Here is a 57,471-nt window from a genome sequence, read left to right as displayed (position 1 = left end):
AATTTGTTGATTCAGCAGGCTGTCGATATTGCGCGCCCCGCTATCCGGCAGCAGGCAGGCGGCGGTCAGGGCGTCATACAGGCTCTCATTAATCTGCGTGGTCAGGCCGTAGTGGCGATGCAAGCGCTTGCTAACCTGTAACAGCTTCATTTCCACGATGGTACGCATGGCCGCTTCCGCCAGCGGACGGTAAATCACGGTCTGGAAGCGGGCCAGCAGCGCCGGCTGGAAGTGATCGCGCAGTATCGGACGCAGCAGCTCGTGAAGATCGCCTTCGCTGGCCTCCGGCTGTTCGTCGAGCAGCTGCATCAGGTGGTCGCTGCCAAGATTTGAGGTCATCAGAATGACGGTGTTGCGGAAGTCGATTTCACGTCCTTCGCCGTCGCGCATAAAGCCGCGGTCAAAGACCTGATAGAACAGGTTCATCACATCCCGGTGCGCCTTCTCCACCTCATCCAGCAACACCACGCTGTACGGACGCTTACGCACGGCTTCAGTCAGAATGCCGCCCTGACCGTAGCCAACGTAACCCGGAGGTGAGCCCTTCAACTGGGAAACCGTATGCGGCTCCTGGTATTCGGAGAGGTTAATCGTAATGAGTGACCTCTCACCGCCGTACATGACATCGGCCAGCGCAAGCGCGGTTTCGGTTTTCCCCACCCCGCTCGGTCCCACCAGCAGAAAGACGCCCTGCGGGCCATTCTCGGAGATGAGCCCCGTTTTTGCCGCACGCAGACGCTGGGCGATGGCCTCGAGCGCCACATCCTGCCCGACCACACGTTTACCCATTTCATTTTCCAGGGTCAGCAGTTCGGTCTGCTCATCTTTCATCAGCGATGACAGTGGAACGCCTGTCCAGTCAGCAATCACGTTGGCAACGGTGCGTACGTCAACATCCACGGAGAGCAACGGGTTGCTGTGCTGCATGCCGTTCAGTTCCTGCTGCAGCGCGCGCGTCTCGCTTTGACGGGAGATGTCCTGGCGGCTTTCCAGCAGTTGTTCGGTGAGTTTCAGTTCCTGCCCGTACTGCGTTTCAAGCTCGTCGAGAGCAACGATAAGAGCGTTCTCTTCCTGCTCAATGACGGTCAGGCGTTCACCATGGCTCTGATTGCCGACAGCAATATCTTCCAGCAGCGCCTGCTTCTCCATTTCAAGAGAGGTAATCTGCGAGCGAATGCAGGTCAGCTGTTCCGGCACCGTGTCGAGGCTCATGCGGACGCGCGCTGCGGCGGTGTCGAGCAGGTCAACCGCCTTGTCCGGCAGCTGGCGGCCCGTCAGATAGCGGCGGGAAAGCGTAACAGCAGCGCGCACCGCATCGTCGGTAATGTGCACGTTATGGTGCTCGGCGTAACGGGATTTCAAACCACGGAGCATCAGGCAGGCGGTGTCATCGTCAGGCTCATCGACTTTTACCATCTGGAAACGACGCTCCAGGGCCGCGTCGCGTTCGAAGTACTGCTTGTACTCGCTCCAGGTAGTGGCCGCAATGGTACGCAGTTCGCCACGCGCCAGCGCCGGTTTTAGCAGGTTCGCTGCATCGGCGCCCCCCGCCTGGTTGCCCGCGCCGATGATGGTATGCGCTTCATCAATAAATAGCAGGACCGGGGACGGGGATTGCTGCACCGCATCGATGACGTTTTTCAGCCGCTGTTCGAACTCGCCTTTCACGCCTGCACCGGCCTGCAGCAGGCCCAGGTCAAGGGTACGCAGAGTGACCGTTTTCAGTGATTCAGGCACATTACCCTCGACAATACGCAATGCCAGACCTTCAACCAGTGCGGTTTTCCCCACGCCCGGCTCGCCGACCAGAATCGGATTGTTTTTGCGGCGACGAGAGAGGATATCCACCATCTGACGGATTTCTGTGTCACGGCCATACACCGGATCGATCTTCCCTTCCTTCGCTTTGGCGGTGACATCGAGGGTGAATTTATCCAGCGCGTTCTGCAGCGCAGGGCTCAGTTCCCCCTCTTTCATTTCCACACCAGCCGGACGCCCGACAAACTCCACCTCACCACCGTGGTTCTGTGCCAGCTCGGCTTCGCGCTGCATTTCCGGACGCTCATCCGATTGCGCATCCAGCAACGGTCGCAGGCGCTCCAGCTGGCTCTGAGCAAGCGTTAACAACGGCCAAAGGCCGTCACAACGTGCCAGTTTTGGTTTTTCCACCAGGGCCATCAGCAGATGGACGCTGCGAATGTGCTCTTCGCCATTGAGTGAGGCAAGTAGCCAGGCTTGCTGCATCAGAGTCTGGATGTCATCAGAGAGCTGGGGCCGATGGCGCACGGAGCGAGGTTGTCTGTCGAGCCAGCCAAGTAAATCCTGCCAGATGCCATCCATATCCCATTCATAGCGACGCGCCAACACCGTCAGGTCACCTTCCCCCTGCTCCAGCAGCTTCAGCAGCCAGTGCTCCGGCAGAATTTCGGCATGGGCACGGGTCTGACAGAGCGAAGCTGCACCTTCCATCGCTCGGGCACAGTAAGGGTTCAGACGACGTAACAGGATGGCTGGATTTTCCATGAGATTCTCTCTTTGTCGGTTCCTGGACACGCTACCGCCCCTCGCTGTTCACCAAAGCGCATAAGGTCAGGCAGGCAGATTGTTTTTTCTTTGCTGAGTGCCCGCATCTCAGGCACTCAGCAAAAAACTGCGGACAGGAAAACCTGCCCGCATCAGGATTACGCCGTGGCGCGTTCGTTCCAGGAATCGGAATGAATGATGTTGCCGTCTTTGTAGGTCCAGGTGATTTTTTCGTAACGCAGTTCAACGCGCTCAAGGTGGTTGTGCTTCTCTTTACAAGGATCCTTGATGTCATACATTTCAGGATTCACCTTCACTACCTTCACGTTTTCCAGTTTGGTGTTGAAGTACTCCACTTCCTGGCCCGCGTCGTTGATTTTGTACCACTTGAACTCAGCGGATTTCAGGGTCTGACCGGTGGTCACCGCTTTGTACAGGTACGGGCTGGAGGAGTCGATTTCCTTCGTGAACAGGAAAGGCGTGTGGATGCGGGTGCCGGTCAGCTTGCCGGTATTGTTGTCGGTTGGGATGTACAGGTTATGCTCCTGTGCAACCACTTCGATGCTGCCTTCGCGGTCCTGAACGTCAACAGACCCTTTGATGTCCGCGCCGCCGTCGTCCTTCAGCCAAAGATAAACAGGAATTGCCATGTTAATTACTCCGTTTTATTTTCTGAGACGCCATCATCCTGCGATGGCGCCGGGTGTTTGCCGGGTATCTGACAGGCACTTGCCTGCGGTACCAGACTGATTTCGACACGGCGGTTGAGCGCACGCCCTTCCAGGGTGTCGTTGGTTGCGACAGGACGGCTTTCGCCATAGCCCTGCACCGCAAAACAGCTTTCCGGCAGGTCGCCGGTGTCACGCATCCAGCTGCGCACCGCTTCGGCACGCTTCAGAGACAGCGTCTGGTTCAGTTGCGGATTGCCGGTGTTATCGGTATGACCAGACACGACAATCAGCCAGCCCGGTTTCGCTTTGATGCCAACCAGTGAATTCACCAGCATTTTGGTGGAGCCTGCTTTCAGCTCGAACTTGCCGGAATCGAACAGCGACATGCTGTCGAGCCTCACTATTTTCGGTGCTGGTTTTGGGGTTGGCTGCGGTTTAGGAGGCGGCGGCATATACGAGCGGATCGCTTCCAGTAGGGGCATCCGCAGACGTTCCCCCTGATAAAGCCCCAGACCCAATCGGGCCGGTACGCCGTTACGTGCATAGTCATCCAGCAGCGCTGCATTCTCACGAAGGACCGCAACGGCGCTAGCTTTCGGGCCGTAGTCATCCATGGAAAGATTGTCGTAACGGGCTATATCGAAGCTCACGCGATGCAGCAACTGGCGATTGTTCCAGCCACTGCTGAGCAGCGCGGCGATGGCCGCCAGGGTGAAAAGACCAAGGGCACAGCGCCAGGTGCGGGTGCGGGGAGTAAGACCACTTCCTTCCGGTAGCAGCGGCAGGATGAAATCCGGGAGGGGTGATATCACCGTGCTGTCCGTCCCTACCGGTTGCCAGCCGGCTACCTGCTGCATGGCAGTATGACGCGATAACCATGCCGTCCAGGCAGAGGACGCAAGGCTTCCGGCAAGAATCGGTCCCATTCCCCACAGCAGCGCTGCAGGTGCAATGACCGGAACATCAGGATTCTCATCGATGAATACCGCCTGGACATGCTGATTGAACCAGCTCATCAGGCTGTTCATCAGCACCTGCTGCTGCATCACAGGCGCACCGCCAGTGGTGACCCACGCGGCGATCGAACAAGGCGCATTCGACTCACGCCAGACAGTCCACCCTTCACCCGGAATAGCGGCCTGCCAGAGCATGTCATCCGTCATCGCGCTGCCAATCTGACCATTCAGAATGAGTGGCACAGACTGTCCCGTTTCTTTACGCAACTGGCTGATTTGCCAGCGCAGAGCCAGCAGACGACTTGTCAGGGCTTCGCTGTCGACATGTTTCTGCGGGCAGACACTGACCATCACCGACAGCTGACGCCCCCAGTCCGGGCGCTGCCACAGAATCTGACGGGCAACCTGCTCCAGATCCTGATGGTCCTCAACGCGGATCCAGCATCCCTGCGTGACGATCAGTACGGGTGACTGCTGCGGCCAGGTCAAAGGCATATCGCCACAAACCAGCACCACAGGTTGACGGTAAGTAGTTTCAGGAAGGTCATCCAGACGCAGGTTGACGTCATGCTCCGCACGAGGTCTGGCGATATACCAGAACGCGACGATAACCCCGATCATCGCCAGCAGAACGAGCACTGAAGCCGGCCGGGATAACGGCAGAAAAGCCAGACAGACCACAGCACTCAGCAGGGCAGCCCACAGCGCAAGCCCGCGCTGTTGTACAGGACTCATTTTACGACTCCCGGCAACAGGGTCAGCAGCATCTGATCGAGCCAGCGATCCAGTCCCCACCAGAGTGCGGCAAGAACAATCACGCTCAGGCCGATACGCACGGTCCATGACGCCAGCCAGCCTCCCGCTCCCCGTCCGCTGCGGCTCTCTGCCAGAACGGGATGGGTCTGCGGGTAGCTGAACGGTGTAACGCGCTCATTGAGGGCGCTGACCAGCTTCTGGCGTTCCGGATCGTTTAGCGCACGAAAATCTCCCAGGAATCCGAGCATCATTACCCGCTGGAAGCAGGTCAGTACGGCATTATCTGGTGCAGGTTCACGCAGCACATCGCGCATCCTGTCACACAAAGTGTCACCCGCGTCCATTGTGCCGAGGAAGTGTCCCTGCAGAGGAATGTCATACCACTGCACACAGGCATCATCCTCTACACCGCGCCCTTTGACCGCCTCATCAAGCAATGCACATTGTGCAGTGAGGATATGCTTACAGCTGGCTTCATCGAGTTCACTCGCTTTCAGTTCACGCTGAACGCGTTCCACATCAGCGATACAGCGTTCCCACAAGACCCGACCTTCGCCTTCCTGAAACTGCGGGCCATAGCGAAGGCTGATGACCTGAAGCCAGGTATCCTGCAGCAGTGCGTCAATATCAACAGACACGACAGCGCCGTGTTTACGTTCACTCATGTTCTCAATACCGCAAAGAGTTCAAGTTCAGGCTCGCCGAGCATGCCCGGGACGTAAAACATACATGTCCCACTCTGGAGCATTTCAGTCGCCAGAGGATGGGAGAGATCGAGACTGAAATACTGATTTTCCAGGCGCAGTGGAATGGCGGCTGGCACATGGCGCAGCGGCGTCAGCGGCACGCCCACGCGGGAAGAGTTGACGATCCCGCGCACATGGTCAGGGCTGCCCACCTTACACTGGCGCGGAAACTGCTCCTGCAGTTGCGCCACCGGAATCGGTGAGCGCACAGAAAGATAGTAATCAGCCCCTTCGCGCAGACGCGGATCATGCAGGCGAGCCTGCCAGAAGTGCAGCCGTGGGTCATAGTCGAGTGCCAGGGCCACCACGCGTGACGGCAGGCTGGCTTCAAGCAGATCGCCAAGCAAATCAAACAGCGGTGGAAATACCGCATTGAGTTGCTCGTGATGCCAGGCCGGTATGGCGCTCACCTGATGTTCCAGGGAAAAGGTCAGCAGGCTCCCCGCAAGGCGAGAAAGTTCCGGATATAGACGTTCCGGTGGGCTTTGAAGATTACGCTGGAACTGCCCCAGCACGGGCTCGGCACTGTTCAGCGCGTTGAGCAGCCAGAACAGTGATACATCTGCCACGGCGAAATCAGCCATGCGCTCATTGCTTTCACGCCGCATTGCCATCAGACGGCACAGTCGCGCCCGCAGTTGTGTCAGTAGTTGTTCCAGTTGGGTAACCAGCCAACGGCTGCCCTGGAGGGTCAACAGCGGAGGAAGAAATGTTTCATCCAATAGCCATGTACCCTGCGAGTCTTGCTGCAGGCGGGCGACCGGACAAGTCAGATAATCACTGTTGTTCTGATGGGCAAAACGCAGCGTCAGTTCAGGCTGCATCACGGCAATCTGACGAGTGTCTTCCCCAAAGGTATTGCGTACATCCCGCCAGCGCTGACGATATCGCACCGGACGCTCGGCCACCTCATCGGGTTTCAGGCAGTTGCCGCCGTTCGCCCGCAGTAGTGGGAGTGCCAGCACCACCGTCACCTCCTGCGATTCGCTTTCAAGCGACAGTACCGGTGGCAGCGAATCAGCATTGTCTGTATCAATCAGCGTACCGTCCTGAAAACGGACATGCAGATGACGGGCCTGAAGACGTCCAAGCCTGAGAGCTTCCGGCTCGAAGGTAGCATTTATCACCCCCCACGGGCAGGAGAGGCCCAGCCGGGCAATACACTCGGCAGACCAGGCCGCATACGCGACCTGTTGCTGAAAATGCTGGGGAGCGACCATAATGCCCCTACCCCATAACGGTTGTTCCGTTTTCATCGGCTTCCTGCCTGTTATTACGATTTCGCTTTCGGCATCTGGGAAACCAGCGACAGGTTGACGTCCATCCCTTCCACCTGGAAGTGCGGAATCGCATACAATTTCACGCGGAAGAAGCCCGGGTTATCCTCAATATCTTCCACCACCACTTTTGCATCACGCAGTGGATGAGATGCCTGAAGTTCGTCGCCCGGATCGGTCATTTCGGTCACCAGACTGCGGACCCAGGTGTTCAGCTCAAGCTCCAGCAGTCGGCGATCCTTGGTGGTACCGATGTTCTCGCGCTGAATCAGCTTCAGGTAGTGGGCGATACGCGACAGCAGGAAAATGTACGGCAGGCGGGCGTTGATGCGGCTGTTGGCCGTTGCATCTGCGGTATCATACAGCGCCGGTTTCTGGGTGGAGTTGGCTGAGAAGAAGCAGGCGTAGTCGCGGTTTTTATAGTAGGACAAAGGAATAAAGCCCAGATTCGCGAACTCGAATTCACGCGTTTCAGGGATCATGACCTCAGACGGGATTTTTACCTGATTGCCGGTACCCAGGTCATACAGATGGATAGGCAGATCCTGAACCGCACCGCCAGCCTGCGGGCCACGGATTTGTACACACCAGCCATTATTGATAAAGCTGCGCACCATGTTGGACGCGAAGGCAAACGACGCATTCGTCCACAGGTATTTGTCATGATCCGGACCTTTGACTTCTTCAACATAGTTGAAGCTGCGAACCGGAACAGTATCCGGGCCATACGGTAAACGTCCCAGTACGCGGGGCATCACCAGACCAATGTAGCGAGCGTCGTCCGTATCGCGGAACGATTTCCACTTGATGTACTCTGCGCGGTCAAAATAGTTACCTATATCTTTAATCGCCGCGACGTCTTCCATGGACTCCTTGAGGAAGAATTTCGGGCCAGCCGAGCCGATAAATGGCATATGTGCAGCCGCAGATACTTTAGAGATGTTGCGCAGCAGAGCGACATCCTGCGCTGAAGCATCGAACTCATAAGCGGAAATCAGCGCCGCGATCGGCTCGCCGCCCGGGGTATCGTATTCATCAATATAGGCGTGTTTATAGAGACCACTCTGGATGATTTCCGGGCTGTCTTCAAAGTCCTGGCGCAGGTCTTCTTTAGACATGCTCAGAAGCTCAATTTTCACGTTCTGGCGAAAATCCGTTTTATCAACCAGCGACTTCACGCCGCGCCACAGGCTCTCAACCGCCTGAAACTCTTCATGGTGCATAACGGCGTCGAGCTGGCGGCTTATCTGGTAATCGAGCTCAGCGATGTGGTGATCGATCAGGCTTTTATCCAGTTTTTCGACCTTCGAGCCTGCCTTGGTCAGGCATTCCAGAAAGACCTGCATACCTGCGGTGAGACGCTCGTCAGCGGTCGCATCCGACATCGCCTGCGCATCTTGCCAGATATCCAGCGCGCTCAGCTCGGAGACCGGGTTCAGATTGATTTTCTCAAACAGTGAAGCGTATACCCCACCCACAGCAGGGCGTTCCAGCACCACGCTTTCCCCGCCAGCAGTATTATTTTGTACAGACATGAGCATTCCTTGATTAATCCGTTAAAACAGCATGATGGTTAAGGTTTTTTTGAAGCCAGTGCGGACAGTTCATTTCGCAGCTCAGCACTAAGCGACTGGTCCAGAACGATTTTTTCAAGCTCTTTTCGGAAAGTCTGGTTATCCAACAGGTTAGCTTTGAGATCGCGAAGCAAATTGCGCATCGCCAGCATCGCCTTCAGCTGCGGGATCTGAGCGGCCACCTGCTCTGGCGTGAAATCTTTCATGCTCTGGAAAGTCAGCTGAATGTTGTCCTCACCACCATCGTCAGACAGCGTATTTTTAACGGTCAGATTAACTTTTGGGGAAAATTCGGAAAGAACACTATCGAAATTATTTTTGGTGATGTTAACCTTTTCGCGCTCAGATATTGTCGCAGACTCTTGCCCATTGCTGAAATCACCCGCAACAAGCAACTTCAAGGGTAATTCCATTTTCTTGCTTGCTCCGCCAGTATGCAGATCAAGCTTCAGGTTAATACGTGCCTTAGGCACCTCGTTCTGAAAACTGTCAGCCATCTCATCATCCCTCTATGTTTTGCTATGCCAACTTCACGGTGTCGTTCTTGATGCGCAATAATAGAATAATGATCGAAGCAAAATCAAATACACAGATCTTTTATCTGCAATAAGAAATATCTTAAGAATTTTCCACTAACACATTATGGCAAATTACGCTGCAATCTCAGAAAAAGACACTGCCTTTAGTAGGCAAACCGAATATTTATATCGAAAAAATGATTGTGGGCAGTTATAGGCCTGGAAAAACACCTTATATTGATTTACATCAAAAATCCGAGACCAAAAATCATGAGCGAACTGCAATTTATTACTGCACAAAGATAAAAAAGAGATTTTTTTAAAAATAAAACCAAGCCGAATCATTGAGTGCGTAAATTATATATAAGAACTTTCACACGGAATTTTCCTATTCGATATAGCAGAAGCCATAAATAAATTTCTCAAGTGCGTAATCGGTCACGAATAAATACGCTGCTCTTTTTATCCGTTCACGCCTTGATTACAAGGTGCCCTACCCTCCCGGATCGGGCAGATGGCATGCTCTTGCATACGAGTGATTATAAAATCTGTAAAATCAATCACCTTCCAAACTGCCGCTTTTTTAATCAAAAACGAGTAATAGCACATATCGTATAACGGTGCTACATTACGCCGCCCGCCCAAATCAGCAGTGGCCAGGCAACGCCGTAAAGTTCGGTAAAGCCTGCAACCATCACCTTGAAGAACGGTCTTATCGGCACGTCGTATCGCAAACTCTGCGCTACCTTTACAGGCTTCACATAGGTTTTACTATTTTGTCTCAATCCAAATTTCAACGCGCGTTTTTACACCCGCGTTACTGGTTTACATGGTTTGGTCTTGGCGTTCTCTGGCTGCTGGTTCAACTTCCGTACCCTGTACTGCGTTTGCTGGGGTCGAAACTGGGCAGCGCTTCGCGCGTCTTCCTGAAACGTCGCGAATCTATCGCGCGGAAAAATATTGAGCTTTGCTTTCCTCAGTACAATGCCGAAGAGCGCGAGAAGCTCATCGCTGAAAACTTTAAGTCTATCGGCATGGCGCTGCTTGAAACCGGCATGGCCTGGTTCTGGCCGGATGAGCGCGTCCGTAAGTGGTTTGACGTGGAAGGGCTGGATAACCTGCAACGCGCGCAGATGCAAAAACGCGGCGTGATGGTCGTCGGCGTGCACTTTATGTCGCTGGAACTGGGTGGCCGCGTGATGGGCCTGTGCCAGCCAATGATGGCGACCTATCGCCCCCACAACAGTGCGCTGATGGAGTGGGTCCAGACGCGTGGCCGCATGCGTTCCAATAAGGCGATGATCAGCCGTAACAATCTGCGCGGTATGGTCGGTGCCCTGAAGAAAGGTGAAGCCGTCTGGTTTGCACCCGATCAGGATTATGGACGTAAAGGCAGCAGCTTTGCGCCTTTCTTTGCGGTTAAAGATGTTGCGACGACTAACGGCACCTTTGTCATTTCTCGTTTGTCTGGCGCTTCCATGCTAACCGTAACGATGGTGAGAAAAGCAGATAAATCAGGCTATCGTCTGCACATCTCTCCTGAAATGGCTAACTATCCGGAAAACGAGTGCGAAGCCGCGGCGTTTATCAATAAAATCATCGAAACTGAAATCATGCGTGCGCCAGAGCAGTATCTGTGGATGCATCGTCGTTTCAAAACCCGCCCTCTTGGCGAAGCCTCGCTCTATATTTAAGCCTTTCATTAAGGTTAGTTTCGCTAAGAAACTAACCTTTTCAATCACCTGTCATCTCACTGCAAAATCGTCTTTGATGGCGTCGCCCAAAGTGAATTTATTGCGATGCGAAATCAAACTGTCGCCGTTCCACGACACCCGTAAGTAACGGAAATTATTTAAAAAAATCCCTCTTGTCACCCCTCATTTTTAGGCGTACATTAGCGCCGTCTGGCAACAGGAAAGCACAGAATTCTGAGCTGGAGTGAGCGGCGTAACGGGAAAATTCTCATTTCCGTTTTGACCGGATTTCAGTTCTCTATAATCAGGTGGACTCTGTTTTTAAATGCGTACCACAAGATACGCGGAGCGATGAAACGTGAAATATTTCTTTATGGGCATTTCGGTGATTGTTTTAGTCTGGGCCGGAACCTTTGCCCTGATGATCTAGTGAAGAACATGCAGTCAAAAAAACAGGAGCCATTTGGCTCCTGTTTTTTTTGTCATGAGGACACGGGGTTTCCAGCAACGCTCTTTGCTGAGAGCAGGCCATCGGCACGGAACATACTCTTGATGCCCCTCACCGCCTGACGAATGCGGTCGCTGTTTTCAATCAGGGCAAAACGCACATGGGTGTCGCCATAATCACCAAAGCCAATGCCCGGTGATACGCACACCTTCGCATCCTGCAGCAGCTTTTTGGCAAACTCCAGCGATCCCATCGCCGCGTACGGTTCCGGAATTTTCGCCCAGACGTACATGGACGCCTTCGGCATTTCCACCATCCAGCCCGCTTCATGCAAGCCTTTAACCAGCACGTCACGGCGGCGCTTATACTGGGCGGCAATCTCGTGAACGCACTGCTGGTCGCCCTCCAGGGCAGCGATAGCCGCGACCTGTAGCGGCGTGAAGGTACCATAGTCGTGATAACTCTTAATGCGCGCCAGTGCGCTCACCAGCGTTTTGTTACCCACCATAAAGCCAATACGCCAGCCTGCCATGTTGTAGCTTTTTGACAGCGTAAAGAACTCGACCGCCACGTCACGCGCGCCCGGAACCTGCATAATAGAAGGTGCTTTCCAGCCGTCATAGACGATGTCAGCGTAGGCTAAATCATGAACCACCAGCACGTCATAACGCTTGGCTAGCGCGACAACTTTCTCGAAGAAATCGAGCTCCACGCACTGGGCCGTTGGGTTGGACGGGAAACCGAGGATCATCATCTTCGGTTTCGGATAACTTTCGCGAATCGCACGTTCCAGTTCGTTAAAGAAATCGACACCTTCCACCAGCGGAACGGAACGGACCTGCGCCCCGGCAATCACCGCGCCGTAAATATGGATCGGGTAGCTTGGATTAGGCACCAGCACCGTATCACCATGATCCAGCGTGGCCAACATCAGGTGTGCCAGCCCCTCTTTCGAGCCGATGGTAACAATCGCTTCACTTTCCGGATCGATATCAACCTGATAGCGATCCTGATACCAGCGCGAGATCGCGCGACGTAATCTGGGAATACCGCGAGAGGTTGAGTAGCCGTGCGTATCCGGACGCTGGGCAACCGTGCAGAGCTTTTCAACGATATGCGGCGGCGTTGGGCCGTCAGGGTTACCCATGCTGAAATCAATAATATCTTCGCCGCGCCGACGCGCAGCCATCTTCAGTTCAGCAGTGATATTGAAAACATAAGGGGGGAGACGATCGATACGCGTAAAACGGCGTTCAGGACTGAATTCAGCCATAGATTCCTCAGATTAACGTTAGCGCCCGGACCGTCCGAGCGACGCTGCCACCGATGTGGCATGCTTAGAAAATAACCTGAAAAAAATCATGCTGTCGAGAGGCAAATGAAAAAAAGCGATCGCATGAAAACCGGAACTCGGCAGTGCCAAAAAGCGGAAGCCCCTGTTTCAGGGTTGGCTTTCTGATAGCCGTTATTTAACAGGATGATATCAAAACAGTTACCTGACGATACGCTGGTTATAAAAAATCAGGCCGTGTCCGTTACCGCCGGACAATCCCCTTTAAGAATTATGGTTTTTCCTCATTTGATAAACCTGACGGATAGCTGGTCAATACGCGTCAGGTTTTTTATCATGGTTTTTTCCCGTTTTCCCAGGTCTACTCGTGCACGAAATATTCACTATGCTGCTGGCGGTTTTTGACCGTGCGGCATTAATGCTGATTTGCCTGTTCTTCCTCATCCGCATTCGCCTGTTTCGCGAGCTGTTGCACAAATCCGCCCACTCGCCAAAAGAGCTGCTGGCCGTTACCGCCATCTTTTCGCTGTTCGCCCTGTTCAGCACCTGGTCAGGCGTGCCGGTAGAGGGCTCGCTGGTTAACGTGCGCATTATCGCCGTGATGTCCGGCGGAATTTTGTTTGGCCCGTGGGTGGGCGTTATCACCGGCGTGATTGCCGGAACCCATCGCTACCTGATTGATATCGGCGGCGTCACGGCGGTGCCCTGCTTTATTACCAGCATTATTGCCGGGGTGCTCTCCGGCTGGATCAGCCGCAAAATCCCGAAAAAACAGCGCTGGCGGGCCGGGATCGTCGCAGGCATGGTATGCGAAACGCTGACCATGATCCTGGTCGTCGTCTGGGCCCCGACCACCGCGCTGGGGCTGGATATCGTCTCGAAAATCGGGATTCCGATGATCCTGGGCAGCGTCTGCATCGGTTTTATCGTGTTGCTGGTGCAAAGCGTTGAAGGGGAAAAAGAGGCCAGCGCCGCCCGTCAGGCCAAGCTGGCGCTGGATATCGCCAACAAAACGCTACCGCTTTTCCGCCACGTTAACGCGGAGTCGTTGCGTCAGATCTGCGAAATTATCCGCCATGACATCCATGCTGACGCCGTCGCCATCACCAACATTGACCACGTGCTGGCCTACGTTGGCGTCGGGGAACACAACTATCGCGACAACGATGATACCATCAGCCCAACCACCAGACAGGCGATCAACTACGGTAAAATCATCATTAAAAATAATGACGAAGCCCACCGAACGCCGGAAATCCACTCGATGCTGGTGATCCCGCTGTGGGAGAAAGGCGTCGTGACGGGCACCCTGAAAATTTATTACTGTCACGCGCATCAGATCACCTCCTCGCTCCAGGAGATGGCGATTGGCCTGTCGCAGATTATCTCCACCCAGCTGGAAGTCTCCCGTGCAGAACAGCTGCGTGAGATGGCAAATAAGGCAGAGCTGCGCGCGCTGCAGAGCAAAATCAATCCCCATTTCCTGTTTAACGCGCTGAACGCGATCTCCTCGTCCATACGTCTTAATCCGGACACCGCGCGACAGCTGATTTTTAACCTGTCCCGCTATCTGCGCTACAACATCGAGCTGAAAGATGACGAGCAGATCGACATCAAAAAAGAGCTGTATCAGATCAAGGATTACATCGCGATTGAGCAGGCGCGCTTTGGCGACAAACTCACGGTCATTTACGATATTGATGAAGAGGTCAACTGCGTGATCCCGAGCCTGCTTATCCAGCCGCTGGTCGAAAACGCGATTGTTCACGGCATTCAGCCCTGTAAAGGCAAAGGCGTCGTCACCATCAGCGTCACCGAAAGCGGCAACCGCGTGCGTATTGCGGTGCGCGATACCGGCCACGGCATTGATCCAAAAGTTATTGAGCGCGTGGAGTCTAACGAGATGCCCGGAAATAAAATTGGCCTGCTGAACGTGCATCACCGGGTCAAGCTGCTTTACGGCGATGGGCTGCACATTCAGCGTCTTGAACCGGGCACCGAAATTGCTTTTTACGTCCCGAACGAGCGCACTCCCGTTCATTCGACAACATCACTGTTGCCCCAGGTGGAGTAACCCATGAAAGTCATCATCGTAGAAGATGAAATCCTGGCTCAACAGGAGCTAACCTGGCTTATCAACACCCACAGCCAGATGGAGATTGTGGGCACCTTTGATGACGGTCTGGACGTGCTGAAGTTTCTGCAGCATAACCGGGTCGACGCTATCTTCCTGGATATCAACATTCCGTCGCTGGATGGCGTATTGCTGGCGCAAAACATCAATCAGTTTGCCCATAAGCCGTTTATTGTGTTCGTGACCGCATGGAAAGAGCACGCCGTAGAGGCCTTCGAGCTGGAAGCGTTTGACTATATCCTTAAGCCTTACCAGGAGTCGCGGATTGTCAGCATGCTGCAAAAGCTGGAGGCCGCATGGCAGCAGCAGACCGCACCTGCAAGCGCCAGCCCAACGGTACGGGAAAACGACACCATTAATCTGGTCAAAGATGAGCGCATCATCGTGACGCCGGTCAATGATATCTACTATGCCGAAGCCCATGAAAAGATGACGTTTGTCTATACGCGGCGGGAATCTTACGTGATGGCGATGAACATCACCGAGTTTTGCAGCAAGCTGCCTGCGTCGCACTTTTTCCGCTGCCACCGCTCATTCTGCGTGAATTTAAACAAGATCCGCGAGATCGAACCGTGGTTTAACAACACCTATATCTTGCGCCTGAAGGATCTGGATTTTCAGGTGCCGGTGAGCCGCAGCAAGGTGAAAGAGTTCCGCCAGCTTATGCACCTGTAACGAAAAAGCCCTCTCCCGCGGGAGAGGGCCAGGCATCAGAGAATCTGACCGAGAACCTGACGCAGGTGGGCACCCGACCCCAGCAGGCCTGGGTTATCATGCACGATCAGATAAACCGGAATGTCCTGCACGTAGCTTCTGAAGCGCCCTTTATCCTCAAACCCGCCGCGGAAGCCGGAGGCTTTGAAGAACTCCAGGAAGCGCGGCACAATGCCGCCCGCGATATAAACGCCCCCGAAGGTGCCCAGCGTCAGCGCCAGGTTGCCGCCGAAGCGTCCCATAATCACGCAGAACAGCGACAGGGCACGACGGCAGTCAATGCAGCTGTCCGCCAGCGCGCGTTCGGTGACGTCTTTCGGCTGCAGGTTTTCCGGCAGACGACCGTCTGACTTCACAATCGCCCGGTACAGGTTCACCAGCCCCGGCCCTGACAGCACGCGCTCGGCGGAGACGTGGCCGATCTCCGCGCGTAATTCTTCGAGGATAATGCCCTCTTCTTCGCTGTTTGGCGCAAAGTCAACGTGACCGCCTTCACCCGGCAGGCTCACCCAGCGCTGAGCGACATGCACCAGATGTGAAACGCCCAGCCCGGTACCGGCCCCGTAAACCGCAATCGGCTTACCTTCGACCGGTTCAGCGCCGCCAAACTGGATCAGATGCTCAGGCTTCAGCATCGGGATCGCCATGGACACCGCGGTGAAGTCATTGATGATTTCAAGATGCGCAAAGCCGAGGTTTTTTTTCATCTCGGCGATGGAGAATGCCCAGGTATGGTTGGTCATGGCGACCCAGTCACCGGTTATCGGACAGGCAATGGCGATGCAGCCATCGTCGACGCTTACCTGATGCTCGTCCAGATAGACGCGAACAACAGCCTCAAGACTTGGATAATCCAGCCCGGAATAGGTTTTCGCCCGGGAAATTTCACCGCTACTTACATCGCATAATGCGAGGCGCGCGTTCGTGCCGCCCACATCACCTACCAAAGCATACTTTGTCATTCTTCTACTGCTCCGCTAAAGTCAGAATAAATCTTTGGGACACTGTAAATTCAAGGCGTGATAACAACAACGACCGGAAGGTGAATGCCCATGGATTATCGATCTTCGTCACAGAATAACTTTACCGTTTCAGCACCTTTTGCACTATTGCCATAAGGCTTAATGTGCAAAGTAACGTCATACCGTTTTGTACAAGGAAATCATCATGCTCCACCCGCGAGCCAGAACCATGCTGTTGCTGGCCATTCCGGCGCTCATCATTGGCGTGGTTTCAAGTCTGGTGCTCATCGTCGTGATGAAAGTCGCGTCGGTGCTGCAAACACTATTATGGAACGCGCTTCCTGCAGGACTGGGCGTCACGGCTGACTCTCCTGCCTGGATTGTTGGGATGCTGACGTTAACCGGTATTGCGGTGGGCCTGGTGATCCGTTTCAGTCCCGGCCATGCTGGGCCAGACCCGGCGCAGGAACCGCTGATTGGTGCCCCGGTTTCCCCTTCGGCACTGCCGGGGTTGATTATCGCGTTGATTCTCGGTCTGGCCGGCGGGGTCAGCCTGGGGCCAGAGCATCCGATTATGGCCGTGAATATTGGCCTGGCGGTTTTTCTCGGTTCACGCATTTTGCCCCGCGTCGGCGCGCTGGACTGGACCATTCTCGCCTCAGCAGGCACCATCGGGGCGCTTTTCGGCACGCCCGTGGCGGCAGCACTGATCTTTTCGCAGACGCTCAGCAGTAATAACGATGTCCCGCTCTGGGATAAACTGTTTGCTCCGCTGATGGCCGCCGCCGCCGGGGCGTTGACCACCAGCCTGTTTTTCCATCCCCATTTTTCACTCTCCCTGCCCCACTACGGCCAGATGCAAATCGCCGATATCTTCAGCGGCGCCATCGTCGTCGCCATCGCCATTGCGCTGGGCATGGTGGCAGTATGGTGTCTTCCACGTCTGCACCGGCTGATGCATCGACTCAAACACCCGGTGTTAATTCTGGGAGCTGGCGGTTTGATCCTCGGTATTTTAGGCGCAATCGGCGGGCCGGTGACGCTGTTTAAAGGGCTGGACGAGATGCAGCAGCTGGCTTTCAGCCAGATATTTAGCGTCTCCGACTATCTGCTGTTTGCCGTGATCAAGCTGGCAGCGCTGGTGGTAGCGGCCGCCTGCGGTTTCCGTGGTGGACGTATCTTCCCGGCTGTCTTTGTCGGCGTCGCGCTGGGGCTGATGCTGCACGAGCATGTCGGTGCGGTCCCGGCGGCGATTACCGTCTCTTGTTCTATTCTGGGGTTGGTTCTGGTGGTCACGCGCGACGCGTGGCTAAGCCTGTTTATGGCGGCGGTAGTCGTACCGGATTCGACGCTTTTCCCTCTGCTCTGTATCGTGATGTTGCCCGCCTGGCTCCTGCTGGCGGGCAAACCGATGATGATGGCCTGGCGAAACGACAAATAATCAGGCGCTATTGCGCGCTTCCAGCGCTTTGGTGATCGCCCCCAGCAGCGGTGGGATATCGGCTTTCGGCAGCATCACCTCAATCAGCGAGAGCCGCTCGTGATGCGCCACTTTTTCAAGGACGTCCGCCAGTTGCTCCGCTTCACTGACCCGCCAGCACTGGGCCTGAGGATCAAGGCTCAGTGCCTGCGGGATTTGCGTCCAGTTCCATAGCGCAATGTCGTTATACCGCTGCTCAGGTCCATGGATCGCCCTTTCCACCGTATACCCTTCGTTGTTAAGGACCAGAATGATGGGGTGTTGTTTATCCCGCAGCATCGAGCCGAGCTCCTGGATGGTGAGCTGCGCCGCGCCATCCCCCGTCAGCACAATCACGCGCCGGTTCGGGCAGGCCGTTTGTGCGCCAAATGCCGCCGCCAGCGTATAGCCAATCGATCCCCACAGCGGCTGGACGATAAAATTCACGTCAGCAGGCAGACGAAGGTCGATCGCGCCGAAGGCCGAGGTGCCCTGATCCGCAAGAATGATGTCTCCCGGACGAATAAACGTCTGCAGCGTTTGCCAGAAATTCGCCTGCGTCAGCGAACCATCCGGCTGCGGGTAGGCCATCGCGCTTTGAGAGGACGGCACGGGCGTCTCGTGCACGTGCTGTTTACACAGCTCCACCAGCGTTTCGATTGCCTGAAGCATGGGGATGCCGGTAAACCAGATATCACCAACGCGTGAGGCATGAGGCTGAACTTCTATCGTCTGTGCCGGGGTGAGCTGATGCGTGAAGCCGGCGGTCAGGGTATCGGTAAATCGCGTGCCGATGCACAGTACGGTATCCGCCCCTTCAATCGCCTCTTTTACCGCGCCAGCGCTCGCCGAACCGCTGTAGGTGCCGTAAAAACCAGCGTGACGCTCGTCGAATATCCCTTTGCCCATCAGCATGGTGGCGTGTGCCATCGGCACGTCTTTGACCCATTTCTGTAGCACATGCTTCAGGCCATGGCGCAGGACAAGGAAATCGGCCAGCAGCGCAGTACGCTTGCTCCTGGCAAGCCTGTTTTCTGCAGCATCCCGGAATGCTTTCAGGCAGGCGCTGTCGGCATGTGGATGCCGGAGTGTGAGAGCGTTTACAGGAGGGGTGGCGGCTTTTTTTGCCACGTCGGCAGGCATCATCAGATAGCCGGGGCGACGCTCCCGGAGCATGGTTGTTAACACCCGGTCGATTTCATAACAGGCGTTTTGTTCGGTCAGGATCGCCTGCGCAGCGGTGATCGGCTCGCTCATATGATAAAAATGACGAAACTCACCGTCGCCCAGCGTATGGTGCAGCAGCTCACCTCTTTGCTGTGATGCCATCCCCGGCGCACCCACAATATGCAAGACCGGAACGTGCTCGGCGTAGCTGCCCGCAATGCCGTTCATGGCGCTTAGCTCTCCTACGCCAAATGTCGTCAGTAGCGCGGCGAAGCCCTTACAACGGGCATATCCGTCAGCGGCGTAAGAGGCGTTTAATTCGTTGGCACAGCCCACCCAACAGATATCCGGGCTGTCTATTACATGGTCGAGAAACTGCAGGTTATAGTCGCCCGGCACGCCAAACAGATGATCGGCTCCACAATCTGTAAGACGGTCCAGCAGGTAATCGGCGACGCAGTATGGGGTACGCATAAAAAGGTATCCTTCTAATGTTTTGACCTCACCTTGAGTATTAAATAAGCGTGATGGCTGTCCAGAATTGGCGATAAGAAGGACATGGAAAGAATGCTTTACAAAAAAGGCTGCGCTATGCTGCTTTTTTTCACGTAAATGTAAACGCATACACTGATTTTTCACTTCAGCGCCAGAGGTTACGAAAATGGGTTATCAGCCGGACAAAAATCGTTACGGGACAATGGAGTATCGCCGCTGCGGACGAAGCGGGCTCAGATTGCCCGCCATCTCGCTTGGGCTGTGGCATAACTTTGGTGACGCCACCCTTATCGAAAACAGCCGTCAACTTTTACAGCGTGCGTTCGATCTGGGCATTACGCATTTCGACCTTGCCAACAACTATGGCCCGCCTCCCGGATCCGCCGAACGTAATTTCGGCCGTATTTTGCAGGAGGATTTCCTGCCCTGGCGCGACGAGCTGATCGTCTCCACCAAAGCGGGTTATACCATGTGGGAGGGTCCTTACGGCGACTGGGGATCGCGCAAATATCTGCTGGCAAGCCTCGATCAAAGCCTGAAGCGCATGGGACTGGAGTATGTGGATATCTTCTATCATCACCGGCCAGATCCGGAAACGCCGCTGCAGGAAACCATGAAAGCGCTTGACCATGTGGTGCGTCAGGGGAAGGCTCTGTATGTCGGATTATCCAACTACCCGGCTGTTCTGGCTCGCCAGGCGATTGATATCCTTAATGACCTCGGGACACCCTGCCTGATCCACCAGCCGAAATACTCCCTCTTTGAACGTGCGCCGGAAGCGGGACTGCTGGACGTGTTGCAGGAAAAAGGGGTCGGCTGTATTCCCTTCTCGCCGCTGGCTGGCGGGCAACTGACCAATCGCTATCTGAACGGCATTCCTGCAGACTCACGCGCGGCAAGCGGCAGTCAGTTCCTTAAACCCGATCAGCTCACCGAAGAGAAGCTGGAAAAAGTCAGGAAGCTGAATGCCCTGGCAGAAAGTCGCGGCCAGAAGCTGTCCCAGATGGCGCTGGCCTGGGTATTACGCCATGAGGAAGTGACCTCGGTGCTGATTGGGGCAAGTAAAGCGGCTCAGATTGATGACGCCGTGGGGATGCTGGCAAACCGCCATTTCTCAGAGGAAGAATTGGCCCGCATAGACGCGATCCTCAGCAGCTCAAAATAACACCGATTTTAGCAAAAAGTGCTCTCACCCAGGAATTCGGAGTTGAGGCGATGATACGAAGGTTTACCAACTCGTAAAATTGCGTTAACAGGCCCAACAAAGGCCCCGATCGTGAAGGAGAAAGAGTATGTTCAGGTCACTGATTCTTGCAGCGGTATTACTGGCTTCGGCGCCGCTGATCGCCACTGCGGGCGAAATCACCCTGTTGCCATCAGTAAAATTACAAATTGGCGATCGTGACGACTACGGCAGATACTGGGACGGCGGCTACTGGCGCGACCGTGATTACTGGCATCGTCACTATGAGTGGCGCGGCGACCGCTGGTGGAAACATGATAACGGCAGACACCGCGGCTGGTATAAAGACAACGCGTATGAGCGCGGCTACCGCGAAGGCTGGAACGATCGTGACGACCGTCGCGGCGGCTGGGGTCACGGCAAAGGTCATGGCCACGGCCACCATCACTAATAAAAAAGGAGCCCCTGCGGCTCCTTTTTTGTGTTAGAGACCCAACGCTGTGCCAATCAGCAGCCACAGGTTCAGCGCCACCACTACCACCACGATGGCCCATCCGGTCCGTTTCACCAGCGTTGAGTTGACCAGCTCGCCCATCAGGGTTTTATCGCTGGTAAAGATCAGCAGCGGCACCAGCGCCAGCGCAATACCAAAACTCAGCAGCACCTGGCTCATGACCAGAATTCGCGTGGGATCGAGCCCCATCAGAATTACAATAAACGACGGGAGCATGGTTACAGAGCGACGAACCCACAGCGGAATGTGGAACCGAACAAATCCCTGCATCACCACCTGGCCTGCCAGCGTACCCACCACCGTAGAAGAGAGACCAGCAGCCACCAGGCTAAGGCCAAATATCGTGGCGGCAGCATGGCTCAGCAACGGCTCCAGCGTAAGATACGCCTGGTCGAGATCGGCAATACCGGTATGACCGTTAAAGTGGAAAGCTGCGGCTGCAGTAGCCATCATCGCCAGATTGACAAACCCCGCGATGGTCATGGCGATCGCCACGTCCCACTTGGTGGCGGAGTAACGCTCTTTACGCGTCCCCCCGTGGAGATGCTGAGTCAGCGAGGAGTGCAGATAAATCACGTGCGGCATGATGGTCGCCCCCAGCACGCCGGCGGCCAGGAACACCGCTTCCGAGGTTGGCAGGCTTGGGATCGCCATCCCTCTAGCGAGCTGCGCCAGATTCGGCTGTGAGAAAATCAGTTCGACAATATAGGCCGCCGCCACAAACAGCAGCAGACCGCCAATGACCTTCTCCAGCGGCTTTTGACCCCGACGCTGTAGCATCAGGATCAGGAACGTGGCAATCCCGGTCAGTACCGCCCCCTGCAACAGCGACACGCCCAGTATCAGCTTAAAGCCGATTGCTGCGCCGATAAATTCAGCGAGGTCAGTAGCAATGGCGATGATTTCAGCCTGAACCCAGTAGAGCCAGACGGCGGGACGCGGATAATGGTCACGAATTTGCTCCGCCAGGTTTTTGCCCGTCGCAATCCCCAGTTTTGCGGAGAGCATCTGAATCAGCATCGCCATCAGGTTAGCCCAGACGACCACCCACAGCAGCTTATAGCCGAAGCTGGCCCCGGCCTGAATATTGGTCGCAAAGTTACCTGGATCGATATAGCCAATGGCAGCGATGAACGCAGGTCCCATTAATGCGAACCGCAACTTGCGCGCGGCTCTGCCACTGCTACCCTCTACGCGACTGTTTGTCATTTCTGCCTCTGAAATATAGCCTTTGCTATGTTTAATGCTATCAAAATGAGAATGATTATCAAGTTCATTTGTGAAGTTTACAGTGATTTCTCTGATAGTTTTGAACGATAGACGGGCGGGTAAGTGGGGCGATCTAACAGAAACTGAAATCGCGCGCGCTTTTGTGAAGACTAGCACACAAACTTAACTTTTCACTCATTTACCTAACATAACAAAAATGTATTGTGGATCACTATTTTTGAGACTCGTCACAGGATGTAACTATAGTGTGTCCTCGATCTCGTTTTCTTTTCGGTTGTTACATAGAATGTGCACGAAAATTAAACCTGCCTCATATTTGGAGCAAATATGGACCGCGTCCTTCATTTTGTCCTGGCACTTGTTGTCGTTACTGCACTCGCATTGCTGGTCAGCACAGACCGCAAAAAAATTCGTATTCGTTATGTTGTCCAACTGCTGGTCATTGAAGTTTTACTTGCGTGGTTCTTCCTGAACTCCAACGTAGGCCTCGGCTTCGTGAAAGGCTTCTCCGAAATGTTCGAAAAACTGCTCGGATTTGCCAACGAAGGGACCAACTTTGTCTTCGGTAAAATGAACGACGAAGGCCTGGCGTTCTTCTTCCTGAAGGTTCTCTGCCCTATCGTCTTCATCTCCGCGCTGATCGGTATTCTGCAGCACATCCGCGTTCTGCCGTTCGTGATCCGTGGAATTGGCTTTCTGTTATCCAAAGTGAACGGCATGGGTAAGCTGGAATCTTTCAACGCCGTCAGTTCCCTGATCCTCGGTCAGTCTGAGAACTTCATCGCGTATAAAGATATTCTCGGCAAAATGTCCCGCAACCGCATGTACACCATGGCGGCAACCGCAATGTCTACCGTTTCCATGTCTATCGTGGGCGCATATATGACCATGCTGGAGCCAAAGTATGTTGTTGCGGCGCTGGTTCTGAACATGTTCAGCACCTTTATCGTTCTGTCGCTGATCAACCCATACCGCGTTGACGCCAGCGAAGAGAACATCCAAATGTCAAACCTGCACGAAGGCCAGAGCTTCTTCGAAATGCTGGGTGAATACATTCTGGCGGGTTTCAAAGTGGCGATTATCGTTGCCGCCATGCTGATCGGCTTCATTGCGCTGATTTCTGGGCTGAACGCCCTGTTCGCCGCGGTGCTGGGTATCTCCTTCCAGGGAATTCTGGGCTACATCTTCTACCCGGTTGCATGGGTGATGGGTGTTCCGGCTCACGAAGCGCTGCAGGTGGGCAGTATCATGGCAACCAAGCTGGTTTCTAACGAATTCGTTGCGATGATGGATCTGCAGAAAATTGCCAGCTCCCTCTCTCCACGTGCAGTGGGTATTCTGTCCGTGTTCCTGGTCTCCTTCGCGAACTTCTCGTCCATCGGGATTATCGCGGGTGCGATTAAAGGCCTGAACGAAGAGCAAGGTAACGTGGTTTCTCGCTTTGGCCTGAAGCTGGTTTATGGCTCTACGCTGGTGAGCGTCCTGTCCGCGTCCATTGCGGCACTGGTCCTGTAACGTTTATCGCTAAAGAAAAACCGGGAGCCTGGCTCCCGGTTTTTTTATGCCCGTAATTCTTCCAGCGGTTTGGGTTTGCCAATCAGGTAGCCCTGCAGGTAATCCACACCAAAGCGGAGCAGCATCTCCCGCTGTGCCGGTGTTTCCACATATTCCGCTACAACGCACAGCGATTTCGTCTTCGCCAGATTACACATCGACTGGACGATCATCGCATCCATATCGTCGGTACAAATGTCTTTCACAAAACAGCCGTCAATTTTAATGATATCTGCCTGCAGGCGTCTGAGACGCTCGTAGTTGGCGTAGCCAGTACCAAAATCATCAATGGCAATCCGGAAACCGTAATCCCGCAGCTGTTGAATATTGTTGATGCTGCAGCCAGAGTTTGAGAAGGCCTGCTCTTCGGTGATCTCAATCACGACGGCCTGCGGCGCAACGCCGTACCGTTCAAAGAGCGCGCAAATCTCGGTCGCTACCTCTTTTTGCATCAGCGTCAGCGGCATCAGATTGACAGAGAAACGAGCGCCAGCCTGCGTTGCAGTGTTATCGCGCAGCCACACCAGTAATTTTTCCATGACGCACATATCAAACCGGTGGCTGAGGTTGAACTGCGCAATCAGCGGAATAAAGCGGTCAGGGGTAATAATCTCCCCCTCGCTCTCCATTCGCGTCAGGATTTCATAGTACCCACTCCCGTCTGCCTTCTGGATCGGCTGCGCATACAAATGGAACTGCCCCGCCTCCAGGGCATGCTTAATCCGCGCCAGCATCAGGACACGCTCTGTCGTCTGTCCTGAGGCCGCCTCAAGGCTATTCGTGAGCGCGAGTACGTTTTGCTCTCCGCAGGCCTGTTCTGCCAGCCAGCTCAGTTGCCCCAGCGTGTGATGCAGCTTTTCGCCGTTTTCGACCATTCCCCAGGACGCGCCAAACTCAATATCCAGCCCGGTGTTGTTCCAGAAAATCTTATTGCTGTTGAGCCGTTCGACCATATGCTGGAGACGTTCAGCAATTTCCGGCCCGAGCAAGACCAGCACCAGCTCGCTTCCGGGCAGCTGGAAGAGCAGCTCATCTTTTTGCAGGAGCGGTTGAAGCGACGTGGCGATCGTTCGTTTGCAGTGGACCCGCATAATAATGCCGTAGTGGCGGCTCAAAAACTCCAGATTGTCCATGCGCAGAATGCACACTTTGGCATCCGGATGGATTTCAAGGTAATCCTCCAGCGCACGAATATTGGGCAAACCGGTAAGAGGATCGGTCAGCGCCCTGTCCTGCCAGCCCCGCTTCAGCCACTCGCTGCGCTGGTAAATTCGCGACATGTAAAGCAAGCAGATGGCGAAAGAGATCAGCACGGAGAGGATAAAGGAGAGCGAATGGCCCGATTCCACCCCATTTAGGAAGTTGTAGTTGTAGGTCAACAGCAGGAGCGCTGAGGTGGCCCACAGCAGAGAAATCAACGCATAGGTCAGGCGGCTTATTGCTAAGGTAAAAAGAATAAAAATCAACGGCATCAAATAGCCCGCAATGACCGGTGATTCAAAAGGACCACATAAAGTGACGAGAATGAAGCCTAAAAGTATCAGCCAGACAAAAATATATAATGGATTCTTGTGATAAAGCACGGGCTTCACGCTTCGCCGCCAGAAGGCGATGGCATAACGAGGATTAATTATCATTCTTAATGGGTAATAGAACATCATGGTAAAAATCAGCCCCGCGCATATCAGGCTTTGAATATCCACAACGTTATAAATTACCGTTCCTTCGCCAAAATAGGTTGAAATAGTCACCGGAAAATCAAACAAATAGCCTGCCATATACATCGACAGCTTAATACCTAACGGCACCATAAAACCGAGCCAGAATATACGTAGCCCAATGTGCTTGTTAGGAATGCTGTGGCGCCAGCGCTTGCCCAGCATAAGGCGCAGCAGGCCGCACGCCGCGAACAGCGCAAAGGTCTGACAGAAAAGCAAAACTAAATATTGTAGCGGTGCTAAATTAATATAAAATAAATTAGTGACAGTAAAACCTAACACAATGGGAAGAATTGCCCGGCGCCCAAATATCAAAATTACCGCCAGCATCACGCTGAGTGGCAACCATGCTAAATAAACGTCATGACCATTAACAATTGCGCGAGGAGAAAGATAACGGGAGACAGGTACCGCAATCAGACAAAGTGTCAGGGCAATTATAAATATCTTTACATTATTGTACGTTTTTCTATTCATTAAGCTGATGAGTATATTATCCGTCCGAATCATTGACCGGATGGATAATAGGTTTATTAATTGCACGAATCAAGTTCAAGTCTATTTATAGACTGGTTTATTGATGTCGATTGAGGAGAGGTACAGGAATACCTTCTTTTTGATAACAAAATGCAGTAATGGACGTTACAAACAGATAAAAAAAACCCTCGTCATATGACGAGGGTTTACAATTTTGGTGGAGCTAAGCGGGATCGAACCGCTGACCTCTTGCATGCCATGCAAGCGCTCTCCCAGCTGAGCTATAGCCCCACATGTGACTTTACTGACCGCACTCTGTTGGGTTCAGAGTTTGGTGGAGCTAAGCGGGATCGAACCGCTGACCTCTTGCATGCCATGCAAGCGCTCTCCCAGCTGAGCTATAGCCCCATCGTAAAGCTGTCATGTTGACGGGCGGCATAATATGAATTCCGCTGCGGAGTGTCAACGGCAAAATCAATGACCGCCGTTCGATCGCCGAAAAATCATGCAAATGAATCACTTTGCGAGCGTGCTCGTAATCAGGAGTTAAGCCTGTCACGTTTTCACGTAAAACGGTGCTATAAAATGAGCCGTTAATTAACCCCACAGATATTCAGGAAATTGTATGATCAAGGAACGAATGACGCCAGAAGAGTTAGCCCTGCTCACTGGCTATAGCCGCCAGACCATCAATAAATGGGTACGCAAAGAGGGTTGGATTACGTCACCAAAACCAGGCGTCCAGGGCGGAAAAGCGCGTCTGGTACATGTGAACGAAAAAGTCCGTGACTTTATCCGCAGCGCACGTCGGGCAAGCGAAACATCCGAACTGCCAGAAGGCACCAGCCATGATCGTTCGCTTCATACCCTCCTCCTGACGCTGGCTAATGAAATGACGCCGGAAGAGCAGAAGCAGATGACATCGCTGTTATTACGGGAGGGGATCACCGGATTGTTGCAACGTTTAGGGATACGCGATCGGGACTGATATGAAAAGATTACGGAGCAAAATGACCACGGAAGAGCTGGCGGAAAGTTTGGGTGTCGCCAGACAAACGGTCAATCGCTGGATACGTCAGCAGGGGTGGAAAACCGAAGGGCTCAACGGCGTGAAAGGCGGTCGCGCTCGGCTCGTTCATGTCGATGCACGCGTGAAGGAACATATAATGAGTCTCCCGGCGATCCGCAACCGTCAGGCGGTTTACCATCTCGCGGAGGCCACGTCTGCCTATAATGGCCCCTCTTCAAACCTGTCTCCAGGCATTATAGAGACGCTGGAGAGTATGACGCCGTCAGAACAGAAGCGTCTGGACGCCTTTCTGAAACGCGAAGGCATTCACGGTTTTCTTACACGTCTGGGTATCGCGGAAAAAGAGGCATAAAAAAAACGGCAGGTTACCCTGCCGTTTGTTTTCTTAGACGTGATTACTGCTGATTTTCACGTTCAGCGATGTAGTCCAGCGCCTTGTTAATGCGCGCCACGCTGCGTGATTTGCCGATGGCATGAACCGTTACGTCCAGCGCCGGAGACTGACCTGCACCGGTCACCGCAACGCGCAGTGGCATACCGACTTTACCCATACCGACTTCCAGCTCGTCCGCCGTCGCCTGAATGGCGTGATGCACATTCTCAGCGGTCCACTCGGTGAGGGCAGCCAGCTTGTCACGCACCACTTCCAGCGGCTGACGCGCAACCGGGCGGAGGTGTTTCTTCGCGGCGTCCGCATCGAACGCATCAAACTCTTCATAGAAGTAGCGGCAGCTTTCAGCAATCTCTTTCAGCGTTTTGCAGCGCTCGCCGAGCAGTTTCACCAGATCCGCCAGCTCAGGGCCCGTGCGGGTATCAATATTTGCCTGCTCAATGTGCCACTGCAGATACGTCGCCACATATTCTGGCGGCATGGTATTGATGTAGTGATGGTTCAGCCACAGCAGCTTGTCGGTGTTAAACGCGCTGGCGGATTTGCTGACAGAGCTCAGAGAGAAGAGTTCGATCATCTCTTCGCGGCTGAAGATCTCCTGGTCACCGTGGGCCCAGCCCAGACGCACCAGATAGTTCAGGAGCGCTTCTGGCAGATAGCCGTCGTCGCGATACTGCATGACGCTCACCGCACCGTGGCGTTTAGACAGTTTTTTGCCGTCATCACCGTTGATCATGGAGACGTGCGCATAGACAGGCACCGGCGCGTTCAGCGCCTTCAGAATGTTGATCTGACGTGGCGTGTTGTTGATGTGGTCTTCACCGCGCACAACGTGGGTAATTTCCATATCCCAGTCGTCAACCACCACGCAGAAGTTGTAGGTTGGGGAGCCATCGGTACGACGGATGATCAGGTCGTCCAGCTCCTGGTTGCTGAATTCGATCGGGCCACGGATCTGGTCGTCAAAGATCACAGACCCCTCTTGCGGGTTAGCAAAACGCACGACGCAAGGCTCATCAGCAGCATGCTCGCTGTGGTCATGGCGGCAGCGGCCGTCATAACGCGGCTTTTCACCGTTCGCCATCTGCTCTTCGCGCAGCGCATCCAGACGCTCTTTGGAGCAGTAGCACTTATACGCCGTGCCCGCGACCAGCATCTCATCAATGACGGCGTTATAGCGGTCAAAGCGTTTGGTCTGGAAATAGGGACCTTCGTCCCATTCCAGGTTCAGCCAGTTCATCCCATCCATAATGGCTTCAATTGCTTCTGGGGTGGAGCGCTCAAGATCGGTGTCTTCAATACGCAGCACGAACTCACCTTTGTTGTGGCGTGCGAAAAGCCAGGAATAGAGAGCGGTACGTGCACCACCGACGTGCAGATAGCCTGTCGGGCTCGGCGCGAAGCGAGTTTTGATTTTCATGAAATGGCCTTACGTTATAAAGATGCCGGCAATCGGCAAATCCTGGGAAAAAACGATGGGCAATATTCTATCACTGTGCGGCGATTCCTCAATGTTGTTCCCTGAATCGGGCCCGAGTTTGCGATTTTTGTTTAGAAATCATGCGCCGCTGCCCGTTTCGCGATCGTTTTGCTTAATTTTACGACGAACGAATAAAAACTTTAGAAAATGCGTTGACTCATTTTCAACTCTCCCTATAATGCGACTCCACACAGCGGGGGTGATTAGCTCAGTTGGTAGAGCATCTCCTTTACACGGAGGGGGTCGGCGGTTCGAGCCCGTCATCACCCACCATCTACTTCGGTAGGCTCGCAGTGTAGATAAGAATTGAGATTGGGCGATTAGCTCAGTTGGTAGAGCATCTCCTTTACACGGAGGGGGTCGGCGGTTCGAGCCCGTCATCGCCCACCATTCTCACCTTATCGCAGCAGTTCCGAAATGGGCGATTAGCTCAGTTGGTAGAGCATCTCCTTTACACGGAGGGGGTCGGCGGTTCGAGCCCGTCATCGCCCACCATTTCGGGTCGTTAGCTCAGTTGGTAGAGCAGTTGACTTTTAATCAATTGGTCGCAGGTTCGAATCCTGCACGACCCACCAATGTAAAAAAGCGCCCTAAAGGTGCTTTTTTGCTATCTGCGATCTGGATGATTCGAACCTGCAGCAGGTTCGAGCCGAACGCAGTGAGGCACCGGAGCCGTTTACGGCGACGGCCCGAAGGGCGAGCGAAGCGAGTCATCCTGCACGACCCACCAATGTAAAAAAGCGCCCTAAAGGCGCTTTTTTGCTATCTGCGATTTACATTGTTAACGTCGCAATCAATGTCTTCACCGCGGGCGTCGCCTGCTTCTCGTCATACACCACATACAAATCTGCCGGTATACGCTCTTTCAGCGGACGGAACACCACGCCCGGCCACTGCATTTGCGCGTAACTGTCCGCGGCAAGCGTAATCCCCATGCCCATGCTGATCATCGCCAGTACCGTTTGCGGCTCAACGGCTTCACGCACGATCATCGGCGAAAACCCGGCCTGCTGGCAGACGCGATGTAAAAATGCCCAGTCAGAATGCGCTGAAGGCATCGTGACAAAATACTCGTCCTGCAACTCTGCGAGCGCAATCGATGATTCGCTCACCAGCCGGTGATCTTCCGGCATCGCCACCAGAAAAGCGGCCTCGCGTAACCGTACGCTGGTAAACCCAGCGGTGGGCTCGGTTGCCATTCGCCAGATGCCCACATCCAGCTCCCGGCGCTCAAGCAGCGCCATCTGCATGACCGGGGATTTCTCGCGGAATACGACATCTACATTCGGGTGCGATTTCAAAAAAGCGCGCATCACCGTGCGCACCTCACTCCACATGGCGGTACCGACAATACCCAGCTCAATGCGCCCTGCCTCCCCCCGGCCAATCTGCTCAACGCGAGCCAGCGCCTGGTTTGCACCGGCAAGCAAACGACGGGACTCTTCCATCAGCACCTTACCGGCATGCGTCAACGCGACGCTCCGCGAGTGGCGAATAAACAGTAACGTCCCCAGCTGGCTTTCCAGCTCTTTAATATGCAGGCTCAACGGCGGCTGCGACATATTGAGACGGGCCACAGCCCGTCCAAAATGCAGCTCCTCCGCCACGGCCAGAAAATAGCGCAGCAGCTTGAGATCGGTCCGATAGGCGCGTTCCATCAAAACATATCCTGGCGATAACACTTAGGTGCCTACCTTAAAGCCTTTCATCGTCCAGAGGGGAAATTTAGTGCGCAACTGTGCGCATCTCGCTGTTTTTACAGGTATGGCGATAGTTAAAGCTGAAATAAAACACCACCGCGAGCGCCAGGGCATAGGCCGCGAATACCAGCCAGATCGTCTGCCAGTCCTTCACTCCGTCCACCGAGAAATAATCGACGGCCATACCGCTCAATACCGATCCGAACCAGGCCCCGATACCGTTAACGGTTGTCATAAACAGCCCCTGTGCGCTGGCGCGGATATCGGCGCTCACCTCCTGTTCGACAAACACCGAGCCGGAAATATTGAAAAAGTCGAACGCGCAGCCGTAGACAATCATTGAGAGCATGAGCAGCACAAAGCCTGTTGCAGACGGATCGCCAAAGGCAAACAGCCCAAACCGCAGCATCCAGGCCACCATGCTCATCAGCATGACCGTTTTAATACCAAAGCGTCCGAGGAAGTACGGAATGGTCAGAATGAAGAACACTTCAGAGATTTGCGAAACGGAGAGCAGGATGGACGGATAGTTGACGATAAAGCTATCGGCATACGCCGGATTACGCGCAAAATCATGCAGGAAGGGGCTGCCAAACGTGTTAGTTATCTGCAGCACGGCCCCCAGCAGCATCGCGAATAAAAAGAACACCGCCATGCGGGGCTGTTTAAACAGAACAAACGCATTGAGGCCCAGCTTGCTGGCCAGCGACGGAGACGTTTTTGTTTTCACCACCGGAATGGCTGGCAATGTCAGAGAATAGAGCGCCAGCAGCACGGACGCGGCAGCCGCCATATAGAGCTGCAGGTTGCTCAGCTCCGCCCCCATCAGGCTTATGGTCCACATCGCGGCAATAAAGCCCACGGTGCCATACACCCGCACTCGTGGGAAATGGCTCACCGTATCCAGCCCTTCTTGTTCAAGACAGGAGTAAGAAATCGTATTCGACAGCGCAATCGTGGGCATGAAGGCCATCGCATTCACCAGCATGACCCAGAACATCAGGCCCGGCTCATTGACCTGTGCGGCATAGCAGAGCGCGACGGCGCAAACGAGATGACAAATCACGTAGGCGCGGTCAGCCCGCAGCCATTTGTCGGCAATAATTCCCACCAGCGAGGGCATAACAATCGCGGCAAGTCCTTTGGAGCTGTACACCATGCCCACGTCGGAGCCGGTAAAGTGTAGGGTGTTAATCATGTAAGCGCCGAGGGTAACCAGCCAGCTCCCCCAGATAAAATATTGCATAAAGGACATCATCTTTAAGCGAGTCGTGATGCTCATAACCCATTCCTTATAGCAGTGTGGCCCTCACGGGCCACTTTATTGTTTTACTCAGGCAATATGGCGAAGAAAACCGCAGATAAGATTGATAAAGTTCTGACGGGAAAGCTCAGCGGCAGCGAGGGTTTGTTCATGAGAGAGTTTGATATCGCCCAGCCCTTCCGCGAGATTGGTAATCGCAGAAACGGCCACGACCTTCAGGCCGCAGTGACGCGCGGAAATCACTTCCGGCACTACGGACATGCCTACCACATCGCCGCCGATAATTTGCATCATGCGGATCTCGGCCGCCGTCTCGAAGTTCGGACCGGGATAAGAAACAAACACCCCTTCATGGAGCGGGAAGCCGGCTTTCGTCGCCACGGTTTGCAGAATGTCGCGGTAATCCGCGTCGTAAGCATTGGCCAGCGAGAAGAAACGCTCGCCAAAGCGCTCATCGTTCAGCCCTACCATCGGCGTGCCCGGCATGGTGTTAATATGGTCGCTCAGAGCAACCAGGCTGCCTGGCTGAACGTCCGGGCGCAACGAGCCCGCCGCATTGGTGCTAAACAGCAGTTCGCACCCCAGCAGCTTAAAGGTGCGGATCGCATCGGTCATGATAGCCATCCCGCGCCCCTCATAGAAATGGCCGCGTCCCTTCATGCAGGCAACCGGCACCCCGGCCAGATGCCCGAGCACCAACTCCCCGGCATGGCCATGCACGGTGCTCACCGGGAAGCCAGGCAGCGTTTCGTAGCTCAGGGAAACGGCGTCATCAATCTGGTCGGCAAGGGCGCCCAGGCCAGAGCCGAGAATAAACCCCACGCGAGGCGTGAAGTTCGGCTTAGCGGCGCGAATGATGTCGGCGCAGTACCACGGATTATTCGAGAAGGTCATAGAGGCTCCTTAAGGATGAAGATCGCGATGCGGGGATCGCATGACTTACGTCTTATATCCGCAGCCTGCCGGTGACCTCCAATACACTTTCACCGCACCATCAATACTGATTGTGTATCGATGTAACTCCCTGCCAGAAATGACAGTTTTGCTCAAGCTAATCCCGCCGGTGCCGATACCTCTGTTTTATCATGCGAGGAAAAAGTATGACGACCATTCAGGCATCAACCCAACCTATTCAAACCAGCAGTAGCGGGAGTGGGGCTTCCAACGGTAACGATATCTCTGCGCAAATCACCCGCATTCTCGACAAAATCCAAAAGCTGACTCAGCAGTTAAGCGAGCTGGCAAACAGCGCAGGGAGCGTCGAAGATAAGAAGAAGCAGCAGGAGCTCATTCAGACACAAATCAAAGTGCTGCAGGCACAGCTTGCCGCACTGATGCGCCAGCAGGCCGAAGAGGCCCAGAAGAAGCAGGATCAAAAGCTGGGCAAAGTGGAAGGGGTGAACAGCCCGACAGACACTAATCAGATTGATATCTACATCTAATCTTCTGACGCGTTAAACAGTGGGTCGCGTATGCGGGCTTCGGTTAATCGTTGTGCCTGGATACGCACCACTTCCCAGATAGCCTGCGCCGCCCCCGAGAGTGAACGATTTTTTCGCCGCACCAGCATTAGCTTTCGCTCGACAACGGGCGTCAACCGCTTCACGGCCAGTCGACTTCCCTGCGGCAGGGGAAGCGCCAGGGCGGGCAATACGCTGATGCCAATGCCGGCTTCCACCATGGGAAACAGCGTTGCCGGGTGACCAATCTCCTGGACAATCGTTGCCTTTACGCCCTGAATCACCAGCGCGGAATCAATCAGCGGACGGCTACCCGAGGCATAATCCTGTAAAACCAGGTTCGCGCCCTGCAGTGACTGCCAGCTGACCTCCGGCAACGTGGCCAGCGGATCATCGTCACGACAGAGCAGCAAAAAGGGCTCCGAAAGTATGCTTTCGCACGCCAGATCGCTCACCTGACCGGGATCGATAACAATACCAAAATCGACATCTCCCTGACGGATGCTCTCCAGCACCCACTGTTGCGGCCTGTCATGCAGGACAAAATCAATGTCAGGATAGCGATGACTGCCCTCGGCTATACACTGCGGAATAAGGTGCGCAGAGATCGTCTGGCTGGCCGCGACCCGCACGGTACCCGAAAGCTGCTGGCCCAGTCTCCCCACGTCTCTGAGCGTGCTGTTCAGCTCATCCAGCAGCCGTTCAAGGCGCAGAGCCAGCTGCTGTCCGGCTTCGGTCAACACCACTTCGCGCGTGGTACGATCGAGTAATCTTACCCCCGTCTGATTCTCCAGCTCTTTCACGCTGTGGCTGACCGCCGACTGGCTCAGGCCAATCATCTCCCCTGCCCGGCTAAAGCTGCGGGCATGGGCGACGGTGACGAAAATACGAAGCTGGCGTAAAGAATAATTCATCTGTTTAATTCATGAATGGATGCAATAAATCAATTTTATTTCTCAAATGGAAAAAAGCACAATAGCGACATCTGTTTTCAGGAGTCATTATGAAACTATTTCGTATTGTTGATCCGTTTACGCTCACTCTGGTGGTTACCGTTTTACTGGCCTCGTTCTTTCCCGCTCGCGGCGGGTTCGTCCCGTTCTTTGAAGGGCTGACGACGGCCGCCATCGCGCTGCTGTTCTTTATGCACGGCGCAAAACTCTCCCGTGAAGCCATTATCGCGGGCGGTAGCCACTGGCGACTCCACCTCTGGGTGATGTGCAGCACGTTTATTCTGTTCCCGATCCTCGGGGTGCTGTTTGCCTGGTGGGCGCCGGTTAACGTCGACCCGGCGCTCTACACCGGCTTCCTGTATCTCTGTATTCTTCCGGCCACGGTGCAGTCCGCCATTGCCTTTACCTCTCTCGCGGGAGGGAACGTGGCGGCCGCGGTCTGCTCGGCATCAGCCTCCAGCCTGCTGGGGATTTTCGTCTCGCCGCTGCTGGTGGGCCTGCTGATGAACATGCACGGTGCGGAAGGTAACCTTGAGCAGGTGGGCAAAATCTGTCTGCAGCTGCTGCTGCCCTTTGTCCTGGGTCATCTCTCCCGTCCGTGGACCGGCGCATTTGTGGCGAAGCATAAAAAATGGATTTCAAAAACCGACCAGACCTCGATTCTGCTGGTGGTTTACTCCGCCTTCAGCGAAGCGGTCGTGAACGGGATCTGGCACAAGGTGGGGGCAGGCTCGCTGCTGTTTATCGTGGTGGTCAGCATTGTCCTGCTGGCGATTGTAATAGCGGTAAACGTCTTTGTGGCACGTAAGTGCGGCTTCAACAAAGCGGATGAAATTACGATTGTGTTCTGCGGTTCGAAGAAGAGCCTGGCGAACGGCATCCCGATGGCCAACATTCTGTTCCCGACCTCGGTGATTGGGATGATGGTACTGCCGCTGATGATTTTCCATCAGATCCAGCTGATGGTCTGCGCGGTGCTGGCGCGTCGCTACAAGCGCCAGACCGAAAAGCTGGCGCAGGAAGCGACCCGCGCCGCGAAGGCTTAAGGACGTTTCAGGGGCTGCACCAGCTGGGTCAGCCCCTCGGTTTTGATCAGTAACGTTATCGCCATCAGCTCGCCCAGTCGCCCTGCCGGAAATTCATCCTTACGGGCAAACCACAGCAGATACTCCTCCGGCAAATCAATCAGCCTGCGGCCCTTGTATTTTCCGAACGGCATCTCGGTATTGGCGATCTCAATGAGCTGCTCTTTCTCCACGTTACTCTCCTAACAGACGCATCATTTCCGCTTCGTCGATAACCTCAATGCCGAGCTCCTGGGCTTTCGCCAGCTTCGAACCCGCCGCTTCTCCGGCAATCACCAGGTCGGTTTTCTTCGACACGCTGCCCGCCACTTTGGCCCCCAGCGCCACCAGACGGGCTTTGGCGTCGTCGCGTGAAAGCTGGCTCAGGCTGCCGGTCAGCACCACCGTTTTACCGGCGAACGGACTGTCGATCTCTTCAGCATTAACCACCACCGGCGCGGGCCATTTGATGCCCTCTTCCAGCAGTTCGCCGATGACGTTACGGTTGCTCTCTTCGGCGAAGAAGTTAAAGACGTGCGTGGCAACGACGATGCCAACATCCGGGACTTTCTGCAGCTCCTCGATGCTCGCCTTTTCCAGCGCCTCCAGCGTACCAAAGTATGCTGCCAGCCCCGCAGCCGTCGCCTCACCCACCTCACGAATGCCCAGCGCGTACAGGAAGCGGGCGAAGGTGGTCTCTTTGGCGGCTTCCAGCGCGTTAACTACGTTCTGGGCTGACTTTGGCCCCATGCGGTCCAGGCCGGAAAGTTCTTCTGTCCTAAGCTTAAAGAGATCTGCGGGTGTATGAACATATTCTTTTTCTACTAACTGCTCGATGATTTTGTCGCCCATACCATCTACGTCCATTGCCCGACGGGAGACAAAATGCTTCAGTGATTCCTTACGCTGCGCCCTACAGATTAAGCCACCAGTACATCGAGCAACAGCTTCGCCTTCCACTCGTTCAATCAAGGAATGACATACCGGGCAAGTTTTAGGGAAAATGAATAAAGGTGCATCGTCAGTCCGCATAGACTCAACCACCCCAACGATTTGAGGGATGACATCCCCTGCACGACGGACGATTACGTGATCATTTCTTCTTAGACCAAGGCGCTCTATTTCATCAGCATTGTGTAAAGTCGCATTTTGGACAACAACTCCTGCTACTTGTACTGGCTCTAAACGAGCTACCGGTGTTACAGCACCAGTTCTGCCAACCTGATACTCAACATCTCTTAATCTGGTGATTTGTTCTTGAGCAGGAAATTTGAAGGCAGTTGCCCACCTCGGAGCCCTAGCGACAAATCCCAGTTTTTCCTGTAGTTTAAGAGAGTTTACCTTCACAACTAAACCATCAATATCAAAACCTAATGTTGATCTCTCTGCTTCTATATTTTTATAGAATTCAATCACTTTATAAGGGCCATTACATAATTTAGTCGCTTTACTTATTGGCAAGCCCCAACTGTGCAATTGTTCCAACCGTTCAATATGTGTGTCAGCCATATTTGCATCCTCAACAAGGCCTGTGCCATAGCATTTGAATGTAAGAGGTCTGGTCGCAGTCACACTTGAATCAAGTTGCCTTAAGGATCCAGCAGCTGCATTTCGAGGGTTTGCAAAAACTTTCCCCCCCTTTCGCCGGGCGTTTTCATTCATCGCCTCGAAGTCTGATTGGTTAATGAAAACTTCACCTCGTATCTCTATACGCTTTGGAATTCCTTTACCATGTAGTTTTAAAGGTATGCATCTGATTGTTCGAATATTATTCGTAATATCTTCTCCGAGGGCACCATCTCCCCTAGTTGCCGCATGCTTTAAAATCCCATCCTCGTATAAAATATTAACCGCCAGTCCATCAAACTTGAGCTCACAGCAGTAAACTATTGACTCAGTTGTTTTCAGGCGATCCTGCACGCGCTTGTTAAACGCGAGGAAGCTCTCTTCATCGAAGACGTTATCCAGCGACAGCATCGGCACTTCATGACGCACCTGGCTGAAGGCCCCCAGCGGCTCTGCGCCGACGCGCTGGGTGGGGGAATCCGGCGTGATGAGTTCAGGATACTGCGCCTCTAATTCGCGTAACTCGCGCATCAGGCGGTCATACTCCGCATCCGGGACTTCCGGCGCGTCCATAACATGATAGAGATATTCATGATGGCGAAGCGTGGTTCGCAGTTCAGTGAGTTGTTGTTCGATTGAGTCCATATCACACCATCAATGAGAAAAAACCCCCGACATGCGGGGGTTGAGGAGGAGTTGAAGTCAACGCGGCGATTACGCGTTAGCTTCCTTAACTTCGCGGATGCGGTCCTGATACTCGCGCAATTTCTGCGGCGTCATCATTCGACGCTGATCGTCGAGCACCACACCACCGACTTCGTCAGCGATATGCTGAGCGGACTGCAGCATCAGCTTAAAGTTTTGCAGTTCGTCGCCATAAGACGGCACCTGCATAAAGATAGTGACGCCAGGCGTAACGAAATCACCGGTCATGTCCGGATCAAAGGTACCTGGGTTAACCATGTTGGCCAGGCTGAACAGCGCCGGGCCGCTACCGTCAGGACTCAGGTGGCGATGGAAAATGTTCATATCGCCAAACTTGAAGCCTGCCTGTTGAATACTGTTAAGCAGAACGTCACCGTTGAGATGGCTACCGTGATGCGCGGCCACGTTCATGATGATCACCGCTTCTTTACGCTGCGGTTTTTCAACAACCGGTTCTGGCTCTGCAACGGGCTCAGGCTCAACATGCGGGGCTGGCGCGGGCTGCGGCGCAGGTTGAACATGAACAGGCTGCTGCGGTTGTGGTACCGGCTGTGCAGGCTGCTGTTGCACGGGCTGCTGCACCGGTTGCTGTTGAACCGGCTGTGGCGCAGCAGGCTGCTGATAGACAGGCTGTTGCGGCGGCTGGCGCACCGGTTCTTCCACAGGCTGCGGCGCTGGCTGGCGCGGCTGTGCAGAAGCATACGGCGGTTGATACTGGTGCTGCGAAGGACGAGGCGCTTCATGCTCCCCATGGCCTACGCCGGGCGCAGTATTGACCCGATGAACACGAACTTCACCCACGCCGTCGTCGTCGCTTCCATCGATGTCATCTTCACTGTCATCGTCGTCACGACTGGACTTCATGCGCTTCAGTGGGCGATCGCGAAACATCGAGGAACGCTCTTTACGGCTGGTCCAGAAACCATGTACCAGTAAAGCGATTATGGCGATCGCGCCAACAATGATTAATATCAGACGCAAATCCTGCATCATTATATTCTCTGTTGTTCTAACACCTTGCCACCACGGCAAACATTTACTCACTAAGAGTATTTGCCGTTTACGTCAAGTGCAAGTGTGTGCAGAGCATTCACAGCATAAAGATGAAGGAAATCGTGCTTTTTGCTGGTTTTTCGAACATTTCCGAACTGGTCATTGGTCCGTAAGTGGATAATATAGGCGGGCAATTCCACTGGTTGTGTAAAAAGGAGTACAGCCTGGCTATGGTTTCAACATCTTCTTCCCCCCCGCGCAGCGGCGTCTGGTATTTTTCTCAGGGCTGGAAACTGGTCTCCCTGCCGGGTATTCGACGCTTCGTCATCCTGCCGCTGTTGATCAACATTATTCTGATGGGCGGCGCGTTCTGGTGGCTGTTCACAAAGCTGGAGAGCTGGATCCCGTCGCTGATGAGCCATGTGCCAAACTGGCTGCAGTGGCTTAACTACCTGCTCTGGCCGGTGGCGGTGATCTCCGTGCTGCTGGTGTTTGGCTACTTCTTCTCAACGATTGCAAACTGGATAGCCGCACCGTTTAACGGTTTGCTGGCGGAACAGCTGGAAGCGCGCCTTACCGGTGCAACACCGCCGGACACCGGCATATGGGGGATCATGAAAGACCTCCCTCGCATTATGAAGCGTGAATGGCAAAAGTTCGCCTGGTACCTGCCCCGCGCGGTTGTGCTGCTTATCCTCTATTTTGTGCCCGGCATTGGCCAGACGGTGGCACCGGTGCTGTGGTTCCTGTTCAGCGCCTGGATGTTGGCCATCCAGTACTGCGACTATCCGTTCGACAACCACAAGGTGCCGTTTAAAGAGATGCGCACCGCCCTGCGCAGCCAGAAGGTTGCCAATATGCAGTTTGGTGCGCTGACCAGCCTGTTTACCCTGATCCCATTCCTGAATCTGTTCATCATGCCCGTCGCCGTCTGTGGCGCGACGGCAATGTGGGTGGACCACTACCGTGCTAAGCACGCGTTATGGAAATAATGCAAAAATGTGTAAAGCAGGGGTGGCTTATGCCGCCCCTTATTCCATACTGATCCCCATTATTTCCTTGCAGTATATAGATATGCGAATTCCTTACTTCCCCCCACCTGCTTAGCAGGTATGCTGGGTCGGTATCCCAATTTCATACAGTTAAGGACAGGCCATGAGTAAGATTTATGAAGACAACTCGCTGACTATCGGTCATACGCCCCTGGTTCGACTGAACCGTATCGGTAATGGACGCATCCTGGCGAAGGTCGAATCACGTAACCCGAGCTTCAGCGTAAAATGCCGCATCGGTGCAAACATGATTTGGGATGCTGAAAAACGTGGCGTACTGAAGCCTGGCGTTGAACTGGTGGAACCGACCAGTGGCAATACCGGGATCGCTCTGGCCTATGTTGCTGCCGCGCGCGGCTACAAGCTGACGCTGACCATGCCTGAAACCATGAGCATCGAGCGTCGTAAGCTGCTGAAAGCGCTGGGCGCGAACCTGGTACTGACCGAAGGCGCGAAGGGCATGAAAGGTGCCATTCAGAAAGCCGAAGAGATTGTGGCCAGCGATCCGGCGAAATATCTGCTGCTGCAGCAGTTCAGCAACCCGGCTAACCCGGAAATTCACGAGAAGACCACAGGCCCTGAAATCTGGGAGGATACCGACGGCCAGGTTGACGTCTTTATCTCCGGCGTGGGTACCGGCGGTACGCTGACCGGCGTGTCACGCTATATTAAAGGCACGAAAGGTAAAAAAGATCTGATTACCGTTGCCGTTGAGCCGACTGACTCACCGGTTATCACCCAGGCGCTGGCGGGGGAAGAGCTCAAACCCGGCCCGCACAAAATTCAGGGTATTGGGGCAGGCTTCATTCCGGGCAACCTGGATCTGAAGCTGATCGATAAAGTGATCACCATTACGAACGAAGAAGCCATCTCTACCGCGCGTCGCCTGATGGATGAAGAAGGTATTCTGGCGGGTATCTCTTCCGGTGCGGCCGTTGCGGCAGCGCTCAAGCTTCAGGAAGATGAAGCCTTTACCAATAAGAATATTGTGGTTATCCTTCCTTCCTCGGGTGAGCGTTACTTGAGCACCGCGCTGTTTGCCGATCTCTTCACTGAAAAAGAGCTGCAACAGTAGTGCCAGCATGTTAATAACGCGTAAAAAAGCACCTTTTTAGGTGCTTTTTTGTGGCCTGCTTCAAACTTTTACCCCTCCTGGCATTGCTTCACCCCGTTGGGTCTGGTATTTAAACCAGCAATTATTTTGATGCGTGAAATTAATCAGCGAACGAAATAGCCTTGCTGAATCGATTTTATGATTTGGTTCAAGTCTTGCTTTCGCTGCATAATGTTTAATGACGATCGAAACGTCAGCGCTAACAATACAGGCTAAAGTTCAGTCGCCAGGCTAGACTTTAGTTCCACAACACTAAACCTATAAGTTGGGGAAATACAATGTTCCAGCAAGAAGTTACCATTACCGCTCCGAACGGTCTGCACACCCGCCCTGCTGCTCAGTTTGTTAAAGAAGCAAAAGGCTTTTCTTCTGAAATCACTGTGACTTCCAACGGCAAAAGCGCGAGCGCAAAAAGCCTGTTCAAACTGCAGACTCTGGGCCTGACTCAGGGCACCGTTGTCACCATCTCTGCGGAAGGTGAAGACGAGCAGAAAGCAGTTGAGCATCTGGTAAAACTGATGGCTGAGCTCGAGTAAGTTTCCGGGTTCTTTTAAATATCAGTCACAAGTAAGGTAGGGTTATGATTTCAGGCATTTTAGCATCCCCGGGTATCGCTTTCGGCAAAGCACTGCTGCTGAAAGAAGACGAGATCGTCATCGACCGGAAAAAAATTTCTGCCGACAAGGTTGATCAGGAAGTTGAACGTTTTCTGAGCGGTCGTGCCAAGGCATCTGCGCAACTGGAAGCAATCAAAACTAAAGCTGGCGAAACTTTCGGTGAAGAAAAAGAAGCCATCTTCGAAGGGCACATCATGCTGCTCGAAGATGAGGAGCTGGAGCAGGAAATCATAGCCCTCATTAAAGATAAAGGCATGACGGCCGACGCGGCTGCGCATGAAGTTATCGAAGGTCAGGCAACTGCCCTGGAAGAACTGGATGATGAATACCTGAAAGAGCGTGCGGCTGACGTACGTGACATCGGTAAGCGCCTGCTGCGCAACATCCTGGGTCTGGCCATTATCGACCTGAGCGCAATTCAGGATGAAGTGATCCTGGTTGCTGCTGACCTCACCCCATCTGAAACCGCACAGCTGAACCTGAAAAAGGTCCTCGGTTTCATCACCGACGCGGGTGGCCGTACCTCCCACACCTCTATCATGGCGCGTTCTCTGGAACTGCCTGCCATCGTGGGTACCGGTAGCGTCACCTCTCAGGTGAAAAACGGCGACTATCTGATTCTGGATGCCGTAAACAATCTGGTTTACGTCAACCCAACCAATGAAGAGATCGATAAACTGCGCGCGGTTCAGGAGCAGGTTGCGACTGAAAAAGCGGAACTTGCTAAGCTGAAAGACCTGCCAGCCATCACCCTGGACGGCCATCAGGTTGAAGTGTGCGCAAACATCGGTACCGTCCGCGACGTTGATGGCGCTGAGCGCAACGGTGCGGAAGGCGTCGGTCTCTATCGTACTGAATTCCTGTTCATGGACCGCGACGCGCTGCCTACAGAAGAAGAGCAGTTTGCCGCGTATAAAGCCGTGGCTGAAGCGTGTGGCTCTCAGGCGGTTATCGTCCGTACCATGGACATCGGTGGCGACAAAGAGCTGCCGTACATGAACTTCCCGAAAGAAGAGAACCCGTTCCTGGGCTGGCGTGCAATCCGTATCGCAATGGATCGTAAAGAGATCCTGCGTGACCAGGTTCGCGCGATCCTGCGTGCCTCTGCGTTCGGTAAGCTGCGCATCATGTTCCCGATGATCATCTCTGTTGAAGAAGTGCGTGCACTGAAGAAAGAGATCGAAATCTACAAACAGGAACTGCGCGACGAAGGTAAAGCATTTGACGAGTCAATCGAGATCGGCGTGATGGTGGAAACACCAGCGGCGGCGACCATTGCGCGTCATTTAGCCAAAGAAGTTGATTTCTTTAGTATCGGTACCAATGATTTAACACAGTACACCCTGGCAGTTGACCGTGGTAATGATATGATTTCACATCTCTACCAGCCAATGTCACCGTCCGTACTGAACTTGATCAAGCAAGTTATTGATGCTTCTCATGCAGAAGGTAAATGGACTGGCATGTGTGGTGAGCTTGCAGGCGACGAACGTGCTACACTTCTGTTGCTGGGTATGGGTCTGGACGAATTCTCTATGAGCGCCATTTCCATCCCGCGCATTAAGAAGATTATCCGTAACACGAACTTCGAAGATGCGAAGGTGTTAGCAGAGCAGGCTCTTGCTCAACCGACAACGGACGAGTTAATGACGCTGGTTAACAAGTTCATTGAAGAAAAAACAATCTGCTAATCCACGAGATGCGGCCCAAATTACTGCTTAGGAGAAGATCATGGGTTTGTTCGATAAACTGAAATCTCTGGTTTCTGATGATAAGAAAGACTCCGGAACTATTGAGATTGTTGCTCCGCTCTCCGGCGAGATCGTCAACATCGAAGACGTGCCGGATGTAGTGTTTGCTGAGAAAATCGTTGGTGATGGCATTGCTATCAAACCAACTGGCAACAAAATGGTTGCTCCAGTTGACGGCACCATCGGTAAAATTTTTGAAACCAACCATGCGTTCTCTATCGAATCTGATAGCGGTATCGAACTGTTCGTTCACTTCGGTATCGACACCGTTGAACTGAAAGGCGAAGGCTTCAAACGTATCGCGGAAGAAGGCCAGCGTGTTAAAGTTGGCGACCCGGTGATTGAATTCGATCTGCCACTGCTGGAAGAAAAAGCCAAGTCTACCCTGACTCCGGTTGTTATCTCCAACATGGACGAAATCAAAGAGCTGATCAAACTGTCTGGCAGCGTCACCGTGGGTGAAACCCCGGTTATCCGCATCAAGAAGTAATTCTTGCCGCACAGTAAAATGGCGCCTTCGGGCGCCATTTTTGTTTATGCCGGCAGAATAAGCTCGTCGTAGCCTTTCGACTGGGTATAGAGCATCACGTCCGTCACCCGATCGCCGGCCATGCGAATGGCATCGGCAACAGTTTTCCCCTCAACAATGCCGCTCACCAGCTCTGAACAGAACAGATCGCCCGTTCCCTTCAGATCGGTCTCTACGCGCGGATGCGCGCTGACGGTGACGCCCTCGCGTGAGACCAGCACCACGTGGATGTTTCGCGGATCGTCGGCAACCGGCGCACTGGTGATCGCCACCCATTTCAGGCTGTCGGAGAGCAGTCCCTGTGCCGCCGCGATGGCGCTTTCCGGCGTACGGCATGGTTTGCCGCTTAACACTTCCAGCTCGTAGACGTTTGGCGTGATCCCCTGCGCCAGCGGCAGCAGGTGCTCCCGATACGCTTCGGGGATCTCAGGCTTCACGTACATCCCGCTGTCGATATCGCCGATAACCGGGTCAACCAGCACCAGCAGGTCAGGATGCTGCGCTTTGACCGCTTTCAGCCACTGCGCCAGCAGGACGATCTGGCTGGCACTGCCCATATAGCCGGTGGTGACCGCCTTAAGCTCGCGCAGGATCTCGCGCTCTTCCAGCGCCTTCAGGTAGCCGCTGAACCACTCATCGGGGATCACGCCGCCGTAGAAGGTGTCATAGTGTGGCGTGTTGCTGAACAGTACCGTCGGCACGGCGGTAACGTTCAGCCTGTGGGTACGAATATTCGGTACCGCAATGCTGTTCCCCACGCTGCCGTACACCACCTGCGACTGCACGGCGACAATATCGGTTTGCTGCGCCCGGGTATTATCCCGGAATAGAATCATCTCCATGACGCTTAAATCCCCGCCCCCTGCGAATAACTCTCTTCACCAAAGACGCCGGTAGAGAGATAGCGATCGCCGCGATCGCAAATAATCGCCACCACTACCGCACCCGGGTTTGCCTGCGCTACCCGCATCGCACCCGCTACCGCGCCGCCCGAGCTGACGCCGCAGAAGATACCTTCGCGGACGGCCAGCTCACGCATGGTATTTTCCGCCTCGCGCTGGTGAAGATCCAGCACCAGGTCCACAAGCTGTGCATTAAAAATGCCGGGCATATACTCCGCCGGCCAGCGGCGAATGCCCGGAATGCTGCTCCCCTCTTCCGGTTGCAGGCCCACAATGGTGACGGCTTTATCCTGCTCGCGCAGAAAACGCGATACCCCGGTAATGGTGCCGGTGGTGCCCATGCTGGAGACAAAATGGGTGATTCGCCCGTCGGTTTGCTGCCAGATTTCCGGGCCGGTGGTGGTGTAGTGCGCGTACGGGTTGTCCGGGTTATTAAACTGATCGAGCAGTTTACCTTCACCGCGCTCGGCCATTTCTAACGCCAGGTCGCGCGCGCCTTCCATCCCCTGCTCTTTGGTCACCAGAATCAGCTCGGCCCCGTAGGCACGCATCGCGGCGCGGCGCTCCTGGCTCATGTTATCCGGCATCAGCAGCTTCATGCGGTAGCCTTTCAGCGCCGCAATCATCGCCAGGGCGATACCGGTGTTGCCGCTGGTGGCTTCAATCAGCACGTCGCCCGGCTTAATCTCGCCGCGCTTTTCGGCCTGGACAATCATTGACAGTGCCGCGCGGTCTTTCACCGACCCCGCCGGGTTATTGCCTTCGAGTTTGACCCAGATTTCGCTGCCGTTGTCTGGCCCCATGCGCTGAAGCTTGACCAGAGGTGTGTTGCCGATGGTGTTTTCTAATGTATTCATGATCGCCGTCCAATAAAAAGCCCGGTAGCGCGCAGCGATCCGGGCCTACAGACGTCATATTGTAGGCCGGGTAAGCGCAGCGCCACCCGGCAAAACTACGTAATCCTAACCTATCAGGCTGACTCCGCCAGAGCAATATCCTCGCGCGTCTCAATCCGCTCCTTACCGTGATAGATGCGCGCATGCTGCAGCCCGACAAACAGGCGCTCACCCCGGTGCGGCGGGACGTCGTCGCGCATGACCACGGTCAGCGGCTCGGTATACCAGCCCAGCGGCTGTACCACTAATTGTGTGTAGTGACCTTTAGGGCTAGCTTCCAGCACCTGCACCGGCAGCGGTGAATCCAGGCTGGTTCGACGGCTCACGTCCACTTCCCACGGACGCAGGAACAGATCGACCGGTCCCTGGTGCGCGGAGGTATAGCCCAGCGGCCAGCGGTGCGCGCCGACGTGGAACTGGCCGCCGCGAATGGTGCCCTGCAGACGGTTTACCTCGCCCATAAACTCCAGCACGAAGCGGGTCGCCGGTTCACGCCAGAGCTGTTCCGGCTCGTCAACCTGCTCAATGTTGCCCTGACTCATGACCACCACGCGATCCGCGACTTCCATCGCCTCTTCCTGGTCGTGGGTCACAAAGACGCTGGTGAATTTCAGCTCTTCATGGAGCTGACGCAGCCAGCGGCGCAGCTCTTTACGTACCTGCGCGTCCAGCGCGCCGAAGGGTTCGTCCAGCAGCAGAATTTGCGGCTCAACGGCCAGCGCGCGCGCCAGGGCGACACGCTGCTTCTGTCCGCCGGAAAGCTGCGCCGGAAAACGGTCTGCCAGATGCGCAAGCTGCACCATCTCCAGCAGTTTGGTCACTTTCGCTTTGATGGTGGCGGCATTTGGGCGTTCACGACGCGGCAGCACGGTGAGGCCAAAGGCGATGTTGTCGAACACGGTCATGTGGCGGAACAGCGCGTAATGCTGGAACACAAAGCCCACTTTACGATCGCGGGCATGCAGGCGGCTCACGTCGGTGCCGTGGAAGCGAATGTGTCCGCTGGTCTGGTGTTCAAGCCCGGCGATAATGCGCAGCAGCGTCGTTTTACCGGAGCCAGACGGCCCCAACAGCGCCACCATTTGTCCGGAAGGGATATCCAGCGAGATATCATTCAGCACCTGGGTGCGACCAAAAGACTTCTTAATATTGGCAATCTCAATGCTCATGATTTCCCTCCTGATGCTGACGTTTTTCCTGATTCTCTAAACGCCACTGCACCACACTCTTCAAAAACAGGGTCAAAATGGCCATCAGCGTCAGCAACGCTGCGGCAGTAAAGGAACCGACGGTGTTGTAGTCCTGTTCCAGTAACTCAATCTGTAATGGCAGCGACAGGGTTTCACCGCGAATCGAGCCGGAAACCACCGACACCGCACCAAATTCGCCGATGGCGCGGGCGTTGGTCAGTACCACGCCGTAAAGCAGCGCCCAGCGAATGTTCGGCAGCGTCACGCGGCGGAACATTTGCCAGCCTGAAGCCCCCAGCAGCACCGCCGCTTCGTCTTCGTTGCTCCCCTGGCTTAACATCACCGGCACCAGCTCACGCACCACGAACGGACAGGTCACGAAGATGGTAACCAGCACCATGCCTGGCCAGGCGAACATGATCTGCAGGTTATGCGCATCAAGCCAGCCGCCCAAGGGGCCGTTGGAGCCGTAAAAGAGCAGGTACACCAGACCCGCCACCACCGGCGACACGGCAAACGGAATATCCAGCAAGGTCAGCAGCAGCTGACGTCCCGGGAAGTTAAAGCGCGTCACCAGCCACGCCAGCAGGGTACCGAACACCAGGTTCACCGGAACGGTGATCAGGGCAATCAGCACGGTCAGCCAGATGGCGTGCAGCATATCCGGATTCGCCAGATTCTCCAGCGCGGGCATCAGCCCCTTGCTGAACGCCTGAACGAAGATATAAATCGTCGGCACGACGAGAATGAGGGCGGACACCAGCACGCCCGCCCCAATCAGAAACCATTTACCCCAGTTGATGCGGGGCGCATCGTATCGCTTCAATTGTGTAACTTCCGCCATCAGTGACCTACCACACGTCGACCAAAGCGACTTTGCAGAGTGTTAATCGAATACAGCAGCAGCAGCGAGGCCGCGAGGATCACCGAAGCAATCGCGCTCGCCGCCGGATAATCAAACTCCTGGAGGCGAATGAAAATCATCAGCGAGGTCACTTCAGTTTTCCAGGCGATGTTTCCGGCGATAAAAATCACCGCGCCGAACTCGCCAAGGCTGCGGGTAAACGACAGCGCGACGCCCGCCATCAGCGCCGGAGACAGCTCCGGCAGCACCACCTTGCGGAAGCTCTGCCAGCGCGTGGCGCCCAGCGTTTCCGCCGCTTCTTCGTATTCCGGACCTAACTCTTCCAGCACCGGCTGCACGGTACGCACCACAAACGGGATGCTGGTAAAGGCCATCGCCACCGCGATACCGAGCCAGGTATAGGTCACCTTGATGTCAAATTTCGCCAGCCACTCGCCGTACAGCCCGTTCACGGAGAAAAGCGACGCGAGGGTTAAGCCGGCGACCGCCGTCGGCAGCGCAAACGGCAGATCCATCAGGGCGTCAAGCAGCGTGCGGCCCGGGAAGCGATAGCGGGTCAGGATCCACGCCATCAGCAGGCCGAACACGCCGTTAAAAATGGAGGCGACAAACGCCGACAGCAGCGTCACCTTATAGGCCGCCACCACCTGCGGGTTAGTGACCACGTCCCAGTACTGCGCCCAGCTCATCTCAGAGAGTTGCATCACCAGCGCGCTGAGCGGCAACAGCAGGATCAGGCAGACGAACAGCAGGCTGGTCCCGAGGCTTAAGGTAAAGCCCGGCAGCACGCGTTTAGTCGAGACTGCAAACATCACTTACGCCCCGCCGCCAGCAGTTTGTCTAGCTCACCGCCGCTGGCAAAATGCGTTTTCATCACGTCTGGCCAGGAGCCAAAATGATCTTCCACGCGGAACAGCGCGGTCTGCGGGAATTTATCTTTCAGCTTGTTCATCACGTCCGGATTGTTCACGCGGTAGTAGTAGTCGGTAATGATGGTCTGCGCCTGAGGGCTGTACAGGTAGTTAAGATAGGCTTTTGCCGCTTTCTCGGTACCGTTTGCCTGCACGTTTTTGTCCACCCATGCGACCGGGAACTCGGCCAGAATGTTGGTTTTCGGGATAACCACCTCAAAGCCCTGCGCTTCATACTGCTTGCGGATGTTGTTCACTTCCGACTCGAAGCTGATCAGCACGTCGCCCAGACCGCGTTCTGCGAAGGTCGTGGTCGCCCCGCGGCCGCCGGTATCAAACACTTCGACGTTTTTCAGGAACTGGGTCATGAACTGCTCGGTTTTGGCTTTATCGTTACCGTCAGCCTTGTCCGCCGCGCCCCACGCCGCTAAATAGGTGTAACGCGCGTTACCGGAGGTTTTTGGGTTCGGGAAAATCAGCTTTACGTCGGAACGCACCAGGTCGCTCCAGTCGTGGATATTCTTCGGATTGCCCTTACGCACCAGGAAACCCATGGTGGAGTAGAACGGCGAGCTGTTGTTCGGCAGACGGTTCTGCCAGTCCGCCGGGATGAGCTTGCCTTTGTCATGCAGGATCTGCACGTCAGTCACCTGGTTGTAGGTCACCACATCCGCTTTCAGGCCCTGCAAAATCGCCAGCGCCTGCTTGGACGACCCGGCGTGAGACTGTTTAATAGTCAGCTTATCGCCATTGTTGTCTTTCGCCCACTGCTGTTCGAACGGGGGATTAAGGGCGGCAAACAGCTCGCGGGAGACATCATACGAGCTGTTCAGCAGCTCGGTCGCCTGCGCCTGGGCCACCAGCAGTAAACCTGCCAGCGCCAGAGATCCTTTTTTCAGTACAGTAACGGCCATTGCGCACCCTTATAAATGTGATGACTATCTTATTGTCATAATATTTATAACGGGGATGAAAGGAGTAACGGTTTTATATACCGTTTGGTGATTTACAAGCAGAAAAGGGAATAAGGCTTTTGGCCCGATGACAAAGAACTTGCCAGACAGTTAATCTGGATACCGCTGATACAGGATTATATTATAAGGCGAATTCAGTCTCCTCATATCACCTCAGAAAAGAATGAAGCCCTATGAACGCCATGGAATTTAGCTCTGCCGATGTGAAATATGCCTTTGGTCGACAGACAATCGAGAAAGCGCAACCCTACATTGGAAAATTCACCAGAGTGGTGACAGAGCACCAGCTGATCAGCGGAGAGGTAAAAGGCTCGTTAAAGCAGGCGTACCAGGTTCTTCTTCGTATCTCGCGTATCCCAAGGGGAATCTCCCTGGCTGGAGAGTGCAGCTGTCCGGTTCGATGGCAATGCAAACATGCAGCTGCCCTGGCGCTGACGCATCTAAGCAGAGAGGAGGAAATGGCGAAGGGTGGGATTAATTATCAGCTTCTGGAATGGGCCGAGCGCTTTCGGCAACAGCGGAAATCAAGTATAAGCAGCAAAGCGCCTTCACATACATTGATTTTTGCGCTAGATATCAACCAATGGAGTGATGAACCTGAAGTTCATCTGATTAAAACTCAGCTGGATAAAAGCGGTAAACTGCAAAAACTCGAAAATTATTGGAGCAACGTTAAAGCGGCCGTCGCGCGACAACCCACATTTGTTACGGATGACGACTTACTCACCCTACTGATGTTGTTAGCTGCTAACGGAAACGATAATCGATCCAGCTTTGCGCTGCGTGGTAAATCGGGGGCAAAGATCCTGGAGAGAATCCTTGCTTCCGGGCGCTGTATAATGATGCCGGACTTTGTGCCACTCCCTGTCAAAGATGCTTTCTGGCTCAGACCGGGAGCGTTAAGACCGGCAGAAGCGAGCTGGATAACTTTGCAAGATAACCTGCTGAATACTGCACTTAAAACCGAGCCCTGCTGCAGCTCAATAATTCTTGTTGATCCGCCGTATTATCTCGATTCTCAGACTGGGGAGGTTGGCCCGACAGACAGCGATCTGACCTATAGCCTGCTTCGCGACTTTCTTTCCATCCCGGTAATCCGCCAGGATGAAGCAGGTCTGGTGGCAAACGTCCTGGCGGAATGTGCTTCTGAACTGCCTTCGCCCCCGGAGCATGAGAAAAAGGCGATGCGGAAGATTACGACCGATCCCATCCCCTGTTTACGCCTCAGTTCACAACCTTTTGATTATTATGATTATGGTACATATTCCATCAAGCAAGAGTTCGCCAGCTTTATTATTTTCTGGTTTGACTATCAGGGGATTGTCGTTGAGCCTGACAGCACGGATTCCGCATTAATTACACCAGACGGTGAAATGGTTGAGGTCGAGCGTGCGACCGATCAGGAAAAGAACGCGCGACTTCAAATGAAAAAGGCTGGGGTAAGAAAAGTTCGCGCAGATGACTTCCCCTCAACACAGCGAAAATCCATACCTGCAAAGTGCTACACCACAAAAGACAGTGGGAGTATGCCACAGTGGCTGGCTTTTATTCGTGAGACGGTACCGGCGTTGCGCGAGAAAGGCTGGAAAATAGAAATCGACCCGAACTTCCATTTCAATATAACCGAGATTGATCGGATTGATGGAACTGCAACGCAGAGTAGTGATGGCTGGTTCGATATTGAAATGGGCGTAATGATTAACGAACGAGCGGTGAGTCTGGTGCCGCTGCTAACTGATTTATTCAAGCGGGATCGCCGTTGGTTGCAGGGTAACATTAGCATTATCCCGGATGAAGAACAGGTTCTGCTTTACACCGAACGCGGTGAGAAAGCGCTGATTGATGCGAAGCGTCTTAAGGTGTTGGTGGGTAATCTGTTCGATTTGATTGATCCCCTTAGCTCAAATCCATTGCGTCTTTCCGAGTGGGAGGCCGGGCGCCTCGTGTCGCTAGAGGATACAGGCCGGTGGCAGTTTAAAGGCCAGAGCGCGATCCTTTCTTTGGCACAGCGGCTGAAAACAGCAAAAGGGTTGCAGTCTGTCGCGGCACCAGGCGGGCTCAATGCTTCACTACGAGAGTACCAATTACAAGGGCTGAGCTGGATGCAATTTCTACGAGAGCAAAATTTATCCGGTGTGCTGGCCGATGACATGGGATTGGGCAAAACGATCCAGACATTAGCGCATATCCTCCTTGAGAAAGAAGCTGGCAGGTTAGATAAACCAGTGCTTATTATCATGCCAACCACACTGGTTTATAACTGGCAGCATGAAGCCAGGCGCTTCACTCCTGAGCTAAAAGTGCTGGCTTTGAATGGACCGCTGCGCGCAGAGTATTTCAATAGACTGAGTGAGTTTGACGTTATTCTTTCCACCTACGCGCTACTCTGGCGTGATGAGCAAGCGCTTATTTCTATGGATTATCATCTGCTTATCCTGGATGAAGCGCAGTATGTCAAAAATAGCCGCTCGCAGGCTGCTCAGGTAATCCGCCGCATCACGACTCGACACCGTCTGTGCCTGACCGGCACGCCGCTGGAAAATCATCTGGGCGAGCTGTGGTCACAATTTGATTTCCTGCTACCGGGCTTTTTAGGTTCGCAAAAAGAGTTCAACAGGGTTTGGCGTTCTCCAATAGAGAAAGGTAATCAGCAGAAAAAAGCGTTGTTAGCCCGACGTATTCGGCCATTTATACTCAGACGTAGCAAAAAGGACGTTGCCAAAGAGCTTCCACCGAAAAACGTGATAGTGAGAAGCGTGGGGCTGGAGGGAACACAGCGTGATTTATATGAGTCAGTGCGGGCAGCCATGCAGGAGAAAGTGCGCCACGCTATTGCGGAACAAGGACTGGCACGCAGCCATATCGTGGTGCTGGATGCGTTGCTAAAACTGCGGCAGGTTTGTTGCGACCCCCGCCTGGTAAAACTACCCGCTGCTGTAAAGGTGAAAGAGTCAGCCAAACTCGAAATGCTGCGGGAGATGGTGACTGAACTTATCGCCGAAGGACGCAGAATATTGCTATTCTCGCAATTCACCGGGATGCTGACGCTGATCGCCGAGGCGATGAATAAACTGAAAATCCCTTACGCGATGCTGACGGGAGACACACAAGATCGCCAGACGCCAGTGGCTAGTTTTCAGAATAAAGAAGTTCCATTGTTTTTGATCAGCCTGAAAGCGGGCGGCGTTGGTTTAAATCTGACTGCTGCTGACACCGTTATCCATTACGATCCCTGGTGGAACCCGGCGGCAGAAAACCAGGCTACCGATCGTGCTCATCGCATTGGCCAGGATAAAACCGTCTTTGTCTATAAGCTGGTTGTGGCGGGGAGTATTGAGGAGAAAATCGTCGCGCTTCAGGAGAAAAAAGCCAGTCTGGCTAATAGCATTTTGTCTGAAGATAGTGCTTTCTCAAGCAAATTCAGCGAGAAAGAGATTAACTCACTGTTCGAGCGTATAGAGGGGTAATCAGCTTTGTCGCCAGGTTTAATTGACAGCGCACAATAGTTAAATAACTCCCCCAGGGGCCAGGGGGAGTTGTGGTAAAGAGAGCGTATTAAGGAAACCTACAGCGCCAGCAGACGCTCAACGGACGGCGCGAAGTAGTAGCCGCCGGTCACCGGTTTGGTGAAGCGCAGCATGGCGTCGCGCTTGCCGTCGGTATCACCAAACATGCTCAGTAGCTGCTGTTCAATGTTATACAGGCGCGCACAGTAGGCGCAGAAGTAAAGGCCGTGCGTGCCGCTTGCCGTGCCGTACGGCAGGCTCTGACGAACAATTTTGAGCCCCTTGCCGTCTTCCTTAAGGTCAACGCGGGACAGGTGCGAGGTCACCGGGCGCGCATCGCCGTCGATCTCTTCGTTAGCTTCTTTGGTTCGGCCAATCATCATCTCCTGGTCGTGCACGCTCATGCGGTTAAGCTGCTTGAGGTTGTGCTCCCAGCGCTGGACGAACACGTAGCTGCCGCCCGCGTCCACGCCGTCTTTGATGACCGCCACGTCGCGACGAACCTCTTCACCCGCCGGGTTTTCGGTGCCGTCAACGAAGCCGCTCAGATCGCGCTCTTCCACCCAGCGGAAGCCGTGAACCTCTTCCTGCACGTCGATGCTGTCGCCAAACGCTTCAACCGCCGCCTGAGCAACGGAGAAGTTCACGTCGTGACGCAGAGAAAGAATGTGGATCAGCACGTCGTACTGGGTCGCCGGAGCCAGGCCTTTGCCGTAAGGGATGAAGTCTTTCAGCTCTTCCGCCCCTTCGCCGCCGCTCAGCTGACGCCAGACGTTATTGCCAAACGCAACGACGGCGCCGAGGTGGGCTTCCGGGAATTTGGCCTGGAAGGTCGCCAGTTTATCAATAAACGCTTTGCTGGCCGCACGCAGGGCATCCACGTCCCCTTTGACATTAGCTTCAATCCAAATCGCCGCGCGGCAATGTTCTGGCAAAATGCCACTCTGAACCTGAGACATCGCTCCTCCTGAAATAAAGATGCCACGTCAGCGTGGCATTGATGGCGGCTATTATACCCGGATTTCAGCGAGGCGGTTTGTTCAGGCGCAAATTACTGCTTCCAGAGTATTTTGCTCACTTTCCAGCTCTTCAGCGTGTCGTCAGACGGCATCAACCCTTCCGGACCGCTCCAGGTGCCGGTAAAAACATAGCTGATGTGCTGGCTGCCTTCCGCCTTACACTCCACTGCAACCTTGTCGTCGGACGGCGCGCTGGAGCAGTTGCCAAAGGCCTGCTTATAAAGATCGCTAAACGGGGTCCCGACCTTCACGCCGCTGGCGGTCGGAATATCTTCATCCATGACGGCAATCCGGTTTACCGTGCCTTTGTCACCGTTGATCACCAGTGCCAGCTTATCGCCCTTCAGCGCTTCGTAATAGCGCACTATATTGCCATTCTCTGTTTTCATGCCGCTGCGCAGGCGGTAATCGCTGCTGAGCGCATCCTGAATAGCATTCTGATCCAGCGCCGTCGCGGCGGTAATTTTCCCCACGCCCTGCTCGGTCACTTCCGTTGATGAGCCAAACCAGTTCCACGGATACGCGGCGGACCAGTTAATGGAGGAGAGCGTCGAACAGCCGGTCAATGCCAGCGGGAGAGCGCATAAGAGTAAACGCAGCGATTTCATTGAAACGTCCTTACGTGTTAAATCAACGCTTGTTGGAGTGCGACATCGGCAAAAAGTGCCGGATTAATCATCCTGCGGCGCAAAACAGGCGCGAAGGCGCGGGTTGGTCAGCAGCCACAGCAGCGCCACAATATCGACAACCACCAACGCAACGCCGATGCCCGTCAGCGGTTCACCGTACCACCAGAGTACCGGCTGCCAGAAGAGCAGCGCAATCTGGGCAAGGATCAGCAGCCCGCGAAGCGCGCGCCACAAACGCGGGATCGCCTGCCGTCGGCCGCTGCACAAGAAAGCCACCACCGCCGGTACGCCCGGCAGCAAGCCGAGCCAGAAGGCATCGTGATCGGGATAAAAGAGCGTCAGCAGCGTGTCGCCCTGCCCGCGTGACGCGGCGGCCATCATGAACAGCACCCAGGTCCGGGCCTGGAGCAGCAGAACGCACCAGAATAAAAAGGGCAGCCTGACGCGCCCCTGCGCGTCATAGTCTGCAGGATGGATCTCAGTACTCTTCATCTTCGATGAGACGCTTTCCTAAATTCAGCACGTCAGCGTGTACGTAGCCCAGGCGTTCATACATGCCCAGCACCACGTCGTTATCTTCCCGCACCATGATCTGGATTTTCGGACAGCCGCGGGCGATCAGCTTCTTCTCGAGCCGGTTGAGCAGCGCATTGGCAATACCGCGACCACGGTATTCCGGATGAACGCCCAGATAATAGGCCGAGCCGCGATGGCCGTCATAACCGCCCATCACCGTCCCCACAACCTCGCCATTGACTTCCGCAACCAGAAACAGACTGACGTCGTGATTCACCTTACGTTCGATATCCATTTCCGGATCGTTCCACGGACGCAGCAGATCGCAGCGCTCCCAAAGGGTGATCACCTCTTCGAAATCTTCCTGGCGAAAAACGCGTATCTCCATGGTATTAACCGCCTTTTCGGGTTTAAAAACAGTGATTATGGCGCGAACCACGCCTTTAGCCAATAACCGGGGAAAATCTCGCCAAAATTTGGCATAATGTCACTTTGTCACGTATTGAAATGAAAAGTAAAACAATTCCCAATAAGGACTGTCGTAACGCTAAACGCGATACGATATAACACCAGGACCCCATTTTTTAGTATTCAGGCCGCATGAGCACATTCAAACCATTAAAAGCACTCACATCGCGTCGTCAGGTTCTCAAAGCGGGGCTGGCGGCCTTAACGTTAACGGGCATCGCAAAGCAGGCTCAGGCAAAAGACGAGAGCACGCTCAAAACCAGTAACGGACACAGCAAACCGAAAACCAAAAAGCCGGGCGCGAAGCGTCTGGTGATGCTCGACCCGGGCCACGGCGGTATTGATACCGGCGCCATCGGCAAAAACGGGTCGAAAGAAAAACACGTCGTGCTGGCGATTGCAAAAAATGTGCGGGCGATTTTACGCAGCAACGGCATTGACGCGCGCCTGACGCGCTCTGGCGATACCTTTATTCCGCTGTATGACCGCGTAGAGATCGCCCACCAGCACGGGGCGGATCTGTTTATGTCGATCCACGCCGACGGCTTTACCAACCCTTCTGCGGCCGGTGCCTCGGTGTTTGCGCTGTCCAACCGCGGCGCCAGTAGCGCCATGGCAAAATACCTCTCCGACCGCGAAAACCGGGCGGATGAAGTCGCCGGGAAGAAAGCCACCGACAAAGATCATCTGCTGCAGCAGGTGCTGTTCGACCTCGTGCAGACGGATACGATCAAAAACAGCCTGACGCTCGGCTCGCATATTCTGAAGAAGATTAAGCCGGTGCATCGCCTGCACAGCAGGAGCACCGAACAGGCGGCGTTTGTGGTGTTGAAATCACCGTCTATCCCGTCCGTGCTGGTGGAAACCTCGTTCATTACCAACCCGGAAGAGGAGCGACTCCTCGGCACTACGGCGTTTCGTCAGAAGATCGCCAACGCCATCGCCTCCGGCATTATCAGTTACTTCAACTGGTTTGATAACCAAAAAGCGCACTCCAGGAAACGCTGATGAAACCCAATGCTCAACTGGTCAAAACCTTCCTGCTGCAGTTACAGGATGAGATTTGCCAGAAACTGGCCGCCGCTGACGGCGGAGAATTTCAGGAAGATACCTGGCAACGCGAAGCCGGCGGCGGCGGGCGTAGCCGCGTGCTGCGTAACGGCGGCATTTTCGAACAGGCCGGGGTGAATTTTTCCCACGTTCATGGCGACGCGATGCCCGCGTCTGCGACGGCACATCGTCCTGAGCTTGCGGGTCGCAGCTTTGAAGCGATGGGCGTTTCGCTGGTGGTGCATCCGCACAACCCGTTTGTGCCGACCAGCCACGCCAACGTGCGCTTTTTCATTGCGGAAAAAGCGGGGGCCGATCCTGTCTGGTGGTTTGGCGGCGGTTTCGACATGACGCCCTACTACGGCTTCGAAGAGGATGCCGTGCACTGGCACACCACCGCGCGGGACCTTTGCCTGCCGTTTGGCGAAGACGTTTACCCGAAATATAAAAAGTGGTGCGACGACTACTTTTACCTGAAGCACCGCGACGAGCAGCGCGGCATCGGCGGGCTGTTCTTTGACGATCTCAACACGCCTGATTTTGATACCGCATTCAGCTTTATGCGCGCGGTGGGCGAAGGCTATACCGACGCCTATCTGCCCATCGTCGAACGCCGTAAAAACACCGACTACGGCGTGCGCGAGCGTGAGTTCCAGCTCTACCGCCGCGGACGCTACGTGGAGTTCAACCTGGTGTGGGATCGCGGGACGCTATTCGGCCTGCAGACCGGCGGGCGCACGGAGTCGATTCTGATGTCGATGCCGCCGCTGGTGCGCTGGGAGTACTGCTACGAGCCAAAAGAAGGCAGCCCGGAG

General features: G+C 54.4%; 51 protein-coding genes, 6 tRNA genes and 1 other RNA gene (2 of these 58 running past the window's edge). 25 read left to right on the top strand and 33 right to left on the bottom strand.

What is annotated here, in order from left to right; all coding sequences use genetic code 11:
* The 8 genes from tssH to CWR52_RS23260 form a co-directional block, all read right to left on the bottom strand.
* A protein-coding gene (tssH, locus tag CWR52_RS19000) for a type VI secretion system ATPase TssH (RefSeq protein ID WP_104950421.1) crosses the window boundary here: on the bottom strand, positions 1–2,523 show its 5' portion. 132 nt of this gene lie to the left of the window's left edge; the window shows 2,523 of its 2,655 coding nt (coding positions 1–2,523); the start codon lies at positions 2,521–2,523; its stop codon lies off the left edge, out of view.
* 158 nt (positions 2,524–2,681) lie between these two features.
* A complete protein-coding gene (hcp, locus tag CWR52_RS18995; protein ID WP_104950420.1) occupies positions 2,682–3,173 on the bottom strand; it encodes a type VI secretion system effector Hcp in 492 nt (163 codons plus the stop codon).
* A 5-nt stretch (positions 3,174–3,178) separates the two neighbouring features.
* On the bottom strand, positions 3,179–4,885 hold the full coding sequence (locus tag CWR52_RS18990) for an OmpA family protein (RefSeq protein WP_104950419.1): 1,707 nt from the start codon (positions 4,883–4,885) through the stop codon (positions 3,179–3,181).
* Entirely contained in the window at positions 4,882–5,571 is a 690-nt protein-coding gene (tssL, locus tag CWR52_RS18985; RefSeq protein WP_104950418.1) for a type VI secretion system protein TssL, short form, read from the bottom strand. The genes CWR52_RS18990 and tssL overlap by 4 nt, the downstream gene beginning before the upstream one ends.
* Positions 5,568–6,908 (bottom strand): type VI secretion system baseplate subunit TssK, encoded by a 1,341-nt coding sequence (tssK, locus tag CWR52_RS18980; protein WP_032652888.1) that lies wholly within the window; start codon positions 6,906–6,908, stop codon positions 5,568–5,570. Before tssK ends, tssL begins: the two co-directional genes overlap by 4 nt.
* Before the next feature lie 17 nt (positions 6,909–6,925).
* The gene (gene tssC, locus CWR52_RS18975) at positions 6,926–8,470 is read right to left on the bottom strand and encodes a type VI secretion system contractile sheath large subunit (protein ID WP_104950417.1); all 1,545 of its coding nucleotides are present in this window, start codon (positions 8,468–8,470) and stop codon (positions 6,926–6,928) included.
* Between the two features lie 32 nt (positions 8,471–8,502).
* On the bottom strand, positions 8,503–9,000 hold the full coding sequence (tssB, locus tag CWR52_RS18970) for a type VI secretion system contractile sheath small subunit (RefSeq protein WP_104950416.1): 498 nt from the start codon (positions 8,998–9,000) through the stop codon (positions 8,503–8,505).
* 644 nt (positions 9,001–9,644) lie between these two features.
* On the bottom strand, positions 9,645–9,782 hold the full coding sequence (locus tag CWR52_RS23260; RefSeq protein ID WP_159427010.1) for a hypothetical protein: 138 nt from the start codon (positions 9,780–9,782) through the stop codon (positions 9,645–9,647).
* Positions 9,783–9,794: 12 nt separating this feature from the next.
* Here CWR52_RS23260 and lpxP point away from each other — a divergent pair, with 12 nt between their 5' ends.
* Positions 9,795–10,715 carry a kdo(2)-lipid IV(A) palmitoleoyltransferase gene (gene lpxP, locus CWR52_RS18965; protein WP_104950948.1) on the top strand — a complete coding sequence of 307 codons (921 nt, stop codon included), beginning with the start codon at positions 9,795–9,797 and terminating at the stop codon, positions 10,713–10,715.
* A gap of 358 nt (positions 10,716–11,073) precedes the next feature.
* Complete coding sequence (gene ypdK / locus CWR52_RS18955; RefSeq protein ID WP_099458937.1) at positions 11,074–11,145, top strand: membrane protein YpdK; 72 nt, start codon at positions 11,074–11,076, stop codon at positions 11,143–11,145.
* A 52-nt stretch (positions 11,146–11,197) separates the two neighbouring features.
* On the opposite strand, the gene alaC is transcribed toward ypdK, so the two are convergent.
* Positions 11,198–12,436 (bottom strand): alanine transaminase, encoded by a 1,239-nt coding sequence (gene alaC / locus CWR52_RS18950; protein WP_104950415.1) that lies wholly within the window; start codon positions 12,434–12,436, stop codon positions 11,198–11,200.
* Between the two features lie 385 nt (positions 12,437–12,821).
* Between alaC and CWR52_RS18945 the strand changes: the two genes are divergently transcribed.
* Together CWR52_RS18945 and CWR52_RS18940 are read left to right on the top strand one after the other, a co-directional pair.
* Positions 12,822–14,528 carry a sensor histidine kinase gene (locus CWR52_RS18945; protein WP_104950414.1) on the top strand — a complete coding sequence of 569 codons (1,707 nt, stop codon included), beginning with the start codon at positions 12,822–12,824 and terminating at the stop codon, positions 14,526–14,528.
* A 3-nt stretch (positions 14,529–14,531) separates the two neighbouring features.
* Complete coding sequence (locus CWR52_RS18940; RefSeq protein ID WP_023294232.1) at positions 14,532–15,263, top strand: LytR/AlgR family response regulator transcription factor; 732 nt, start codon at positions 14,532–14,534, stop codon at positions 15,261–15,263.
* 35 nt (positions 15,264–15,298) lie between these two features.
* Here the strand turns inward: CWR52_RS18940 and glk are convergent, their stop codons facing one another.
* A complete protein-coding gene (gene glk, locus CWR52_RS18935; RefSeq protein WP_104950413.1) occupies positions 15,299–16,264 on the bottom strand; it encodes a glucokinase in 966 nt (321 codons plus the stop codon).
* Between the two features lie 205 nt (positions 16,265–16,469).
* Here glk and CWR52_RS18930 point away from each other — a divergent pair, with 205 nt between their 5' ends.
* On the top strand, positions 16,470–17,705 hold the full coding sequence (locus CWR52_RS18930) for an ion channel protein (protein WP_104950412.1): 1,236 nt from the start codon (positions 16,470–16,472) through the stop codon (positions 17,703–17,705).
* Here the strand turns inward: CWR52_RS18930 and ipdC are convergent, their stop codons facing one another.
* Positions 17,706–19,364 carry an indolepyruvate decarboxylase gene (gene ipdC / locus CWR52_RS18925; protein ID WP_104950411.1) on the bottom strand — a complete coding sequence of 553 codons (1,659 nt, stop codon included), beginning with the start codon at positions 19,362–19,364 and terminating at the stop codon, positions 17,706–17,708.
* A 187-nt stretch (positions 19,365–19,551) separates the two neighbouring features.
* On the opposite strand from ipdC, the gene mgrA reads away from it, so the two are divergent.
* Positions 19,552–20,550: an L-glyceraldehyde 3-phosphate reductase gene (gene mgrA, locus CWR52_RS18920; RefSeq protein ID WP_045909394.1), complete on the top strand. Its 999-nt coding sequence runs from the start codon at positions 19,552–19,554 to the stop codon at positions 20,548–20,550.
* A gap of 127 nt (positions 20,551–20,677) precedes the next feature.
* Positions 20,678–21,019, top strand: coding sequence for a DUF2502 domain-containing protein (locus CWR52_RS18915; RefSeq protein WP_104950410.1), 342 nt, complete (start codon positions 20,678–20,680; stop codon positions 21,017–21,019).
* A gap of 33 nt (positions 21,020–21,052) precedes the next feature.
* Here the strand turns inward: CWR52_RS18915 and CWR52_RS18910 are convergent, their stop codons facing one another.
* Complete coding sequence (locus CWR52_RS18910; protein ID WP_104950409.1) at positions 21,053–22,291, bottom strand: Nramp family divalent metal transporter; 1,239 nt, start codon at positions 22,289–22,291, stop codon at positions 21,053–21,055.
* A gap of 348 nt (positions 22,292–22,639) precedes the next feature.
* On the opposite strand from CWR52_RS18910, the gene CWR52_RS18905 reads away from it, so the two are divergent.
* Positions 22,640–23,827: a NupC/NupG family nucleoside CNT transporter gene (locus tag CWR52_RS18905; RefSeq protein WP_104950408.1), complete on the top strand. Its 1,188-nt coding sequence runs from the start codon at positions 22,640–22,642 to the stop codon at positions 23,825–23,827.
* A 44-nt stretch (positions 23,828–23,871) separates the two neighbouring features.
* On the opposite strand, the gene CWR52_RS18900 is transcribed toward CWR52_RS18905, so the two are convergent.
* The 3 genes from CWR52_RS18900 to CWR52_RS18890 all read right to left on the bottom strand — a co-directional run bounded on the left by CWR52_RS18900 (position 23,872) and on the right by CWR52_RS18890 (position 26,469).
* Positions 23,872–26,061 (bottom strand): sensor domain-containing phosphodiesterase, encoded by a 2,190-nt coding sequence (locus CWR52_RS18900; RefSeq protein WP_104950407.1) that lies wholly within the window; start codon positions 26,059–26,061, stop codon positions 23,872–23,874.
* 215 nt (positions 26,062–26,276) lie between these two features.
* Positions 26,277–26,352: transfer RNA gene (locus tag CWR52_RS18895), tRNA-Ala, on the bottom strand.
* 41 nt (positions 26,353–26,393) lie between these two features.
* Positions 26,394–26,469 (bottom strand) — tRNA-Ala (locus CWR52_RS18890).
* A gap of 217 nt (positions 26,470–26,686) precedes the next feature.
* Here CWR52_RS18890 and CWR52_RS18885 point away from each other — a divergent pair.
* On the top strand, positions 26,687–27,049 hold the full coding sequence (locus CWR52_RS18885; RefSeq protein WP_045909399.1) for a YfeC-like transcriptional regulator: 363 nt from the start codon (positions 26,687–26,689) through the stop codon (positions 27,047–27,049).
* A 1-nt stretch (position 27,050) separates the two neighbouring features.
* Entirely contained in the window at positions 27,051–27,443 is a 393-nt protein-coding gene (locus tag CWR52_RS18880) for a YfeC-like transcriptional regulator (RefSeq protein ID WP_104950406.1), read from the top strand.
* Positions 27,444–27,486: 43 nt separating this feature from the next.
* Here CWR52_RS18880 and gltX read toward each other — a convergent pair whose 3' ends face one another.
* Positions 27,487–28,902 carry a glutamate--tRNA ligase gene (gene gltX, locus CWR52_RS18875; RefSeq protein WP_063622216.1) on the bottom strand — a complete coding sequence of 472 codons (1,416 nt, stop codon included), beginning with the start codon at positions 28,900–28,902 and terminating at the stop codon, positions 27,487–27,489.
* Positions 28,903–29,159: 257 nt separating this feature from the next.
* Between gltX and CWR52_RS18870 the strand changes: the two genes are divergently transcribed.
* From CWR52_RS18870 to CWR52_RS18850, 5 genes are all read left to right on the top strand, one after another.
* A tRNA-Val gene (locus tag CWR52_RS18870) sits at positions 29,160–29,235 on the top strand.
* A 41-nt stretch (positions 29,236–29,276) separates the two neighbouring features.
* Positions 29,277–29,352 (top strand) — tRNA-Val (locus CWR52_RS18865).
* Positions 29,353–29,381: 29 nt separating this feature from the next.
* Positions 29,382–29,457 (top strand) — tRNA-Val (locus CWR52_RS18860).
* A 4-nt stretch (positions 29,458–29,461) separates the two neighbouring features.
* A tRNA-Lys gene (locus CWR52_RS18855) sits at positions 29,462–29,537 on the top strand.
* Positions 29,538–29,563: 26 nt separating this feature from the next.
* Positions 29,564–29,692: non-coding RNA, RtT sRNA (locus tag CWR52_RS18850), on the top strand.
* 43 nt (positions 29,693–29,735) lie between these two features.
* Here the strand turns inward: CWR52_RS18850 and CWR52_RS18845 are convergent.
* The 3 genes from CWR52_RS18845 to xapA all read right to left on the bottom strand — a co-directional run bounded on the left by CWR52_RS18845 (position 29,736) and on the right by xapA (position 32,820).
* The gene (locus CWR52_RS18845; protein WP_104950405.1) at positions 29,736–30,620 is read right to left on the bottom strand and encodes a LysR family transcriptional regulator; all 885 of its coding nucleotides are present in this window, start codon (positions 30,618–30,620) and stop codon (positions 29,736–29,738) included.
* 67 nt (positions 30,621–30,687) lie between these two features.
* On the bottom strand, positions 30,688–31,944 hold the full coding sequence (locus CWR52_RS18840) for a nucleoside permease (protein ID WP_104950404.1): 1,257 nt from the start codon (positions 31,942–31,944) through the stop codon (positions 30,688–30,690).
* Positions 31,945–31,995: 51 nt separating this feature from the next.
* A complete protein-coding gene (gene xapA, locus CWR52_RS18835) occupies positions 31,996–32,820 on the bottom strand; it encodes a xanthosine phosphorylase (RefSeq protein WP_104950403.1) in 825 nt (274 codons plus the stop codon).
* Positions 32,821–33,026: 206 nt separating this feature from the next.
* Here xapA and CWR52_RS18830 point away from each other — a divergent pair, with 206 nt between their 5' ends.
* Positions 33,027–33,368, top strand: coding sequence for a FlxA-like family protein (locus CWR52_RS18830; RefSeq protein ID WP_104950402.1), 342 nt, complete (start codon positions 33,027–33,029; stop codon positions 33,366–33,368).
* On the opposite strand, the gene CWR52_RS18825 is transcribed toward CWR52_RS18830, so the two are convergent.
* Positions 33,365–34,300, bottom strand: coding sequence for a LysR family transcriptional regulator (locus CWR52_RS18825; protein ID WP_104950401.1), 936 nt, complete (start codon positions 34,298–34,300; stop codon positions 33,365–33,367). The genes CWR52_RS18830 and CWR52_RS18825 overlap by 4 nt on opposite strands.
* Positions 34,301–34,389: 89 nt before the next feature.
* On the opposite strand from CWR52_RS18825, the gene CWR52_RS18820 reads away from it, so the two are divergent.
* Positions 34,390–35,385 (top strand): bile acid:sodium symporter family protein, encoded by a 996-nt coding sequence (locus CWR52_RS18820; RefSeq protein ID WP_045909444.1) that lies wholly within the window; start codon positions 34,390–34,392, stop codon positions 35,383–35,385.
* On the opposite strand, the gene CWR52_RS18815 is transcribed toward CWR52_RS18820, so the two are convergent.
* From CWR52_RS18815 to zipA, 3 genes are all read right to left on the bottom strand, one after another.
* Entirely contained in the window at positions 35,382–35,597 is a 216-nt protein-coding gene (locus CWR52_RS18815) for a DUF3820 family protein (RefSeq protein ID WP_104950400.1), read from the bottom strand. The genes CWR52_RS18820 and CWR52_RS18815 overlap by 4 nt on opposite strands.
* 1 nt (position 35,598) lies before the next feature.
* Complete coding sequence (gene ligA / locus CWR52_RS18810) at positions 35,599–37,614, bottom strand: NAD-dependent DNA ligase LigA (protein ID WP_104950399.1); 2,016 nt, start codon at positions 37,612–37,614, stop codon at positions 35,599–35,601.
* A gap of 69 nt (positions 37,615–37,683) precedes the next feature.
* The gene (gene zipA / locus CWR52_RS18805; protein ID WP_048226152.1) at positions 37,684–38,667 is read right to left on the bottom strand and encodes a cell division protein ZipA; all 984 of its coding nucleotides are present in this window, start codon (positions 38,665–38,667) and stop codon (positions 37,684–37,686) included.
* A gap of 230 nt (positions 38,668–38,897) precedes the next feature.
* On the opposite strand from zipA, the gene cysZ reads away from it, so the two are divergent.
* From cysZ to crr, 5 genes are all read left to right on the top strand, one after another.
* On the top strand, positions 38,898–39,659 hold the full coding sequence (gene cysZ, locus CWR52_RS18800) for a sulfate transporter CysZ (RefSeq protein WP_104950398.1): 762 nt from the start codon (positions 38,898–38,900) through the stop codon (positions 39,657–39,659).
* 163 nt (positions 39,660–39,822) lie between these two features.
* Positions 39,823–40,794 (top strand): cysteine synthase A, encoded by a 972-nt coding sequence (gene cysK / locus CWR52_RS18795; RefSeq protein ID WP_045909448.1) that lies wholly within the window; start codon positions 39,823–39,825, stop codon positions 40,792–40,794.
* Positions 40,795–41,111: 317 nt separating this feature from the next.
* A complete protein-coding gene (ptsH, locus tag CWR52_RS18780) occupies positions 41,112–41,369 on the top strand; it encodes a phosphocarrier protein Hpr (protein ID WP_045909449.1) in 258 nt (85 codons plus the stop codon).
* Positions 41,370–41,413: 44 nt separating this feature from the next.
* Positions 41,414–43,141 carry a phosphoenolpyruvate-protein phosphotransferase PtsI gene (ptsI, locus tag CWR52_RS18775; protein WP_023332954.1) on the top strand — a complete coding sequence of 576 codons (1,728 nt, stop codon included), beginning with the start codon at positions 41,414–41,416 and terminating at the stop codon, positions 43,139–43,141.
* 40 nt (positions 43,142–43,181) lie between these two features.
* Positions 43,182–43,691 carry a PTS glucose transporter subunit IIA gene (crr, locus tag CWR52_RS18770; protein ID WP_003861316.1) on the top strand — a complete coding sequence of 170 codons (510 nt, stop codon included), beginning with the start codon at positions 43,182–43,184 and terminating at the stop codon, positions 43,689–43,691.
* A 44-nt stretch (positions 43,692–43,735) separates the two neighbouring features.
* Here crr and pdxK read toward each other — a convergent pair whose 3' ends face one another.
* The 6 genes from pdxK to CWR52_RS18740 all read right to left on the bottom strand — a co-directional run bounded on the left by pdxK (position 43,736) and on the right by CWR52_RS18740 (position 49,408).
* Positions 43,736–44,572 (bottom strand): pyridoxine/pyridoxal/pyridoxamine kinase, encoded by an 837-nt coding sequence (gene pdxK, locus CWR52_RS18765; protein WP_104950397.1) that lies wholly within the window; start codon positions 44,570–44,572, stop codon positions 43,736–43,738.
* A gap of 5 nt (positions 44,573–44,577) precedes the next feature.
* Positions 44,578–45,489 (bottom strand): cysteine synthase CysM, encoded by a 912-nt coding sequence (cysM, locus tag CWR52_RS18760; RefSeq protein ID WP_104950396.1) that lies wholly within the window; start codon positions 45,487–45,489, stop codon positions 44,578–44,580.
* A 113-nt stretch (positions 45,490–45,602) separates the two neighbouring features.
* Positions 45,603–46,697 carry a sulfate/thiosulfate ABC transporter ATP-binding protein CysA gene (gene cysA, locus CWR52_RS18755; protein WP_104950395.1) on the bottom strand — a complete coding sequence of 365 codons (1,095 nt, stop codon included), beginning with the start codon at positions 46,695–46,697 and terminating at the stop codon, positions 45,603–45,605.
* Entirely contained in the window at positions 46,687–47,562 is an 876-nt protein-coding gene (cysW, locus tag CWR52_RS18750) for a sulfate/thiosulfate ABC transporter permease CysW (protein WP_104950394.1), read from the bottom strand. The genes cysA and cysW overlap by 11 nt, the downstream gene beginning before the upstream one ends.
* Positions 47,562–48,395, bottom strand: coding sequence for a sulfate/thiosulfate ABC transporter permease CysT (cysT, locus tag CWR52_RS18745; protein WP_028014001.1), 834 nt, complete (start codon positions 48,393–48,395; stop codon positions 47,562–47,564). Before cysT ends, cysW begins: the two co-directional genes overlap by 1 nt.
* Positions 48,395–49,408 carry a sulfate ABC transporter substrate-binding protein gene (locus CWR52_RS18740; protein WP_104950393.1) on the bottom strand — a complete coding sequence of 338 codons (1,014 nt, stop codon included), beginning with the start codon at positions 49,406–49,408 and terminating at the stop codon, positions 48,395–48,397. The genes cysT and CWR52_RS18740 overlap by 1 nt, the downstream gene beginning before the upstream one ends.
* 233 nt (positions 49,409–49,641) lie before the next feature.
* On the opposite strand from CWR52_RS18740, the gene CWR52_RS18735 reads away from it, so the two are divergent.
* Positions 49,642–52,935 carry a DEAD/DEAH box helicase gene (locus tag CWR52_RS18735; protein ID WP_104950392.1) on the top strand — a complete coding sequence of 1,098 codons (3,294 nt, stop codon included), beginning with the start codon at positions 49,642–49,644 and terminating at the stop codon, positions 52,933–52,935.
* 98 nt (positions 52,936–53,033) lie between these two features.
* Here CWR52_RS18735 and CWR52_RS18730 read toward each other — a convergent pair whose 3' ends face one another.
* The 4 genes from CWR52_RS18730 to CWR52_RS18715 form a co-directional block, all read right to left on the bottom strand.
* On the bottom strand, positions 53,034–53,933 hold the full coding sequence (locus tag CWR52_RS18730; RefSeq protein WP_104950391.1) for a Dyp-type peroxidase: 900 nt from the start codon (positions 53,931–53,933) through the stop codon (positions 53,034–53,036).
* 92 nt (positions 53,934–54,025) lie between these two features.
* Positions 54,026–54,601 (bottom strand): RpoE-regulated lipoprotein, encoded by a 576-nt coding sequence (locus CWR52_RS18725; protein ID WP_045909453.1) that lies wholly within the window; start codon positions 54,599–54,601, stop codon positions 54,026–54,028.
* Between the two features lie 63 nt (positions 54,602–54,664).
* Positions 54,665–55,114, bottom strand: coding sequence for a DUF2919 domain-containing protein (locus tag CWR52_RS18720; protein WP_104950390.1), 450 nt, complete (start codon positions 55,112–55,114; stop codon positions 54,665–54,667).
* The gene (locus tag CWR52_RS18715; protein WP_008501614.1) at positions 55,101–55,526 is read right to left on the bottom strand and encodes a GNAT family acetyltransferase; all 426 of its coding nucleotides are present in this window, start codon (positions 55,524–55,526) and stop codon (positions 55,101–55,103) included. Before CWR52_RS18715 ends, CWR52_RS18720 begins: the two co-directional genes overlap by 14 nt.
* A 212-nt stretch (positions 55,527–55,738) precedes the next feature.
* Here CWR52_RS18715 and amiA point away from each other — a divergent pair, with 212 nt between their 5' ends.
* On the top strand, positions 55,739–56,614 hold the full coding sequence (amiA, locus tag CWR52_RS18710; RefSeq protein WP_008501615.1) for an N-acetylmuramoyl-L-alanine amidase AmiA: 876 nt from the start codon (positions 55,739–55,741) through the stop codon (positions 56,612–56,614).
* Positions 56,614–57,471, top strand: partial view of an oxygen-dependent coproporphyrinogen oxidase gene (gene hemF, locus CWR52_RS18705; protein WP_104950389.1) — the 5' portion only. 42 nt of this gene lie beyond the right edge of the window; the window shows 858 of its 900 coding nt (coding positions 1–858); it begins with the start codon at positions 56,614–56,616; the stop codon falls past the right edge of the window. Before amiA ends, hemF begins: the two co-directional genes overlap by 1 nt.

This window comes from Enterobacter sp. SGAir0187 (assembly GCF_002952735.2).
Classification (GTDB): Bacteria; Pseudomonadota; Gammaproteobacteria; order Enterobacterales; family Enterobacteriaceae; genus Enterobacter; species Enterobacter quasiroggenkampii.
This window is presented reverse-complemented; position numbering and strand designations above follow the sequence as displayed.

Bases quoted from the DNA above. Each gene is read 5' to 3' on its own strand.
- hcp (WP_104950420.1), bottom strand. From the start codon at position 3,173: ATGGCAATTCCTGTTTATCTTTGGCTGAAGGACGACGGCGGCGCGGAC.
- CWR52_RS18990 (WP_104950419.1), bottom strand. From the start codon at position 4,885: ATGAGTCCTGTACAACAGCGCGGGCTTGCGCTGTGGGCTGCCCTGCTG.
- tssL (WP_104950418.1), bottom strand. From the start codon at position 5,571: ATGAGTGAACGTAAACACGGCGCTGTCGTGTCTGTTGATATTGACGCA.
- tssK (WP_032652888.1), bottom strand. From the start codon at position 6,908: ATGAAAACGGAACAACCGTTATGGGGTAGGGGCATTATGGTCGCTCCC.
- tssC (WP_104950417.1), bottom strand. From the start codon at position 8,470: ATGCTCATGTCTGTACAAAATAATACTGCTGGCGGGGAAAGCGTGGTG.
- tssB (WP_104950416.1), bottom strand. From the start codon at position 9,000: ATGGCTGACAGTTTTCAGAACGAGGTGCCTAAGGCACGTATTAACCTG.
- alaC (WP_104950415.1), bottom strand. From the start codon at position 12,436: ATGGCTGAATTCAGTCCTGAACGCCGTTTTACGCGTATCGATCGTCTC.
- CWR52_RS18940 (WP_023294232.1), top strand. From the start codon at position 14,532: ATGAAAGTCATCATCGTAGAAGATGAAATCCTGGCTCAACAGGAGCTA.
- glk (WP_104950413.1), bottom strand. From the start codon at position 16,264: ATGACAAAGTATGCTTTGGTAGGTGATGTGGGCGGCACGAACGCGCGC.
- CWR52_RS18930 (WP_104950412.1), top strand. From the start codon at position 16,470: ATGCTCCACCCGCGAGCCAGAACCATGCTGTTGCTGGCCATTCCGGCG.
- ipdC (WP_104950411.1), bottom strand. From the start codon at position 19,364: ATGCGTACCCCATACTGCGTCGCCGATTACCTGCTGGACCGTCTTACA.
- mgrA (WP_045909394.1), top strand. From the start codon at position 19,552: ATGGGTTATCAGCCGGACAAAAATCGTTACGGGACAATGGAGTATCGC.
- CWR52_RS18915 (WP_104950410.1), top strand. From the start codon at position 20,678: ATGTTCAGGTCACTGATTCTTGCAGCGGTATTACTGGCTTCGGCGCCG.
- CWR52_RS18910 (WP_104950409.1), bottom strand. From the start codon at position 22,291: ATGACAAACAGTCGCGTAGAGGGTAGCAGTGGCAGAGCCGCGCGCAAG.
- CWR52_RS18905 (WP_104950408.1), top strand. From the start codon at position 22,640: ATGGACCGCGTCCTTCATTTTGTCCTGGCACTTGTTGTCGTTACTGCA.
- CWR52_RS18900 (WP_104950407.1), bottom strand. From the start codon at position 26,061: ATGAATAGAAAAACGTACAATAATGTAAAGATATTTATAATTGCCCTG.
- CWR52_RS18885 (WP_045909399.1), top strand. From the start codon at position 26,687: ATGATCAAGGAACGAATGACGCCAGAAGAGTTAGCCCTGCTCACTGGC.
- CWR52_RS18880 (WP_104950406.1), top strand. From the start codon at position 27,051: ATGAAAAGATTACGGAGCAAAATGACCACGGAAGAGCTGGCGGAAAGT.
- gltX (WP_063622216.1), bottom strand. From the start codon at position 28,902: ATGAAAATCAAAACTCGCTTCGCGCCGAGCCCGACAGGCTATCTGCAC.
- CWR52_RS18845 (WP_104950405.1), bottom strand. From the start codon at position 30,620: ATGGAACGCGCCTATCGGACCGATCTCAAGCTGCTGCGCTATTTTCTG.
- CWR52_RS18840 (WP_104950404.1), bottom strand. From the start codon at position 31,944: ATGAGCATCACGACTCGCTTAAAGATGATGTCCTTTATGCAATATTTT.
- xapA (WP_104950403.1), bottom strand. From the start codon at position 32,820: ATGACCTTCTCGAATAATCCGTGGTACTGCGCCGACATCATTCGCGCC.
- CWR52_RS18830 (WP_104950402.1), top strand. From the start codon at position 33,027: ATGACGACCATTCAGGCATCAACCCAACCTATTCAAACCAGCAGTAGC.
- CWR52_RS18825 (WP_104950401.1), bottom strand. From the start codon at position 34,300: ATGAATTATTCTTTACGCCAGCTTCGTATTTTCGTCACCGTCGCCCAT.
- CWR52_RS18820 (WP_045909444.1), top strand. From the start codon at position 34,390: ATGAAACTATTTCGTATTGTTGATCCGTTTACGCTCACTCTGGTGGTT.
- ligA (WP_104950399.1), bottom strand. From the start codon at position 37,614: ATGGACTCAATCGAACAACAACTCACTGAACTGCGAACCACGCTTCGC.
- zipA (WP_048226152.1), bottom strand. From the start codon at position 38,667: ATGATGCAGGATTTGCGTCTGATATTAATCATTGTTGGCGCGATCGCC.
- cysZ (WP_104950398.1), top strand. From the start codon at position 38,898: ATGGTTTCAACATCTTCTTCCCCCCCGCGCAGCGGCGTCTGGTATTTT.
- cysK (WP_045909448.1), top strand. From the start codon at position 39,823: ATGAGTAAGATTTATGAAGACAACTCGCTGACTATCGGTCATACGCCC.
- ptsH (WP_045909449.1), top strand. From the start codon at position 41,112: ATGTTCCAGCAAGAAGTTACCATTACCGCTCCGAACGGTCTGCACACC.
- ptsI (WP_023332954.1), top strand. From the start codon at position 41,414: ATGATTTCAGGCATTTTAGCATCCCCGGGTATCGCTTTCGGCAAAGCA.
- crr (WP_003861316.1), top strand. From the start codon at position 43,182: ATGGGTTTGTTCGATAAACTGAAATCTCTGGTTTCTGATGATAAGAAA.
- pdxK (WP_104950397.1), bottom strand. From the start codon at position 44,572: ATGGAGATGATTCTATTCCGGGATAATACCCGGGCGCAGCAAACCGAT.
- cysM (WP_104950396.1), bottom strand. From the start codon at position 45,489: ATGAATACATTAGAAAACACCATCGGCAACACACCTCTGGTCAAGCTT.
- cysA (WP_104950395.1), bottom strand. From the start codon at position 46,697: ATGAGCATTGAGATTGCCAATATTAAGAAGTCTTTTGGTCGCACCCAG.
- cysW (WP_104950394.1), bottom strand. From the start codon at position 47,562: ATGGCGGAAGTTACACAATTGAAGCGATACGATGCGCCCCGCATCAAC.
- cysT (WP_028014001.1), bottom strand. From the start codon at position 48,395: ATGTTTGCAGTCTCGACTAAACGCGTGCTGCCGGGCTTTACCTTAAGC.
- CWR52_RS18740 (WP_104950393.1), bottom strand. From the start codon at position 49,408: ATGGCCGTTACTGTACTGAAAAAAGGATCTCTGGCGCTGGCAGGTTTA.
- CWR52_RS18735 (WP_104950392.1), top strand. From the start codon at position 49,642: ATGAACGCCATGGAATTTAGCTCTGCCGATGTGAAATATGCCTTTGGT.
- CWR52_RS18730 (WP_104950391.1), bottom strand. From the start codon at position 53,933: ATGTCTCAGGTTCAGAGTGGCATTTTGCCAGAACATTGCCGCGCGGCG.
- CWR52_RS18725 (WP_045909453.1), bottom strand. From the start codon at position 54,601: ATGAAATCGCTGCGTTTACTCTTATGCGCTCTCCCGCTGGCATTGACC.
- CWR52_RS18720 (WP_104950390.1), bottom strand. From the start codon at position 55,114: ATGAAGAGTACTGAGATCCATCCTGCAGACTATGACGCGCAGGGGCGC.
- CWR52_RS18715 (WP_008501614.1), bottom strand. From the start codon at position 55,526: ATGGAGATACGCGTTTTTCGCCAGGAAGATTTCGAAGAGGTGATCACC.
- amiA (WP_008501615.1), top strand. From the start codon at position 55,739: ATGAGCACATTCAAACCATTAAAAGCACTCACATCGCGTCGTCAGGTT.